Below are 57,671 nucleotides of genomic sequence, written 5' to 3'. Positions count from 1 at the left end.
GATCTCGTCGAACGTCGCCGTCAGCTCCTCGTCGAGCAGCACGCGCACATCGGCGCCCTGCGGCGCTGGCTTTCCGCCCTCGACGCCGAGATCCAAGGGGAAACTCGGTGAAGTACCACCGCAAATCTCGTAGAACCTTGCCCACTCCCGGATTCGAGGGTCGTTGTCGACGGGAAGTAGAGCGTCAGCCTCCAGTTCGCAGTACCGCACGAAACTTCCCGGGTCACCCAGTCGGCTCATCACTGCGTCGACCGCCGAGTGGTCGGTCAGGTCGGGTAGGGCGATCAGTCCCTCGTAGATCTGTCGCAGTTCCCCGAGTGCGATGACCAACGAGTACCCGTCGACCAGTGTGTGATCGAAGGCGCTCAGGACTGTGTAGTGCTCTTCGCGTTCGACCGTGGCAAATGTGTAGGCGGGGAAGGTCAGTGGATCGCAGACCGTCGTGAATCGCTTCTTGAGGTGCGCTCGCAGATTCTCGGTGGAATCGAACTTCAGCGGTTCCGAAGTCTCGATATGTGTGCCGTCGGGGTCGAGACCCATTCGGGTGGTGGTGAACTCGCCGACCTCGAACCCTGTGTGCAGCGTGTCATGGCGACTGATGAACAGGCGCAACGCGAGATCGAGTGCCGGCCGATTCAGTTCTCCGGGAAGATCGAATGCCGCTGCCATCCATACGCTCCGGCCCATGCCGTGTGTTCGCGCAGTTTCGAGATGAAAATGCTGGTTGTACGACGGTGGTACCTCGGACTCGGTGACGGCACCGTCTGCAGGCCGGAGCGACCATTCGGTGACGATTCCCGGCTCGAGTCCGTATCGATCGATCGAGGTGACATGCATCAGGACGCTCCCTCTGGTGCCGAGAACGAGTAGTCGCCCTGAGCTGCAACAGTTTTGATGATGGTGGAGACATGCTCGGCGAAGCGGGTGGCAGATTCGTGCGCCGTGGGGGTGTCAGGGTGTGACACGGCGATCCAGGTACCGGTGTGCATCCGGTTGATCCACATCGATGCGATCTGAGTCTCTTTGCCGCCGACGATTCCCGTTGCCTTCGTCTCGACGTAACTGTATGGATCGGGCATGCGTCGGCCGTCGATGTACGAGACGATCGGCGGCGGGGTGAGCGTCTTCGACAGGCCGCCGGGAGCGGAAGAATTCTCGTCCGACATGCTGGAGAGAACGAGGTCGATGACTTGCTGAACGGAAACGTCCAACAGCGCTTTGCCGTCGTGGTAACCCTGCTGCCCGACTTTCGCCAACTCGGTGAAACGTCGCTTGTCGTCGACGTCTATTCCCACGGGGATCAGGTTGATGTACCAACCCTGCGCAAACGAGTCGGCCTCGGTTCGCGTGCTGACCGGCGAGAGAGCGATGTACTTGTCGCGCCCGGCCAGTTCGAATTCCGCGATCGCGAGTGCCGTGAATATCCCGCCGATGAAGTTGGCCCCGTTGGCTTTACAGATCGCACCGAACTTTTCGCATTCGACGTCGTCGGCCAAATCGAAGCGTGAACCGATTGCCGGTTTGGGGGCGTCCTCGGCGCCCAGCGGGAGAGGAAATCCGGGGAACGAGCCGCCGCTGCGCATGAGGTAACCGAGCCACTTGTGAACTTCGGGTGACTGCATCGTCAGTTCGGTTGTCCGCTCGCGCTCGATACGACCGAACTGCGCGTAACTTCCCGCCGGGCCCAGTTCGGGATGTGACCCGGTCGTTTCCGCTGCGTAGAGCTGACGCAATTCCGCGTACATCAGCACCATCGAGTTCATGTCCGAATGAGCGTGGTCGACGGCATGGAACAGGGTGAAACCGGGCGCGGTTTCCGTGTCGGTGTGATCGTGCTCGACGGCACCGAAGACGAATGCCGGCCACTGCAGCGCGCTGGTTTCCGTGGCGAACTTGGTTGCGACGAGCGCACGGATCGCCTCGGATTCGGAGACGTCGTCGCCGACGCGGTACTCGAGTTCGATGCTCTCGACCGGAACGACGTGTCGACGGACCTCGAACGAGGTGTCCGCAGCGTCAGTGGTCGCCTCGTCGAACGAGAACCAACTGTGGAGCGTGTCGTGGCGACGGACGTAGCGCTGCAGGGCCCTGGTCATGGCGTCGCGGTCGAGAGTTCCGGCGAAATCGAAGGCGATGCCGATCCATGGAGACTGCGGATCGCCCTTCTCTGCTGTGACGCGGGCGCGTCGCAAGTGGCGATCCTGCATCGTGGTCGGGGGTAGTTCTCGGTCGATCTCGGCTTCGGCGGCTCTCTGAGCGGAAGCATGCGTGACGCCCCATTCGATTACCCGTCCAGGAAGCGGGTGCCAATGGGTGATCAGGTTCAGATCCATCGAGTAAGAACTCCTGCGTGTGTCGTCGAGAAGCCTGCTCTGAAAATGGGCAGACGACGAACTATCCCATCTGGGGGACTGAATTGTCCGAAATACTACAATCTAAACAAGAACAGGTTCTAGAAGCGTCCTGTTCGATTAGGATCATTCGGTGCTTCCGGACCCTTTAGGTGACGCTGTCGGCGCCGACCACAAGGGCGGACGGCGAGCTGGTTCTCTGACGCCTTGGCTCGGGTTGGCGACGAGTCTGGCGGCGGCATTCATGCAGCTTCTCGATGCGACCATCGTCAACGTCGCGCTCCCGAGTATCGCCGTCGATCTTCGAGCCGGCGTCTCGGCGCAGTTGCTCATGGTCAGCGTGTACATCCTGGCTTTTGCCTGTTCGTTGATCACTGCGGCCCGGCTGGGGGACCTGTTCGGTCGCAGAGTCGTATTTCTGACGGCACTGTCCGTGTTCGTCGCCGCCTCGTTGCTGTGCGGGCTCGCTCAGAGCGCGACGATGCTGATCGTCTTCCGCGGTCTGCAAGGTCTGGCGGCCGGTTCGATGTCCGCGCAGACCTTTGCCATAATCTCCGGTCTGTTTCCGAAGGCGAGGCATCCGCGGGTATTCGGGATCTACGGCGCGACGATAGGGCTGGCAACGGTCAGCGGGCCTCTGGTGGGCGGACTTCTGATCGAGTGGAATCTCTTCGACTGGGGCTGGCGCCTGATCTTCTTCGTCAACATCCCGATCGGCGTCGCCGCCTTGATCCTCGGGTATTTCCATCTCGTCGATGCTCGCGCTGAGCATGTGCGCTCACTGGACCTCATCGGCGCCGCGCTGTCGTCGTTGGCACTGTTCCTGCTGATCCTTCCCCTGGCTGAGGGAAGAGCGCGTGGATGGCCTACAGGTCTTGTCGTAATGCTCACGATGTCGGTGCCGGTGGCATTGGCCTTCGTGCTCTACGAATCGCGGCTGGGGAAACGCGGCGGTGATCCCGTCCTTCGGCTCGAACTCTTCCGCGACCGAGCATTTGCGATCGGCGCGGTTCTTGCGTTCGTATTCTTCGGAACCCTGACTTCGTTGATCTTCACCATCAGTCTCACGCTTCAGTTCGGCTTCGGGTTCTCCGCATTGCGAGCGGGCGTCATGACGCTGCCGTGGGCCGTCGGAATGGGCGTGGCGGCGGTTCTCTCGTCGGCGGTGTACCGCATGCTCGGAAACCGCGTCCTGATCCTGGGCATGGTCGTCTTTGCCGGCTCGCTGATCGCGTTGTCGGTCATCCTCGAGCACGAAGGAACCGATCCGCGCTGGCTCGCGCTCGCCGGCCCGCTGCTTCTCGGAGGCGCAGGGCTCGGACTGTTCGTGGCACCGCTGCAAACCGCGATCCTCGCGACGGTCGAACCCGCGCACGCGGGTTCGGTGTCGGGACTGCTTCCGACCGTTCAGCAGGTTGGCAGCTCCATCGGACTGGCCTTGATCGGAGTGGTGTTCTTCTCGCTCGTCGCTGGGCAAGCTCCGCAAGCAGTGCAGGGGGAGCGGCCCGAGTATGTTGCGAATCTTGAAGCCGCCGGGGTGAGTCCTGGTCTCGTCGATATCGCCGAAAAGGCATTTGTCGATTGCGCGACAAGCCAATTGGCGTCCGGAACGCCGATGGAGGTGGCGCCGGAGTGTCGCCGCGAAGGAACTGCCGGCCCTGGGGGTCAATCCGTTCAGGTGGCAGTTGATGCCGCGTACGCATCTACCCGGGCGGCGGCCGGCGAAGCATTTCTCGAAGCTCAGCGCCGTGTACTCGCGATCATCGCAGCAATTGCGCTCGGTATCGGATTGGCGTCGACTGCCCTACCTCGGGTCAATTCGCCAGTCTGAGAATTGCTCTTGACTCGAACGGGTGTTCGAGTACCCTGTGTTTCAGGGGATCGGGGGGTTCAATGAGTGTCTTGTTGTCGGATGTGGTGGCTAGTTCTGCGGTGGGGTTGCGCGGACGTTTGTGGCAGTTGACGGCTGCCGAGTTGCGTGAGGCTGCTATCGAGGCGAGTGCGGAGATTCTGCGTCTCGAGGCTGTGCGGGTGGCGGTGGTCGACGAGTTGTCGTTGCGTCCGGATGATCAGGTGATCGCCAGTCGCGGGGTCGGTGCGTGGTTGGCGGCGAACACGATGCTCCAGGTTCGGGACGGGAAGAAGATCGCCGCCCTTGGTGTTGCGCTGCGGCCGTTTCCGGCAGTGGCAGCTCGGTTCGATTGCGGGGATTGTTCGTTCGATCATGCCGTGTTGATCGTCTCGTTTTGTGAGTCGCCGCCGAAGGGGATGCCGGACGAAGCGTTGCCTCGCTGTATCGATTTGTTGTTGGCTGCCGCGTCGGGCGTGGAAGCAACGACGACGAAGGTCCGGAACGTCATCGCGACGTTGGAGCGAATCTTCGAATCCGATGAAATTCCGCCCGCCGAAGACGTCGACCGCAACGAGCTGAGGATCGCCTCGACGTTGAACGGTCGGGTGGTAGTTCGCGGGGATTTTGACGCCCTCACCGGCGAAATGCTGCTCTCCGCTCTGTCGAATTTGACGATGCCCACCCCGGCACCCGATGGAACCCCCGATGCCCGGTCCGCGGCGAAGCGGACCGCGGACGGGTTCACCGAACTGATCCGCCGGTATCTGGACTGCGCCAAGACCGGCATGGATGGCGGCCAGCGGCCGCACGTGAACGTACACATCAACGCCCGGGATCTCGCCGAGCACCGCGATTGCGCCACGACCCCCACTGATGGTGGTGGGTCTGTGTCGGATCTCGATGTGGGGCACATGCCCTGGCTCGGGCCACTGTCGGTATCGCAGACCAGGCTTCTCGGGTGTGATTGTTTCCTGTCCACTGTTCTGCTCGATGATCACGGCGCGCCGTTGGATGCGAAACCCGGGAAGCGGTTGGTCACCGCCGAACAACGCGTCGCGCTGATCGCGAGAGATAAAGGCTGCGCGTTCCCCGGATGCACATGCGTGCCCGCATGGACGGATGCGCACCATATTCGGCACTGGGCCAACGGCGGCCCGACCGTGATGAACAACCTGGTCCTGCTGTGCCGTTCACATCACCGGTTGATGCACCGCAAATCCGGGTTCGTCGGCAAATGGGAAATCCGGATCGGCGTCGACAACAAACCCTGGTTCATCCCACCGCCCTCGATCGACCCGCAGCGGCACCCGCGGCCGGCGAACACCACCTTCACTACCTGAGGGAGCAATCCTTTTCGGGGACAACATGAAACGACCAGCTTCGCATCGAATTGGACCCGATGCGAGGCTGGTCGTCGTGCTTGGCGAACTCGTGCTTGGGAAATCGTGTCAGAAGATACTCTGAGTACGCCAGAGATCCGAGACGGAAACTCCCACACGCTCGAGAAGCGTTCGCACCAAAGGCAATCCGATACCGATGACACTCGAGGGATCACCCTCGATCCTCTCCACGAACCAGCCGCCGAGACTGTCGAGCGTGAATGCTCCGGCGACTTGGAGAGGTTCGCCCGTTGCCAGGTATGCCTCGAGATCGTCGGTGGACGGTTGCGCGAAATGAACGACTGTTGCGCTGTGATCCGAGGCCATGCGAACGATGCGGCCGTCGGCGACGCGCAGGACACAGTGCCCGGTCAAGAGGGTGGCGCTGCGTCCGGCCATTGCGGCCCATCGCTTTCGGGCGATATCGACGCTGCCCGGCTTGCCTTGAAGTTGCCCGTCGATCAGGAGCATCGAATCGCACCCGACTACCACTACGTCGGTGAGATTGTCGGCGGCAAGACCGGGAACGATCTCGGCGGCCTTGGCCTCCGCCAGCACCGTCACGACTTTTTCGGGAGCGGCGTCGGGGCCGAGGTTGTCGGCAATCTTGTCCTCGTCGACACCGGAGACACGTACAAGCGGCGAAACCCCGGCCGCCCGCAGAACTGCGAGGCGAGCCGGGGACGCTGAAGCCAGAACCAGTTGAGTCACGTCAGCAGAGTGATCGTCAGCTGCGACGGATCGCGGGGTTCAGGTACGCGTACGGCGAGAACGGCGCACGCGTGCGGTGGAACTGAGTCGGATCGCCCCAGGTCTCCGCGGGAACGTTCGACTCGGGAGCTTGACCACTGCCGGCAGCGGCAGCGAGCACGCTGACGAGTGCTGCGATCTCGACGTCGGTGGGTGAACCCTTGACGATCTTGATGACCGACGCGTCGGATGTCGACGTCTCGGTCAGCTCCGTGAGCGACGCGTCCGTCGCGGTTCCCTCGACTACCGCACCGTTGGTCGGTGCGGTCTCCGCCAGTGCGACATCTTCGCTGAGAATGTCCTCGGTGGTTGCGGTCATAGGGGAATGTTCCCATGCTTCTTGGGCGGAAGGGAAACGGCCTTGCGCTCGAGCAGTCGCAATGCGGAGACGATCTGTCCGCGGGTGTGCGACGGAGGAATCACAGCGTCGACGTATCCGCGCTCGGCGGCGACGTACGGGTTGACGAGGGTGTCCTCGTACTCGTTCTGCAGCTTGAGGCGCAGTGCATCGACGTCTTCGCCGTTCTTGGCGGCTTCGAGAAGCTGCTTGCGGTAGACGAATCCGACTGCTCCGGATGCACCCATGACGGCGATCTGAGCGGTCGGCCATGCCAGGTTCACGTCGGCGCCCATGTGCTTGGAGCCCATGACGTCGTACGCTCCGCCGTAAGCCTTGCGGGTGATGACCGTGATCTTTCCGACCGTTGCTTCGCCGTACGCGTAGAGGAGCTTCGCGCCGCGACGAATGATGCCGTTGTATTCCTGCTCGGTTCCGGGAAGGAAGCCGGGAACGTCGACGAGGGTGATGATCGGGACGTTGAAGGCGTCGCAGGTGCGCACGAAGCGTGCGGCCTTCTCCGAGGCGTCGATGTCGAGGCAGCCCGCGAACTGGGTGGGCTGGTTGGCGACGATGCCGACCGAGCGGCCGTCGACGCGACCGAAACCGACGATGATGTTCATCGCGCGCTCGGCCTGGACCTCGAGGAACTCGTCGTCGTCGAGGATGCGACGGATGACCTCGTGCATGTCGTACGGCTGGTTGGCCGAATCCGGGATGAGGGTGTCGAGTTCGATGTCCTCGGCGGTCAGACTGTCTTCGATCGAACCGACGATCGGGTCGGTGATCTCGCCGCGGGGAGCCGCTGCCTGGTTGTTGGACGGCAGGTAGCTGAGCAGGTCCTTGACGTAGTCGAGGGCATCCTGCTCGCCGGAAGCAACGTAGTGTGCGACGCCGGACTTGACCATGTGGGTGCGAGCACCGCCGAGGTCTTCCATCGTGACGTCTTCACCGGTGACCGTCTTGATGACGTCGGGGCCGGTGACGAACATCTGGGAGGTCTCGTCGACCATCACGACGAAGTCGGTCAGCGCGGGGGAGTAGACGTGGCCGCCGGCGGCGGGTCCCATGATCAGTGAGATCTGGGGGATGACGCCCGATGCCTGGACATTGCGATGGAAGATCTCGCCGTAGAGGCCGAGCGAGACGACGCCTTCCTGGATGCGCGCGCCTGCACCTTCGTTGATGCCGACGAGGGGGCGACCGGTGCGGATCGCGAGGTCCATGACCTTGACGATCTTCTCACCGTAGATTTCGCCGAGCGATCCGCCGAAAACGGTGGCGTCCTGTGAAAAGACACAGACGTCGCGGCCGTCGATGGTGCCGTAACCGGTGACGACGCCGTCGCCGACCGGGCGGTTGTCAGCGAGACCGAAGTTCACACTCCGGTGCCGTGCCAGTGCGTCGAGTTCGACGAAGGAGCCCTCGTCGAGGAGGGCGGTGATGCGCTCGCGGGCGGTCAGCTTGCCTTTGGCGTGCACCTTGTCGATGGCGGCTTCGCCGCTCGGTGCCTGCGCCTGGGCTTGGCGATTCCGCAGGTCCGCGAGCTTTCCCGCGGTCGTGTGGATATCGGGTGCGGCCGCCGCCTCCGGCGCGTTCGGCTCTTGGACAGTGGTCATGGACGTGAGCTTAACGAGAGTGCGTGGGGGGCTTCGAAGGCAGGTCCGATTGTTGCTGTCTTGCAGGCTCAAGCTACTGACCAGTACATTCTCGCTGTCGTCATAGGCTGGGACTATGTGGACCGACTTGAACCGACCGCCCCTCGACGGCAATGCCCTACGGCGCGCACTCGTGCGCAGTGACAACGATGACGCGCGCGTTTTCTGGAACCGCCTCGACGTGGTCGAGGAGACCGGCTCGACGAACGCGGATCTCCTTGCGCGAGCGGCAGATCCGGATGCAGACCGTCACGTTCTGATCGCCGAATATCAGGCGAGTGCCCGCGGCCGTCATTCGCGCACCTGGGTGAGTCCGCCGCAAGCGCAGATCTCGATGTCGGTTCTGCTGTCGATGCCCGGAATGAATCTCACGGACATGGGTTGGCTCCCGCTGCTGTCGGGAATCGCCGTCGTCGACGCGCTGCGCAACGTGGCCGAAGTGCCCGCAGAACTCAAGTGGCCGAACGACGTTCTCATCGGTGACAAGAAGGTTGCCGGAATTCTGGCCGAGGTGGCAAGGACTGCGCCCGATCCCGCGGTGGTGGTGGGCATCGGGTTGAACGTGAGCCTGGGTGTGGAGGAGCTGCCCGTCCCGACCGCTACATCACTCCTCGTCGAAGAAGCATCGACTGTCGACCGCGACACCCTCGTTCGAGCAATCGCCCGTGAGTTGGCGACGCAGTTCCGTGCTTGGGAATCATCGAAATGGGATACATCTGTGTTGGCTGCCGAATACCGGCAGCGCTGCGGGACGCTGGGCAAACGAGTCCGCGCGGTCTTGCCGGGCGACAAGGAGGTGTTCGGTATCGCGACCGACGTCGACACTTCCGGCCGCGTCGTCATCGAGATCGAGGGAACAGATGGGGAGACCTTTGCGGTCGCTGCGGGTGATATCACGCACCTTCGGGCCGCCCCGGTAGCCGAATCATGAGCCTTGCCTGATTTTCTGGCACCGAAGTGCTAATTTTTGGCCCTGGCCGGTTTTCGAACCAACCGTCCGTCCTTCATTTCACTTAACTGCGGGATCTACTGAGCTGCCTAGGGGCGTCATGACCACACCGATCGTTGTTCCGACCGAAGCCGAGACGGCCGAGAGCGCTCGCCGCGTACTCACCGGCGTGACGGTGCTGCTCGGTGTCCTCACATTGGGCCTGGGTATCGCGGTACTCGCATGGCCGGATGCCACCCTTTTCGTGGTCGCGGTGGTCATTGCAATTCAGTTGTTCGGATTCGGAATCGTCCAGATCATCCGTTCGTTCGCGGACGTGACGGCTTCAGGTGGAACTCGGACGCTTGTCGCGATCTCCGGCGCGTTGGCAGTGCTCCTCGGATTCCTGGTTCTCCGTAGCCCTTTGCAGACGGTGGTTCTGATCGCACTGGTGATCGGTGCCTGGTGGGTATTCCGCGGCGTTCTCGATCTGGTCGACGCAGCGTCCGGGCACACCGTCGATCGCGGTCTGTCGATCGTGCTCGGAGTCATCAGCATCGTCGCGGGCGCGATCGTCCTTCTGCAGCCCGAACTCTCGCTCGACGTCTTCCGCATCGTGGTCGGCGTATGGATGGTGCTGTACGGCATCATCATCGTCGTGACCCCGCTGGTGCTGCGAAAGATCGCGCAGCCCTGAGCGTGCCCTGAAGACGGGTGTGCCTGAAAGTCGGTGTGCCTGAAAGTCGGTGTGCCTGAAAGTCGGTGCGGGGTGGCAGACTTCCCGTCATGGGATATCCCGAAGACGCCCTCGCTCAGGACGAGGAACTGATACTGCATCGCCATCCTCATTGGAAGATGTTGGTGCTTCCGGCGCTGACGTTCGTGCTTGCGACGGCCGTCGCCGGGTTCTTGTTGGGCCTCGCACAGACGAGATTGGACGGCACGGCTCGCACCGTGTCGTCCATTGCCGTCGGAATCATCTGGCTCGGCGTCGTGGCCTGGCGATCGGTTGCGCCGTTCACGGTCTGGAAGTTCACGCATTTCATCGTCACCGATCGGCGGGTGCTCATCCGCCACGGAGTGCTCACACACACCGGTATCGACATTCCCATGGGGCGGATCAGCAATGTTCAGTTCCGCCACGGACTGATCGATCGAATGCTCAAGACCGGAACTCTGGTCATCGCATCGGCCAGTGACGATCCGCTCGAGTTCGACGACATTCCGGATGTCGAGCATGTTCACGCCCTCCTGTATCACCAGGTTTTCGATTCGACGCAGCAGCCGCCACAGCAGCCACTGCAGCGGCCGATCGTCGAAAACGACGACCCGAACGATCGAAATGGCTGGTAATCAACGTGCAAAGGCGTGTTGTCCGTAGTCTGTTCGTGTGACTGCCGTATTGCTAGCCGAAGACGACGAGGCCATTGCCGCACCTCTTTCCCGTGCATTGGGACGGGAAGGGTATTCGGTGACCGTCGAACCGACCGGACCCGCTGCGTTGCAGCAGGCGCTCGAAGGTGATTTCGATCTGTTGATTCTCGATCTCGGCCTTCCGGGCATGGACGGCCTCGAGGTCTGTCGACAGATCCGTGCGCATCGCACCTCGCTCGCCGTGCTGATGTTGACCGCCAGAACCGACGAAGTCGACTTCGTGGTCGGGTTGGACGCGGGCGCCGACGACTACGTCAGCAAGCCGTTTCGTCTCGCCGAGTTGATGGCACGTGTGCGAGCACTCCTGCGTCGCCACGGTGGCCGTGAGGACACGATCGTCGAGGTCGGTGGCATCAGACTCGAGCCCGCGGCACGACGCGTACTCGTCAACGGTTCCGAAATCGCCTTGGCCAACAAGGAATACGAGCTTCTGCGGGTCCTCCTCGAGCATGCCGGGGAAGTAGTCTCGCGCGATACGATCCTTCGTGAGGTGTGGGGCGACGTCGAGCTTCGTGGATCGAAGACGCTCGACATGCACATGTCGTGGCTGCGCCGCAAGATCGGTGACGAGGGCCCCGCCGTGGAACGCAGAATTGCCACCGTCCGCGGTGTCGGTTTCCGAATCAACACCGACTAGCAACTCGAGAACCAGGAACTGCCGGCATGCGGCGTCGCATATTGCAGTCGATTCTCGCTGTCGTGATCATGACGGCGTTGCTGCTGGGAGTTCCGCTGATCTACACGGCGTGGCTCTGGGTGGAGGACGTGACGCGCAGTGACCTCCGGGTGCGACTCGACCGGATGGCCGCCGAGGTCATCGCACAGGAGGGCACCAACGGACTCGTCGAAGGCGCGTTGAACACCGATTCGCTCAAGGTCCTCACCCCGAACGACGGGCGCCTCGTCGTCGTGTATCCGACCGTCGTCGACGGCGCCGCACGAGTCGACGTCGGTGAGGCGACAGTCAAGAACGCACTCGTCGAATCGCTCGCGATGGGAACCTCAGGCTCGTTGCGCCTCGAGGTGCCGTCGGAGAATCTGCGCACCCAGCAGAAGCAAGCGGTGATGGCCGTCGGCGTGCTCGTGCTTCTGTCCATCACGGCAGGCACCGTCGTCGCCGTGGTCACTGCGCGTCGGCTGGCCGATCCGCTGCAGGATGTGGCCGACCGGGCGGCGCGCCTCGCCGAAGGTGACTTCCGGCCGGATCCTCGTCGGCACGACATCCCCGAACTCGACCGCGTGTCCGACGTGCTCGACGCGGCAACGGTGGAGATTTCGGTGCGGCTGCAACGAGAGCGCGCGCTGGTCGCGGACGTCTCGCATCAACTGCGCAGTCGACTGACTGCGGTGCGTCTGCGCCTGGACGAGTTGTCCGTTCACGAAGATCCTGACGTCGTGAACGAGGCCGAGGAAGCCATGGCGCAAGTAGACAGGCTCACCGACGGAATCGACGACCTGATTCGCTCGTCGCGCACCAGCGGGTCGTCGGCGAGTCTGGTGTCGGTGGTCGGCGAGCTGGAACAGGTGACCCGCGACTGGCAGGCTCAGTTCGACGGGGAGGGGCGCAGGCTCCGCTTACGCGGCGACCGCACAGTGATGGCTGCGACCACAGGTTCGCGTCTGCGTGAAGCTGTTTCCGTTCTGGTCGACAATTCGTTCGAACACGGTGAAGGCACGTGCACGGTGTCTGTCCGATTGATCGACGGTACCGGTCGCAGTTCGTCTCGTCGTGACTCGATGGTGTGCGTCGAGGTCACCGACGAAGGCTCCGGCGTGGAGAACGATCTTGCACCGCACATCTTCGACAGAGGATTTTCGGGGGCCGGGTCCACCGGCGTCGGGTTGGCGCTCGCACGTGCACTGATCGAAGCCGACGGGGGCCGACTGGAACTGCAGAGGCGTAAGCCTGCCTTGTTCGCCGTCTTCTTGCCGGTGGCCAACACTGCTCCGCCCGCGGACGTCGTTCCGCACCGCGAACCGCGCTGACCGAAAGGCTCGCGCAAGCGGAAAACTCAGGAGTGCCCGAGTTCCTCTTCGGCGTCAGGAATGACCGGGTCAGGCGCTGTGGTTTCGGTTAACGCCGTGGTTTCGGACAATCCCGTGGTGTCGGATAGTTCGAGCGGTTCCGGATTCTCGTCGGGAAACACGAACTTGCGGAAGGCCCAGAATCGGAACGCCATCTGCAGCAGGTTGCCGATGACGTACGCACTGATGAAGTCGGCGATGTTCTCCGCCGCCAAGCTGACTTCGGGTACGCGCAGGTTGAAGACGTAACTGGAGATGTACAGCGGGATGAAGCTGATGACGACGCCGATGGCGCTGATGATGAAGAACAGGGCAGCCTCGTGCGCTGGTTCACGGCCACCACGGTTCTTGAACGACCACTCGCGGTTGAGAATGTACGACGCGATCACCGCGACGACGCCGGCGATGATCTTGGCCGTGATCGGCTTGGATTCGAGGATCGACAGCTTGAGTGTGTAGAAGATGCCGGAGTCGATCAGGAAGGTCGTTCCGCCGACGATCGCGAATTTGATCAGCTCGCTGTGACGCAGAGCGATGTCACGAAACGGTTGGGGTATGCGGGCAATGACCCCGTCGACAAATGGCACAACAGATGAGTTTACGAAACGAAACCGCGTTACCACCAATTTGCCGCGGATTCATCAGCAGAATCACAGATTGGGAACGCTGAATGAACGGGCGAACGCGGCACATGACAACATAGAGAGCCGTGACCGGCAACAACGATCCCGCGCAGATCCCCGCCCGCCCGACCACCCCTCGACCGGCAAAAGCATCCATGCCCGTCGTCACCATGATCGGTGGCGGACAGTTGGCCAGGATGACTCACCAGGCGGCGGTGGCCCTGGGCCAGACGCTCCGAGTGCTCTCCGGGACTGCGGACGAGCCGGCAGCTCAGGTCAGCCCCGACGTCGTGCTCGGCAGCCACACCGACCTCGACGCTCTTCGCCGCGCAGCGGTCGGTTCCAACGCGTTGACGTTCGACCACGAGCACGTGCCGACCGAACATCTCGAGGTTCTTGTTGCCGAAGGCGTGAACGTTCAGCCTCCGCCGCACGCTCTGATCTTCGCTCAGGACAAACTGCTGATGCGTCGCAAACTTGCCGAACTGGGCGCACCCGTACCCGCGTACGCCGAAGTGACGTGGGCAGAAGACGTCGTGCGTTTCGGTGCCGAACACGGTTGGCCGCTTGTCATCAAGGCAACACGCGGAGGCTACGACGGCCGGGGCGTCTGGATCACCGACGATCAGGACGAAGCAGAAGCCATTGTCACCGAGCAGCTGGACAAGGGTGTTCCACTGATCGTCGAGGAAATGGTCTCGATGCGTCGGGAACTGTCCGCCATGGTTGCGCGGTCACCGTTCGGGCAGGGTGCTACGTGGCCGGTCGTCGAGACCGTTCAGCGCAACGGCCAGTGCGCCGTCGTGATCGCACCTGCCCCCGAGCTGTCGAGTGCCGTTGCCGAGGAAGCCGAGCAATTGGCGTTGCGCATCGCGTCCGAACTCGGCGTCGTCGGCTCGATGGCCGTCGAACTCTTCGAGACGACGGACGGCACTCTCGTGGTCAACGAGTTGGCGATGCGCCCGCACAATTCCGGTCACTGGACGATGGACGGCGCCCGCACCTCTCAGTTCGAACAGCATCTGCGCGCGGTTCTCGACTACCCGCTCGGAGACACTTCGCCGATCGCTCCGGTCACCGTGATGGCGAACGTTCTGGGTGCACCGGAAGCGCCCGAGATGACGATGGACGAGCGTGTGCATCACCTGTTCGCTCGGATGCCCGACGCGAAGATCCACCTGTACGGCAAGGGTGAGCGCAAGGACCGCAAGATCGGGCACGTCAACATCGTGGGCGGCGCCGGATCCATCGACGATCCGAATTACGTTGCCGCAGTTCGGGAACGCGCCGAGCGGGCAGCACATTGGCTTTCGTACGCAGTTTGGACCGACGGATGGGATGTACACGGTGAGTGAGAGCGCGCAGGTCGGCCTGATCATGGGCAGCGATTCGGATTGGCCGACCATGGAAGCGGCAGCCGAAGCGCTGGCCGAATTCGGTATCCGCTTCGAGGTCGGAGTCGTCTCGGCGCACCGTACGCCTCAGCGGATGCTCGACTACGCCAAGGACGCCGCCGGCCGCGGAATCAAGGTCATCATCGCCGGTGCCGGTGGCGCCGCACACCTTCCGGGCATGGTTGCCTCGGCAACGCCGCTGCCCGTCATCGGAGTTCCGGTGCCGCTCAAGTACCTCGACGGTATGGATTCGCTGCTCTCGATCGTCCAGATGCCGGCCGGTGTCCCGGTGGCAACAGTGTCGATCGGCGGGGCTCGCAACGCCGGTCTGCTGGCCGCTCGGATTCTCGGCGCTTCCGATCCCGCACTGCAGCAGCGGATGGTGGCATTCCAGGAGAGTCTCGAGTCGATGGTGCTCGACAAGGACAAGGCGCTTCGCGAGAAACTGCTGGGCTGATCTTCTCGTGTGTGCACGACGCGGGCTGCCGCTGATCCGAGCGAGTCGGGGCAGCGCGCAGTCCGCATTCGTCACTCGCGTCACCCTGTTCTACGCCGGGCTTCTCGGCGCGGACATCAGCTTCGACGACGAGTCCGGGATCTTTGTCGCTTCCGGGCTACGCGGCGGGTTCGCCAGAGGCGGAACAACTCTCGGTGGTGTGTATCTCACGCGGAGAAACACGACTCGATCCGTCCTTCGTCACGAGGCTGTCCACGCAGACCAATGGGCCAGGTACGGAATCGTATTCGGGCTGCTCTATCTGCGTGAGGAGCTGCGTCATCGCGGGCCGCGGAACCGATTCGAAATCGAGGCCGGACTCGAAGACGGCGGCTACCGCACCTGAGCAAAGCTACTGTTGGCGGCATGGCTCGTTTTCCGACTAGTGAACGCTTCGTCCGCTGGAGCGCGGATCATGCTCGCGGTGTGGACATCTGCATCGCGACGGTTGCCGCACTGTTCAGTGTCGTCGTTGCGGTCGAGGCGAGTCCGCTGGCGGTGTTCATCTCGCTGGGCATGACGGTTCCGCTGGTGTGGCGGCGCTCGCGCCCGGAACTCTCCGGCATGGTGATCGCCGGGTTCTCGGTACTGCACGTGATCTTCATCGGCAATACGCTGCTGGCGTCCGCCGTCGTTGTTCCCATCTCCCTGTACGCGCTGGCCGCCTACGGAGCACGGTGGAGTTCACTCACCGGTCTGCTGCTCGCGTTGCTCGGCTCGATTGCCGGGACTGTTCGATACTTCGGCTACGACGGAATCCCGGTGTCTTCGCAGGTCATGCAGTCCGTGGCCGTCATGATCTTCATGCTCGCGGTCTGGGCGTTCGGTGATCTGCGTCGAGTCCGCACCAAACAACTGGAAGGCCTGACCGAGCGCGCACGGTTGCTCGAACTCGAGCGTGCGCAGGAAGCGGAAATCGCGACGATCAGCGAGCGCTCGCGGATAGCGCGCGAGATGCACGACATCGTCGCGCATTCGTTGACCGTTGTCATCGCCCAAGCCGACGGCGGACGCTACAGTGCGGCGAAGGACCCGCAGGCTGCCGTTCAGGCGCTCGAAACCATTGCCTCCACGGGCCGCCAGGCGCTGACCGACATGCGCTCGCTTCTGTCGGTTCTGCGCGAGGACACGCCCCGTGACTTCTCGGTGATCCCGGGTGCGGGCGACATCGACAGTCTGTTCCACGAGTTGCGCAGCAGTGGGCTCGACATCGCCGTCAGCGTGACCGGCGAACCACGCGAACTCTCTGCGGGTGCGGGGTTGACGGCGTATCGCATCGTCCAGGAATCACTGACGAACGTTCTCAAACATGCCGGACCAGGAGCACAGGCGAGCGTCGAGATGACGTGGGCTGAAACCGAACTCGTTCTCGGCATTACCGACGACGGACGAGGTGGCAGCGCAGCGTTGGTCGAATCGTCACCAGGCGGGCAGGGGCTGATCGGAATGGCCGAGCGCGCCAAACTGCACGGAGGCAAAGTTACCGCCGGACCGAAATCTGGCGGCGGATACAGTGTCCGGGCTGTCCTGCCCTACGAACGAACGTCTGGGTAGGTCTTGAAACGTCTGCAGGTCTTAAGGTGAGTGGCATGGACGAACACGTGGCTCCGATTGCAGTGGCACTGATCGACGATCAGCAGCTGGTCCGCGCAGGTTTTCGAATGGTCATCGACTCGCAGCCGGATCTGTCCGTGGTGGTCGAGGCTTCGGACGGTCAGCAGGCACTGACCGAATTGGCCGCCCGTCATGTCGACGTCGTCCTGATGGATGTCCAGATGCCGAAGATGGACGGCATCGAGGCGACCCGTCGGCTCCTGGCCGATCCCGATGCACCGAAGGTCGTGGTGCTCACCACCTTCGACAACGACGAGTACGTGATGTCGGCAATCAGGGCGGGCGCCAGCGGATTCCTGCTCAAGGACGTGCCACCGGAGCAGTTGCTCGACGCCATTCGCACCGTGCACCGCGGGGACGCGGTGATCGAGGCCCGGGCCACCCGGCGACTTCTTCAGCACGTCGGGCCGCTCCTGGAAGGTTCGGCGCCCGAAGCGCAGTTGCCCGAAGAGTTGACCCCCCGCGAGGTCGAGGTGCTCGAGGCCATGGCGTACGGGCTGTCGAATTCGGAGATCGCCGCCAAATTCCACGTCTCCGAAACGACTGTGAAAACCCATGTCGGACGGGTTCTTTCGAAGACGCATTCACGTGATCGTGTGCAGGCAGTCGTCTTCGCTTTCCAGATCGGCTTGGTCAAGCGCGCCGACCTCCTCGGTACCGAGGGCTGACGAGCAGTCGTGTCCAGTCCTACCCCGGGATGACACCGGGGTTTCGAAGATCGCCCCGCGCTCCGACGCGGAGACCACTTGCGCTGCAATAACGTCGATTCCGTCATAGCGAGAAGCTTTACGGAGGGCAAAAGAATGCATGCGCACACCACGACGGAACCAGCCGAAGTGCCGGCGATCACCGCGCGCGGTGTCACCAAGGTGTACGGCACCGGTGAGACCACGGTTCACGCGCTCGGCGGCGTCGACGTGGACTTCGGCCGTGAGCGGTTCACCGCGATCATGGGCCCGTCCGGCTCCGGAAAGTCGACGCTCATGCACTGCCTGGCCGGACTCGACACGGTCTCGGGCGGGCAGGTTTTCCTGGGCGACACCGAGGTCACGAAACTCGGCGACACGGAACTCACCGAACTGCGACGCGAGCGAATCGGGTTCGTCTTTCAAGCGTTCAACCTGCTTCCGGTGCTCACTGCTCGGGAGAACATGCTGCTGCCGATGAAGTTGGCAGGCAGTGAACCGTCGCCCGAGTGGATGGACGAGGTGATCGGCAAGCTAGGGCTGTCCCAGCGCCTCGATCACCTTCCGCACGAGTTGTCCGGTGGTCAACAGCAGCGTGTTGCTGTCGCCCGCGCACTCCTGCCGCAGCCCGACGTGATCTTTGCCGACGAACCCACCGGAAACCTGGATTCCCGTTCCGGGACAGAGGTTCTGGGACTCTTGCGCACCAGCGTCCGGGAGACCGGTCAGACGGTCGTCATGGTGACACACGATCCGGTGGCGGCCTCGTATGCGGACCGAGTCGTGTTGATCGCGGACGGGCGTATCGCCGGAGAGATCGACCATCCCACCGTCGACTCGGTGATCGGTGCCATGCGCGCCCTCGGGGCCGACGACTTGGCCGATGTTCCTGCAGCTTCAGGCGCACTGCGATGAAGGGTCTGGCCTTTGCCCAGGCGCGGGCGCATGCCGGGCGCTATGTGGCGTCGATACTCGCTGTGGTGATCGCAGTCGGGTACATCGTCGCGACTTTGACATTGAGCTCGACGGTTGATGCGAGTGTGAGTAAATCACTTGCGACGCAATATGAAGCCACCGATGTTGTCGCCTCCGGTCCAGGAGTGACAGAAGCAGTGCTGAGCGCAGTGCCGGGCGTCTCAGCGGTCGCCGACGACGTGTCGACGTATGTTCGTGTCGATTCCGAGGCAAAGGGCGCGTCCTACGGGGATGCGCTCTCGATAGCCGACAATCCCGAATTGCGTTGGGAGAAGGTGTCGGAGGGGTCGCTTCCCACCGGCCTCGGGCAGGTGTTGGTGAGTGCGGACTCCGGGATACCGATGGGTGCCCGAATCACTGTCACGGCGCGGTATTCGACGGAAGGTGCCGCGGCACCCACCGCACAGGTGGTCGGCCTGGTCGATCTCTCCGGTTCGGCGCAACGTCTGGGCGGGATCAAGATATTCACCACTGCCGAGCAGGTGAGCGCGTGGGCCGGCGACAGTGCCGAACGTGAGTTCCGTGTTGCCGGTGACGGTTCACGCTCGCAGCAGCAACTCGTGGATTCGATCTCGAGCGCGTTGCCCTCGGACTCCACGGTGCTGACCGGAGAAGAAGCCACCGACAACGCCGCAGCGGAATACATGGGCGGCACCAAGATCCTCAGTACGGTCTTGCTCGCCTTCGGCGCCATCGCCGTAGTCGTTGCTGCGCTGGTGATCGCCAATACGTTTGCCGTATTGCTCGCCGCGCGCACTCAGGAACTCGCGTTGCTGCGATGCGTCGGCGCCACGGCCAAGCAGGTTCGCCGGAGCATTCGCAGTGAAGCCGCGGCGGTCGGCGTGATCGCCTCGGTGATCGGCGTCGGACTCGGTGTCGGACTCGCCTGGGCGATCGGTCGCGTAGCAACGGCCGCGGATGTGCCGGTTCCACTTTCGTCACTGAGCGTCACCCCGGTGACCGTCGTGGTCGGCCTTGCTGTCGGCATCGTGATGACGATGCTCGCTGCATCTGCGCCCGGACGGGCGGCAACGAAGTTGTCCCCGTTGGCGGCAATGCAGCCGATGGAATCCAAGCCCGAGAGCGTTCAGGTGTCGGTGGTGCGCCGGGTTCTCGGCGTCGTGATCCTGCTCGCGGGCATCGCGATGACGGTCCTGGGAGTGACGAATCAGCAGGTGCCGGCCGCAACCGCCGGTGGGCTGTTCTCGTTCCTGGGAATCGCAGCCCTGTCCGGTCGAATCGTGCCTGCACTGATCAATGCCGCCGGCGGCGTATTGGCCAGACTGATCGGTCCGGTGGGAAGCCTGGCAGCAGGCAACGCCGGGAGAAACCCACGCCGGACCTCGGCGACAGCCACGGCTCTGTTGATCGGAGTCGCATTGACGAGCACGCTCGTCGTGGGAATCGCGACGGTCAAGGAAGCTGCACCTGCAGCAATGGACAGCCAATTTCCGGTCGACGTGATGGTGAGCAGCTCCGGCTCCGCGCCCCTGCCCGCCGGTTTGGGGACTGACATTGCGGCCGTCAACGGAGTCGGCGCGGTGAGCGGTCTGGACAAGGCCGAACTGACGATCGACGGGCGGGGCTCGCTGGCCGGATTCGGCGTCGACGCTGCTCGGGTGAAAGATGTTCTGCGTACCGAGATCTCGGTACCCACTGCCGGTCAGCTCGTGCTCTCGCCCGCTGATCTGTCCGAGTACAAACTCTCGGCGGGCGATACGGCCACGGTGAGAGGGGATCGCGGCGCCGTCAACGTCAGCGTGATCGAAGGCGTGAAAGGTCAACCAGCGCTGCTGGATCGAGGAGATCTGGGTGCAGCGGCCACTGCACCGACCACCGATTCGTACTGGGTCAGGTTGAATACGGATACTGACGAACAGGCGCTCGCCGCCACCGACCGCATCACCGACCTCGCACGCCAGGAAGCCCCGGGCAGCGATGTTCAGGGAATGACCGAGATGCGTTCAGCCCTCGATTCGATCCTCGACACCATGCTCATGGTGGTTGCCGGATTGCTGTCGGTAGCGGTGCTGATCGCCTTGATCGGCGTCGGAAACACGATGGCGCTGTCTGTACTCGAACGGCGCCGCGAATCCGGACTGCTCCGCGCACTCGGATTGACCAAGAAGGGAATTCGAGCCATGTTGATCTGGGAAGCACTGCTGGTGGCAGGAGTTGCATCGGTGATCGGAGTGTTGTTCGGGATGGTGTTCGGCGTAGCGGGTACCGCATCGGTGTTCGGGATCGAGGACGTTGCCCTCAGCGCAGTGCCGTGGGTGCAGTTGGTGGCCATCGTGTTGATCGGCGGAATCTGCGGTGTGATCGCGTCACTGCTCCCCGCTCGGCGGGCGGGACTGGTGTCACCGGTGACAGCACTCGCGAGCTAGCGCTCAGAACTGCTTTGTGACCTTCTCGGTGCCCACTCGGCGCGCGGTAGCTTCCGTGTCCGGGTGGGCCACCTGCACGAGTGAGGCGCCTGCGGCGAGGACCGCCAGAAGCCCGTCGATCAAGTCGTCTGCCGTGTCCCACGTCCGGCTGGAGAGGACACGATCCGTCGACGCCAATTCGATGTTCTTCGCCGATACACGAGCCGCGTCGATCGTGTCCACTACGGACCGGCCTTCCAACGCCGAACCGGCTCCGGCGCTGCGGAACTGATCGCCGTGGACGCGAATGGACGTTGCGTAATCGGCGACGCCGAGCGGAAGATCGCTCAATCCCTTGCCGAACGCGTCGAGTGAGAGTGCGGCTACTTCGGGTACGTCCGCAACGTCGTCCAGGCGGTCGGCGGTGACAAAAGCCAGTTCGGCGTCGGCGTCGGGGGAGAGGACTACCTCACCGCCTGCCCACCACACACCCAGCAAGACGGCGACGCTCTGCCAGTGTGCGGGCAGCAGCACGGCGACCTTGCCGCCGGGCTCGAGGGCGAACTCGTCCCGAACCATGTTGGCGGTCTTGGCCGCCCAGTTGGCCAGCGTGCTCGCAGACAATTCGATGCGCTCGCCGGTGGCATCGTCGTAGTACGTCACGCGAGGGCCGGCCGGGTCGGCAGTCAAGATCGGTCCGAGGAGGGCGTCGGTCAGGTTGTCTACAGGCGAAGGCACGTCATCAGCTTACGCAGCCGTTCAGTTAACACAGCGGGGACCGTTGGAGGCTGCATCGATCGGGGGACCGGGCGGTGCGGGGGTGGGGCTGGTCTCGGTGGTGCTCGCCGATTCAGTCGTGGTCGCTGCGCCTTCGGACGGAGATACCGCGTCCGCGGACTGCGGCCCGGAGTAGTCCTCGGCAATGACGACTCGAACCTTGCCCGAGGACATTGACGTATCCGCCTTGACCGTCAGGCCCCCGAGTGCCTCGGCCACCGCGAGTGCAGCGTCGTCGTCCGCGGACTTTGCGAACACCGTCGATTCGGAGACATCGGCGCCGGTGTTGTTGCCGACCTGACCCTGTTTGTACCCGAGGGCACTCAACGCCTCGGAAACTCCGCTGGCCAACCCTGCGATGTCACTGGCGTTCGCGACGTCGACGGTGATCGAGGACGCATTCACGGTGGTCGGTGCCTCCGAGGTCTCCTCCGAGTCCTCGCTGTCGGCGCCGACCAGTCCGGCGATGTATTTCTTGACGGCCTTGGGATCGACCTTGACGATGGACTCGCCGTAATCGGTCATGCCGTTGATGTCGAGAACGGGAATGGTCTCGAATTGCACCTTTCCGCCGGCCAGATTCTGCAACTGCTTGGCGAATTCGATGATGTCCCAGTCGTCGTCGATGACGACGGAACGCTGAACGGCCGAGGTCAACTGACTGAGTTTTCCGGGATCGCTCAGCGTTTTCGCGCTGAGTACCTTGCTGACGAGAGAAGCCATGAACACCTGCTGGCGCACGATCCGGTCCAGGTCGCCGCGAGGAAGGTCGTGTCGTTGTCGCACGAAGCTCAGCGCGTCGGCGCCGTCGAGTGTCTGTTTCCCGGCTGCGAAGTTGGCTCCGGACATCGGTTCGTCGACCGGCGCATTGAGACAGACGTCGACTCCACCCACGGCGTTGGTCAGCAGGACGAATCCGAGTAGACCGACTTCGGCGTAGTGATCGACGGTGATGCCGGTCAGATTCGCCACGGCTCCGATGAGCGCGGTTCGGCCGGCTTCCGTCGACTTCTTGTCTGCTTCGGTGTCGGACGACCCGTTGTTGACCAACTTCAGTCGCTCGGTTTCCTTGGTGGCACCGAACGCGGCGTTGATCTTCGACATACCGATACCGGGGACGTTGACGTATGCATCGCGGGGAATCGAGATCGCGGTTGCGGAACTTCCGTCGTTGGGGACGCGGATCAAGATGATGGTGTCGGTGTTGGAGGCGACTTCCTCGCCGGCGCGCAACGAGTCGAGCTCGCTTTGCGAGAGCGGGTTGCCGTGTGCGTCGGTGCGACTGTCGGTACCCACCATCAAGATGTCGATGGCTCCGTCCTTGCCCCCACCGAGGCCGAGGCCGCTGGCAGTGGCCAGGCTGTTTCTCAACGAGTCCACACCCCGCCACGCGAACCCGGTGACCAGCAGTACGAGCACGGAGAGCACCGCGACCGCTATGCGAGCCGGGCTCGTCTTGGTCCGAATCGGCGCAGGTCGTGGACGCGCGCGGCGCTGCGGTTGCTGGTGGGACACTCCTTCAGGTTACTGGTCCGATGCTCGGCCGCGGGTACCTCGGCGCGGCGTGCCAGACTCAACCATGTGACGAATATCCTGCTCACCGGCGCCCGAGGGCAGCTCGGAACACGTATCGATGCTCTCGCAACGTCGGCGGGTCACACTGTGACGGCCGTCGGTTCCCGCGAGCTCGACATCACCGACAGCCGCGCGGTCGACGAGTTCGTCTCGCCTGATTCGGTGGTGATCAACTGCGCTGCGTACACGGCAGTCGATGCTGCCGAGACAGACCAGGAGGCAGCGAGGGCGGTCAACGAGATCGGACCGCTGAATCTCGCGCGAGCGTGTGCGCGTGCCGGTTCGCGGTTGATCCACGTCTCGACGGACTACGTATTTCCTGGCGACGCGAGCACGCCCTACGACGTCGATGCCCCGACCGGTCCCGCGACGGTCTACGGCCGAACCAAACTGGACGGCGAGATCGCTGTTCGAGATTCGGGGGCCGACGTGGCCGTCGTGCGTACCGCGTGGGTGTATTCGGGTGTCGGTACCGATTTTGTGGCCACGATGCGAAGGCTCGAAGCAGAACGAGAATTCGTGAACGTCGTGGACGACCAGATCGGGTCACCCACGTACAGCGCCGATCTGGCCGGCGGCATCGTCGAACTCGCGCTGCGGGACTTCACGGGTGCGTCGACATTCCACGTGACCAACAGCGGGCAAGCCAGTTGGTACGAGTTGGCGCGAGCTGTGTTCGAGGAGATCGGCGCGGACCCGGCACGGGTGCGCCCGTGCAGTAGCGCGGAGTTCGTACGCCCCGCCCCGCGCCCGGCATATTCGGTCTTGTCCGAGCGCGCATGGGTTACCGCGGGAATGACGCCGTTGCGTCCGTGGCGAGAGGCTCTGCACGCCGCTCTGGCGTGAGCATTGTTCGGGGCAGTGGCCGCGGACGGCTAGGCTGACCGGCGTGAGTCCCAAGCTGGCCGTGGTAACGGTGACCTACTCGCCAGGCGAGCATCTCGAGAATTTCTTGAGCACGCTCGCTGTGGCGACGACAGAAAAACCCCAGGTCATCATGGCCGACAATGGGTCGACCGATGGTGCCCCCGAGGCCGCTGATGCCAAGTACGAGCATGTCCGTCTGCTTCGTACCGGTGGAAACATCGGGTACGGGGGAGCGATAAATCGGGCTGTCGCGGAGATCGATTCGTCGATCGAATTCGTCGTGATTTCCAACCCGGACGTCCAATGGGCACCCGGTTCACTCGACGAATTGGTGGCCGCGGCAAATCGGTGGCCAAGGGCCGGTGCACTGGGGCCGAAGGTCCTCGAACCGGACGGCAGTGTCTATCCGTCGGCGCGAACGGTGCCCGACATCACCTCGGGCGTCGGGCACGCGTTGCTCGGTACGGTATGGCCGAAGAACCCGTGGACTGCTCGTTACCGTCAGGAGAACGAGGCCGTCACCGAGCGTGCCGTGGGCTGGCTTTCCGGGTCGTGCCTGTTGGTACGACGCGACGCCTTCGACACCATCTCCGGTTTCGACTCTCGTTACTTCATGTACATGGAGGACGTCGACTTCGGTGACCGCCTCGGAAAAGCCGGGTGGCTCAACGTATTCGTCCCCTCGGCTGTCGTCACGCATGCCAAAGGCCATGCGGCAGGACGTCATCCGGAACTGATGTTGCCCGCCCATCATCGCAGTGCGTACCAGTTCCAGGCTGATCGCCATCCGCACTGGTGGCAGGCTCCGTTGCGACTTGCCCTGCGCGGTGGCCTCGCTGTGCGATCCAAGATCGCCGTAGCTTCAGCAGTCCGCGAGCGCGCTCGCACCGACAACTCGACCGACAACCCAACAGTTTCGAACCACGGGGGAAAATGATGTCCGATCAGAATCCGACCGACGCCGTAATCCTGGTAGGCGGCAAGGGCACTCGGCTGCGTCCGCTGACGTTGTCGGCACCCAAGCCGATGCTTCCGACCGCCGGCCTGCCGTTCCTGACACATCTGCTCGCCCGGATCGAGGCAGCCGGTATCAAGCACGTTGTGCTCGGAACGTCTTTCAAGGCAGAGGTATTCGAGGACTACTTCGGCGACGGCTCCAAGATGGGGCTCGAGATCGACTACGTCTTCGAGACCGAACCACTGGGCACCGGTGGCGGAATCCGCAACGTGCTCCCGAAGTTGCGTGGCGACAACGTCATGGTGTTCAACGGTGACGTGCTCGGCGGCACCGATCTCAACGGCATTCTCGAGACCCACGAGAAGACGGATGCCGACGTGACCCTGCACCTGGTTCGCGTGGGTGACCCGCGTGCATTCGGTTGTGTTCCGACCGACGAAGACGGACGGGTCTCGGCCTTCCTGGAGAAGACGCAGGATCCGCCGACGGATCAGATCAACGCCGGTTGCTACGTGTTCAAGCGCGAGATCATCGAGCAGATCCCCGAAGGACGCCCGGTCTCGGTGGAGCGTGAGGTGTTCCCGAACCTCCTCGCCGAGGGTAAGCGCGTGTTCGGCCACGTCGACTCCTCGTACTGGCGGGACATGGGCACCCCCGAGGACTTCGTTCGTGGTTCCGCCGACCTGGTGCGGGGCATCGCTCCTTCGCCCGCTCTCGAAGGTCCGCGCGGTGAGTCCCTCGTTCACCCCGGAGCCGGAATCGCGCCGGGTGCCGTCCTGATCGGCGGCACGGTCGTCGGTCGAGGAGCCGAAGTCGGCGCAGGTGCGCGCCTCGACGGTGCAATTCTCTTCGACGGCGCGGTTGTGGAAGCCGGCGCGGTGGTCGAACGATCGATCCTCGGATTCGGCGTCCGTATCGGACCCCGAGCACTGGTTCGCGACGCCGTCATCGGTGACGGCGCGGACATCGGTGCGCGATGTGAATTGTTGCGCGGCGCACGCGTGTGGCCGGGCGTGACGTTGCCGGACGGTGGCGTGCGCTTCAGCACAGATGTGTGATCGTTAGCTGACCTACTGGAATACTGGTGGGTATGACTTCTCTTCCGAGCCGCTACGTTGCCCTCGGTGACTCGTTCACCGAGGGCGTCGGCGACGCCGACGAACGATTCCCCAACGGTCTGCGCGGGTGGGCAGACCGAGTGGCCGAGCAGCTGGCGGTGAACAATCCCGAGTTCCGCTACGCCAACCTGGCGATTCGTGGTCGCCTACTCGGACCGATCATCGACGAGCAGTTGGAACCCGCCCTGGCGCTGAAGCCCGATCTGGTGACCATCTACGCCGGCGGAAACGACATGATGCGTCCCAAGCTCGACATCGATGCAGTCGTCGCCCGCTACGATTCGGCAATCGGCCGGCTCACTGCATCCGGCGCCCGGGTTCTGATGTTCACCGCGTACGACACCGGATGGTCCGCCTTCTTCGGCAAGCTCCGCGGACGTCTGGCGATCTACAACGAGCTCGTTCGTGAGGTTGCGGACCGCCATGGTGCGACCCTCGTCGACTTCTGGCGATTCTCCGAATATCAGGACCTTCGGATGTGGGACTGGGATCGACTGCACATGTCGCCCGCCGGGCACGAGAACATGGCGACGCGTGTGCTCGACGTGCTCGGTGTCGAACACGGATTGATCCCGCCCGATCTGGGACCGGCGCCGGTTCTCACGAAAGCCGAAACTCGTCGCGAGGATCGTCAATGGGCACGAGAGTTCTTGGTGCCGTGGGTAGCTCGGCGAGTGAAGGGAACGTCCTCGGGGGACGGCGTAAGCGCCAAGCAACCCGAACTGTCCCCGATTCAGTCCTGATTCTTGCGTTGATGTGCGAGCGCGACCAGGTGGTCGATGGTCTCGCGTTCGGCAGTCGGCGGGAGCGCGTCCACCGGCCACCATCGGAGGTCGGTGGACTCTGCGCTCCGGACGATATGCGAATTATCCGGTGCCACAACGAGAAACCGTAGATCGAGATGTCTGGTCGGGACTCCGAGTGAGCACGTGATCGGATGTGTGTGGGCGGAGAGTAAGTCCGCATCTATCCGAACGTCGTGAATTCCGGACTCCTCACGAGCCTCCCGTAATGCTGCATCGACCACCGTCTCGTCGTCGGGTTCGCAGTGGCCGCCGAGCTGAATCCACCTGCCCACCTTGGGATGCAGCGTCAGCAGGACGTGGCAGCCACTCTCGTCGAGAACCAGAGACGACGCTGTGATGTGTCCCGGTGCGTGGCGACGAAGGCAGCCGTCCGGAGCCGAATCGAGGAACGCGAGCATCGTGTGCCGCAGTGACTCGTCCGCTTCGGAGGGCGTCACCCAGCCCTCCAGGACGCCCTTGGCCGAGGCGTGCAGCGATTCGGCTGACATGACCTACATCTCCACCAACGCGTCCCCGGGGGCGGAGACGGTGCGCGGAGTCAGTGGTTCGAGTGGGTGCCCGATTGCGACCGCGCCGAGTGGCTGCCAATCGGCCGGGAGATCGAGGTGTCGACGCACCAGGTCGGCGGCGAAGATCGTCGAGCCGATCCAGCAGCTTCCCACACCGCGTGTGGCCAGCGAGACCAGCAGTCCCTGCACGGCCGCTCCGGCGGCGACCGTGAACATCGTGGACTCCGCGGCGGTACGTCGGGGGTCCGGGTAACTGTGTGCGCCGTCGGGTACACAGAAGGGAATGACGACCTCGGGGGCGTCGAACAGGATGTTTCCGCGTGCAATCCGCGCGTCGACGGATTCGTCGCTGCGACCGTCGGCGCGAAGATCGGCGGCCCACTGCTCACGCATCTTCTCGAGGAGAGCCGTGCGGACGGACTCGGTGCGCAGCCACACGAATCGCACCGGCCTCGTGTGGTGCGGTGCGGGCGCGGTGAGTGCCTCGGCGATCGAGTTGCGAATGATCTCCGCGTCGACGGGGTCGCTTGCGAACTGTCGGACCGATCGACGCAACAGCAGCGCCTGGCCGCGGCCCATCGCCGTAGCCTCCTCGGTGCCCAGCCAGAACAGATCATCCGGGCCGCGGCGAATCAGATCCTGGCCACTCGAACCGTCGTCCTCGAATCGGAGTCCTCGCACGACGGCGACGGGAACGCCGCCGAGTTTGCCCTTGACCAGATCGCCAGCAGCGGCGATCTCGTCGGCGATCGCGATCTCGGTGACGATCAGTTCGTTGCCCTGACTGTCCTGTGCTCCGAGGTAGCCGTGCAGGACCGGAATGCCGGAGGAACCGATTGCGGCGTCGGTCTGTCCGTTGCGCCATGCACGACCCATCGTGTCGGTCACGACGACGGCGACGGACTTGCCCGTGCTCTCGAGAATCCGGACGCGCAGGCCCGCAGCGCTCGCATCCGGATCCACGGGGAGCAGAGCCAGTTCGGCACCGTCGACGTTGGAGCCGTCGATGCCGGATGCGGCCTGCACGATGCCGAGTTTGTTCTCGGTGATCAGAGTGCGGCCCTTGCGTGCCACGACGCGGACGGCCTCCTGATCCACCAGGAGGCGTCGTGCTGCGTCGCGCTCTTCCGGGTCGGTGGGCGAGGAAACGATGCGCCCCTCGACTTTGGAGAACACCTTGCTCGTGACGACAACGACGTCGCCACTTTCGATCCACGGCGTCGCGTCGACGACGGCGGCGGCCAGATCGTCTCCCGGCCGGAATTCGGGAAGTCCGAGCACGGGAATGACTTCGATTGCGGCACCGGGGGAGTGATCGCCGGGAGAGTGATTTCCGTCGCGGCTTGCTTCGGTTCCGGGTTCGGTCACAGTTCGACTCCGGCGATCTCGAAAGCCGTTCGAACCATTTTTGCGGTCTCTTCGGGGGACGTCATCAAAAGTGGGATGCTTCGCACGTCCACCCCGTCGATGTCGGCCGTGTCACCTTCGTCGACGAGCCAGCCGTCGAGAATGCCGTTGATCGAACGAGCTCCGTAGTGACGACCGATCGCCTCGGAAGTCGTCTCGACCCCGATCACTTCGAGGCACTCGTCAGCCATGCCGCGCAACGGTTTTCCGCCGATGACGGGAGAGAGGCCGACAACCTTGGCGGCGGTGGTGCGCAGGGCTCCGCGAATGCCCGGCACCGCGAGGATCGCGCCGACGCTCACGACGGGATTGGAGGGTGCGATCAGCACGATGTCGGCACCGTCGATTGCCTCGACCACCCCTGGCGCGGGCTTGGCCTGCTCGGCGCCGACGTGAGCGAAGCTGTGAGTTTCCACCTGTGCCCTGTGGCGTACCCACCACTCCTGGAAATGAATCGCCTTCTGCTCACCGTCTTCCGGATCGGTGATCACAACGTGTGTTTCGCTGCGGTCGTCGCTGACGGGAAGCAGTGCGACACCGGGATTCCAGCGATTGCACAACGCTTCGGTGATCGCGGACAACGGATATCCCGTGCGGAGCATCTGGCTGCGAATCAAATGCGTTGCGATATCGCGATCTCCGAGGCCGAACCAATCCGGCTTCGCTCCGTATGCCGCGAGTTCTTCTTTCGCATTCCAGGTTTCACCGGCGTGCCCCCACCCGCGTTCGGTATCGATGCCACCGCCGAGTGTGTACATACAAGTGTCCAGATCGGGGCAGATGCGCAGACCGTGCATCCAGACGTCGTCGCCGACGTTGACGACGGCCGTGATGCGATGTGGGCCTTCGTATTTCTCGAGGGATTCACCACCGACGATTCCGAGCGCATTTTGCACACCTTGAAGGAAACGGGCCCCGCCGACGCCGCCAACCAATACAGTCACGTTCACGACAACAGAGCCTAGGCGGTCGGCGCGTCGTCGTGTCTGGCGGGCAGAAGGTCCCGTCAATTGGGGGCCGGAATACTAATGGATTCATCTCGTTTAGCTTGACCGCGACACGCTGGACGTGTGTAATCTCAAATGTGTCATTCCAACCGCTACTTGTGAGTTCACTTGCAGCGGGGCCGGTTTCGAACACAGTTTCGAACGGTCGACGGGGTGGGGTTGAAGATGGAGTGAAAATTCTGCGCTATTACAGGTGAGGAGGCGGAACGATGCCCAATGAAAATGTCGAGATCAGTTCTCTCGCAATGACAGTAAGCGACGAACCGCAGACCGATTCCCGAGCAGGCGCAGCAGAAGGTGCCTGCAGCAGTGAGTTCGACGGTATGAGTACTCGGCCAGTGCTGAGTCTCGTCACCGGCTTCGAAGAATTGTTCGACACCATCGAGGATCAGTGGCAGGAGCGTGCTCTCTGCGCGCAGACCGATCCCGAAGCGTTCTTTCCTGAAAAGGGTGGATCGACGAGGGAAGCAAAACGGATCTGCCTCGGTTGTGAAGTTCGTGACGAGTGCCTCGAGTACGCGCTCGCGAACGACGAACGGTTTGGAATCTGGGGAGGGTTGTCCGAGCGCGAGCGTCGGCGACTCAAGCGGGGGATCATCTGATCTGCTGCTGAATCGGTTCTGTCAGCGTCGGGGCTGACGGGCGGTCTTCGAAAGTCTGACCTGCAACGGGGAATTGCAGGTCAAGCAACGACTGTTTTGTTCTTCGTGTGGATTTACTTCTTCGTGTGACATCAGTTTTTTCGTCTGACAGTGCGTCAGTCCTCGTCGGGCAATCAGTCCTCGTCGGGCAGTGTCGGGTCGATGACCTGTGGGTCGACGCCCAGATACGTGCCGACTTGATGGACCAACACGTCGTGCACCAGATCCGTGAGTTCTTCCGGATCCTTCGCGCGCTGCTCCAACGGGCGGCGAAAGAGCACAATTCTTGCGCGAGTCGTATTTCCGTGACGGTCGATTCCGGCCGGAATCAGTCGTGACAGTGGAACCGGTCCGTCGGCGATGACCTCCGGCGGCCAGGTGACGGACTCCGGATCGTGTGCGTGAATCTTCGGAACTTCGTCCACTGCGATGTCGAGTTTCGTCAACCGGTCGTGCCACGCCAGGTCGACGGGCGAGAAGGCGTCGAGCACCAGGAGATCGAACTTCTCGGCCCGGGTGCGTCTGGCCGGTACCTCCGGGGGAAGTAGCGGTCCGCGCAGGCCACGGCCGTGTCGTTCGATGGAACGAGTGGTGACCGAGCGTCGGCGGCGGGCTTGTGGCATGGCGCCCAGATTACGACAGAAGAAACTGCTCGGTGTGTCCGAGTAGGTTCCGGACGTGGGGAGGGCTAGGCTCCGTACCTGTGAGATCTCTGCGTCGCTGCTGCCGCCCCGGGTGCAAGAACCCCGCCGTCGCGACGCTGACGTATGTCTACTCGGACTCCACTGCGGTTGTCGGGCCGCTGGCGACCGTCGCCGAGCCCCATTCATGGGATTTGTGTGACACTCACGGCTCTCGAATCACCGCCCCCAAGGGCTGGGAACTCGTCCGCCACGAAGGCGGATTCGCGTCGAGCACTCCCGACGAAGACGATCTGACCGCTTTGGCCGAAGCTGTGCGTGAAGCCGGTCTCGGAGATCGCAGCAAGTCCAACGTCGATGCAGATGAGGACATACGTCCCGCAGCTCCGAGTACTGCCCGTACAGGGCGTCGTGGACACCTCCGCGTTCTGCCCGACCCGTCCAACTGACGCGAGATTCGTCGCCGCAGAGGCTAGGCTCGACCGAGTACTTCCACACCCGAGTACTGCGAATCTCCGGACGCCATGCGCCCGGACGTTCCCGTCTGTGAGGGTGCATGCACAAGGAGAGTTTTCAGTGGGGCGAACAGCCGAGTCGGTTGCTGCAATCATCAAGGCGTACGACGTGCGCGGTGTGGTCGGTGAGCAGATCGACGAAGATTTTGTCCGCGACGTCGGTGCGTCGTTCGCCCGCTTGGTCCGTGACGAGGCCGGCGCCGCCACGACGGTTGTGATCGGCTACGACATGCGTGCATCGTCGCCCACTCTGTCCTCGGCTTTCGGTGACGGTGTGCTCGCTCAAGGCCTCGACGTCGTCTACATCGGGTTGGCGTCGACCGACGAGCTCTACTTTGCATCCGGTTTGCTGAACTGCCCGGGCGCGATGTTCACGGCGAGCCACAATCCCGCCAAGTACAACGGCATCAAGATGTGCCGGGCCGGCGCCAAGCCGGTCGGTCAGGACACCGGCCTGGCAGTCATCTCCGCCGAGGTCGTCTCGGGTGTTCCCGCGTACGACGGACCGGCAGGCACCGCCAGCACCAAGGACGTCCTCGAGGAATATGCGAGCTACCTCCGCGGTCTGGTCGACCTGGCTGCGTTGCGCCCGCTGAAGGTTGCAGTCGATGCAGGCAACGGCATGGGAGGGCACACCGCGCCGGCCGTATTCGGGCCGATGCCCCTCGACGTCCTCCCGCTCTACTTCGAGCTCGACGGCACGTTCCCCAACCACGAAGCCAACCCCCTCGATCCGGCCAACCTCGTGGACCTGCAGGCCTACGTGCGTGAAACCGGAGCAGACATCGGCTTGGCTTTCGACGGTGACGCGGACCGTTGCTTCGTCGTCGACGAGAAGGGCGACCCAGTCTCTCCGTCCGCGGTGACCGCACTTGTCGCCAAGCGCGAACTCGCGAAGGAACCGGGTGCGTCGATCATCCACAACCTGATCACGTCACGAGCAGTGCCCGAACTGGTCGAAGAACTCGGCGGCGTCGCGATTCGTACCCGAGTCGGCCACTCGTTCATCAAGCAGGAGATGGCCGAGACCGGTGCCGTGTTCGGCGGCGAGCACTCCGCTCACTACTACTTCCGCGATTTCTGGGGTGCTGATTCCGGCATGCTTGCGGCGTTGCACGTACTCGCCGCACTGGGCGAGCAGGACCGTCCGCTCTCCGAGTTGATGGCGGAGTACACCCGCTACGCGGCCTCGGGCGAGATCAACTCCACGGTGGCTGACGCGGCCGATCGCACGGCCGCTGTGCTGGCAGCATTTGCGGACCGCACCGAGTCGGTGGATCGCCTCGACGGTGTCACGGTCAGTCTCGAGGGGAATGCCTGGTTCAACTTGCGTGCGTCCAACACCGAGCCTTTGCTGCGACTCAACGTCGAAGCGCCCACGTCCGCCGATGTCGACGCGTTGGTGAACGAAATTCTGGCGATCGTCCGGGCTTGAATCCGAGTCTGATCGGTTTGTCGGTGAGCCGAAGCCCTGGGATAGTTGGGGGACTATCTCGGGGACGACGGCCTCGGGAACGAGGGCTTTGCCACCACGGACCGCGTAGAGCTGGAATGCTGGATGGTGCGGGAACTGCTAACGGAGAAGGGGGTGCGGTGAGATGACAGCGCCGATGCCACTTCTCGACCTCGACGACAGCGAGGGTTTGTCGGCTGCCGATTCGGAAGGGCTACTGCGTTCTGTGGCCATGGGGGGCGCACAGATTCGGGCCACCGCATCGGCCGTCGGCGAGGGTGTCATCTCTCGGTTGGCCGGTCTGCGTCCGCGCAGCGTCGTACTGATCCCCGGTGCCGGTGGCGCTCGACACGGAGCCAGGATCGCGCTCGCTCTCGTCGGAGATTCGGTCGGTTGCCCGCTCCTCGTACTCGACCGGACGCCCTCGTGGGCCGGGCCGTTGGACGTGATCGTCGTCGCTGGTGACGATGCCGGTGATCCACGCCTGGTCGAATCCGTCGACAGTGCCGTACGCCGCGGCGCCGAAGTTGTTGTCGCCGTTCCCGACGAGGGGCCCATGCGAGCCGTGGCGGCCGGGCGCACCATGGCTTTGCCGCCGCGGCTCTACGCCTCGCCGCGGCACACCATGACGCGGTTCCTCGCCGTCTTCCTGGCCGTTGCCGCCGAAATCGAGGGCAAGGGATCGATCGAGGACCGTTCGGCGGTACTCGGTCGAATCGCCGACGCAGTTGATGCCGAGGCGCTGCGGGACGGGCCGTCCAACGAGGTGTTCCACAACCCGGCCAAGTCGTTGGCCACCAGAATGAGCGGCCGACGGGTCGTTCTGTGTGGAAGTGGTTCCGTGACAACAGCACTCGCAGAGTTCTCGAGTGTTTCGCTGATGGGCTCGGGCCTGAACGCCGCTGCCGCCGAACTGTCCGAGGTGATTCGTTCTGCTCGGGCGTTGTTCGCGCCGGACGCAACTTCCCGTGATTCGGTGTTCCACGACCCGTTCTTTCACGATCCGCAACTCGACGGCGCACTGCCGACCCCGCCGGCGCGGGCATTCGTCTTCGCGACCGAATCCACGCGCGGGGAGGCGAGACGCCGGATGGACGCACTGGCCGACGCCGATCTGGTGGTGGCGGCGGACGAAGACCAGACCAACGTGGTGATCTCGGAGATGGAGCAGGTATTCGTGTTGGCGTCTCGAGTAGACATGGCCGCGGCGTACGTGCAGTTGACAGGCGGTGCGAAGTAAGTGCGTGAACTCGAAGGTGCACTTCGTTCTTACGCGTGGGGCTCGCGAACGGCAATTGCCGAACTACGCGGTCTTGCGACTCCGTCGAATCATCCCGAGGCGGAATTGTGGTTGGGCGCGCACCCGGGTGACCCGGCGCGCGTGATCACCGAATCCGGAAGCGAGTCGTTGCTCGAGGTCCTGCACCGCGAACCCGAACGCGAACTCGGCCGCGAGAACCTCGAGGCGTTCGGTGAGCGACTCCCATTCCTGCTCAAGCTGCTTGCGGCGGAAGAACCGCTGTCACTTCAGGCGCATCCCAGCGCCGTTCAAGCCGAAGAGGGTTTTCGTCGTGAGAACGCACTCGGCGTTCCCATGGAGTCGCCGATTCGCAACTACAAGGACGGCAGCCACAAGCCCGAACTCGTTGTCGCGCTGAGCAGATTCGAAGCGCTTGCCGGATTCCGCGAGCCGACGCGAACTGTCAAACTGCTGCGCGCTCTGGCCGTCGACGAGTTGGAGCCGTACATCGGACTGCTCGAAGGCCAACCCGATTCCGACGGACTCCGAGCCTTGTTCACGACGTGGATCACGCTGCCGTCCACAGTGCTCGGGACGTTGCTCCCTGCCGTACTTGCGGGGTGCATAACCTACGTCGCGCATCACGACGCCGAATTCGTGACCGAGATTCGCACCGCGTTGGAATTGAGTGAGGCGTACCCCGGCGACGCCGGCGTTCTGGCGGCACTGCTGCTCAACCGCGTCACCCTCGAGCCCGGCCAAGGACTGTTTCTCGCTGCCGGCAATCTCCACGCGTATCTCCATGGACTCGCGGTCGAGATCATGGCCAACTCCGACAACGTTCTGCGCGGTGGGCTGACGCCCAAGCACGTCGACGTGCCCGAACTGTTGAGGGTTCTGGACTTCGTCGGGGCCGATATCGAAGTGCTCGATCCGGCCCAGTCATCAGGTCAGTCAGGATCAGGTAGATACGAGTACGTCACGCCCGCACCCGAGTTTCGTTTGACGCGTCTGGAGTTCGACTCGAATTCCACCGACCTCGTTGTCGAAGCCGGCGGCCCCCGGATTCTGATCTGCACCGAGGGTGCGGTCACTGCGACGTGCAGTGCCGACACGCTCGACCTCGACCGGGGGCGAGCGGCGTGGATCGCTGCCGAAGAGCCCGAAGTACACCTGAGTGCGCGAACACCGACTGCGCAGGTTTTCAGTGCCGTCGTCGGTCATGAACATCTCGGTCGATGAACATCTCGGACGATAAGAATCCCGGTCGACAGCGAGGAGACATTGTGTCGGCTCATGGTGGCAAAAAGGCAATTCTGGCGGCCCTCGGAGCCAATGCCGGAATTGCCGTAGCCAAGTTCGCCGGATTCTTGATCACCGGATCGTCGTCGATGCTCGCGGAATCGGTGCACTCGGTGGCCGACACGTCCAATCAAGGACTGCTGCTCCTGGGGCAGAAGAAGGCCGAACGCGAGGCGGACCAACTTCACCCGTTCGGATACGGGCGCAGCCGATACTTCTACTCGTTTGTCGTCGCGCTCATGCTGTTCACTCTCGGATCGCTCTTCGCGATCTACGAAGGTATTCACAAGATTCAGCATCCGGAAGAACTCAATTCGGCTTTCGTGGCAATCGCGATCCTGTTGATCGCGATCTGCCTGGAGGGCTACAGCTTCCGGACCGCAGCGAAGGAATCACGACCGCTCAAGGGAAATGCGTCGTGGTGGAACTTCATCCGAACCTCTCGTAGTCCGGAACTTCCGGTAGTGCTGCTCGAGGACACCGGAGCACTGATCGGTCTGGTGCTTGCACTCGGCGGCGTCGGCCTCACGATGGTGACCGGAAATCCGGTGTTCGACGGTATCGGAACCCTGTGCATCGGTGTCCTGCTCGGCATCATCGCGGTCATTCTGATCATCGAGATGCAGTCATTGCTGATCGGTGAGGGCGCAACGCCGGTCGAGACCGAACTGATCCTGAATGCCCTCGTGGACGGAACTCGCATCGAACGTGTCATCCATTGCAAGACGCAGTACCTCGGTCCCGAGGAAATCCTCGTTGCGGCCAAGGTTGCGGTACCACTCGGCTCGACGATCTCCGATGTGGCGACGGCGATCGACGAGGCCGAGTCCCGCGTGCGCGCTGCAGTGCCCGCGGCGCGGGTGATCTACCTCGAGCCGGACCTCGATCGTCTCAGTGCGGATCGACCTGGTTCCGACCGCCCTGAGACAGATCTACAGGCTCCCGACAAACCCTGAACAAAGCCGCGCCTGCGGGCTTAGGCTGATGCCATCTCTCTACTTGCCCATGGTGGGACCTGCGGGTCCCCAGCAAGGAGGCGGCAATGGCTGTCAAGGACGAGCAGGCCGGATCCGGCCGGTCGAAGCTGTTTCGAACCAAATCGATCGAGCAGTCCATCAAGGACACCGACGAGCCGGAAACCAAACTCCGGAAAGAGCTGAACTCGTGGGATCTCACGGTGTTCGGCGTCGCGGTGGTCATCGGCGCCGGCATCTTCACGCTCACGGCGCGGACGGCGGGAAACGTCGCCGGGCCGTCGGTTTCCCTGGCGTTTGTCATTGCCGCCATCGCCTGCGGACTGGCAGCGCTGTGTTACGCCGAGTTCGCGTCGACGGTCCCGGTCGCCGGTAGCGCATACACGTTCTCGTACGCGACGTTCGGCGAATTCGTTGCCTGGATCATCGGCTGGGATCTCATCCTCGAATTCGCCCTGGCGTCTTCGGTGGTGGCAAAAGGCTGGTCGCTGTACCTCGGTGAAGTGATGGGCTCACGCAGCCCGATCGTCGAGTTGGGGCCGATCTCGTTCGACTGGGGTGCGGTGCTGGTGATCGCTGTCATCACGATCCTTCTCGCGACCGGTACGAAACTCTCGTCGAGGGTGTCACTGGTGATCACGGCGATCAAGGTGGCGGTGGTGTTGCTGGTGATCATCGTCGGTCTGTTCTACATCGACACCGACAATTACTCGCCGTACATTCCGCCGTCCCAACCGGGCTCGACGGGGGAGGGCATTCACCAGTCGCTGTTCTCGTACGTGACGGGGGCCGGTGGCAGCACGTTCGGGTGGTACGGATTGCTCGCGGCGGCCAGTCTGGTGTTCTTCGCGTTCATCGGATTCGACGTCGTCGCCACGACTGCTGAGGAAGCGAAGGAGCCGCAGAAGGCGCTGCCGCGAGGCATCCTGGGCTCACTGTTGATCGTCACGGTTCTGTACGTGGCGGTGACACTCGTGCTGACGGGGATGGTGAAATACACCGAACTCGAGGGTGATACGTCCAACCTGGCGACGGCATTCGCGTTCCACGACATCACCTGGGCGAAGAACGTCATCTCGTTCGGAGCGTTGGCCGGTCTCACGACGGTGGTGATGGTGCTGATGCTCGGTCAGACAAGGGTGCTCTTCGCGATGGCCCGCGACGGTCTGATGCCACGACGGCTGGCGCCGACGGGCAAGCACGGAACTCCCGTGCGGATCACGATCTTGGTCGGCGTCGTGGTCGCGGTGCTCGCCGGAGTCTTTCCGATCGGCACCCTCGAGGAAATGGTGAACATCGGCACACTGTTCGCGTTTGTTCTCGTCTCGATCGGGGTTCTCGTGCTTCGGCGGACGCGACCGGACCTTCCGCGCGGGTTCCGGGTGCCACTGGTCCCTCTGGTCCCGATTCTGGCTGTCCTCGCGTGTCTGTGGCTGATGTTCAACCTGTCGGTGGAGACCTGGATGAGGTTCGTGGTCTGGATGGCTGTCGGAGTTGTCATCTATTTCGCCTACAGCAGGCAGCATTCGATGATCGGGAAGCGCGAACGCGGCGAAATCGAGTGATGTACAAAGTTGTCCATTTGTCTATCGCTTGTACAAAATCAGTAGTACTGTCTATCTCATAGTGAACTGACTCACAGTTACCGAGTTGGTCCGAATCGAGGAGGCAGACCGTGTCGACGCACGTGAACTCGCAGTCCGGGCAGACGCTCCCATCCGAGCAGTGGCGCGACAAGAAGAGGTATCTCTGGCTGCTCGGCCTGGTACCGCCGACGGCGGTCTTCATTGCCGTCGGGTTGGTCGCGTTGTTCAACAGTCTCGGATGGAATGCGATCTCGCCGGTGTGGTGGTGGATCGGACCGCTGCTCGTCTACATTCTGCTCCCGATCCTCGACATCTTCTTCGGTCCGGACGGCGAGAATCCGCCGGACGAGGTGATGGAACGCCTCGAGAACGACAAGTACTACCGGTACTGCACCTACATCTACATACCGTTCCAGTTGGCCAGCCTGGTCGTGGCCTGCTATCTCTGGTCGGCCACCGATCTGTCCTGGCTCGGAATCGACGGCGGACTAGGGCTGATCTCCAAGATCGGCCTGGCGATCAGTATCGGTTGCGTCGCAGGAATCGGGATCAACACCGCACACGAACTCGGCCACAAGAAGGATGATCTCGAGCGCTGGTTGTCGAAGATCACTCTGGCGCAGTCGTTTTACGGCCACTTCTACATCGAGCACAATCGTGGACACCACGTGCGTGTCGCCACGCCCGAGGATCCGGCGTCGTCTCGTTTCGGTGAGAGTTTCTGGACTTTCCTGCCGCGCAGTGTGTGGGGTTCTCTGCGCTCGTCGTGGTCCCTGGAAAAGGCCAGACTCGATCGACTGGGTAAGAAGCCGTGGACAATTCGCAACGACGTCCTGCATTCGTGGTTGATGTCCGTCGTGCTCTTCGGTGTCCTCGTCGCCGTCTTCGGGCTCTCGGTGCTGCCGTTCCTGGTGCTGCAGGCCGTCTTCGGGTTCTGTCTGCTCGAAACCGTCAACTACCTCGAACATTACGGACTGAAGCGTCGTCGTCTGGACAGTGGGCGGTACGAGCGTGCCGCACCGGAGCACAGTTGGAACAGCGATCACATCTGCACCAACATCTTCCTGTATCACCTCCAGCGTCACAGTGACCACCACGCGAACCCGACGCGTCGGTATCAGACGCTTCGAAGCATGGACGGCGCACCCAACCTGCCCAGCGGCTACGCGAGCATGATCATGCTCGCCTACGTTCCGCCGCTGTGGCGAAAAGTGATGGATCCCAAGGTCCTTGCGCATTACGGCGGCGACATCACCCGCGTCAACGTTCAGCCGTCCAAGCGCGATCGCATCCTCGCTCGGTACGGAGCAGCGTGATGAGCAGCTACCGATGCCCGGTGTGCGAATACGTCTACGACGAGTCGAAGGGTGCACCACGAGAAGGGTTTCCGGCCGGTACGCCGTGGGATGCCGTTCCGGACGACTGGTGCTGCCCGGACTGCGGCGTGAGGGAAAAGCTGGACTTCGAAACGATGCCGGCACCGGCGGGGAGTGAATCATGAACGACTACAAGCTGTATCAGTGCGCGCAGTGCGGATTCGAGTACGACGAGGCGGTCGGCTGGCCGGACGACGGTATCGAGCCGGGCACTCGCTGGGACGACATTCCCGACGACTGGAGTTGCCCGGACTGCGGGGCGGCGAAGAGTGACTTCTTCATGGTGGAGGTCGAACGACGGTGAGATGCGTCGGCGTCGAAGAGACCTGAGTGCGGCGGTAGTGTCGTCAGCATGACTTCGACGCCCACTCGTCTGCCGCAGAAAGAAGCGTCGCGCCTGCTGCTGCGTACGTCGGTGCTCGATTCGATGCGTGAGTTGTTGACCGAGCGCGACTGGTCGGAGGTGACGCTGACAGTTCTGGCCAAGCATGCCGGTGTGAGTCGTCAGACGCTCTACAACGAGTTCGGTTCGAGGCAAGGGCTTGCCGAGGCGTACGCGCTTCGCCTTGCCGACGGATTCGTCGACGCCGTGGACGAGGCCATGGTGGCGAACGAAGGACGTGCAGTCGAGGCGTTGATGGCGGGCTTCGGATCGTTTTTCGCCTCCAGTGCAACCGACCCATTGGTGATCTCACTCCTCACCGGTGAGGCCAAGCCGGATCTGCTTCGCCTGATCACCACCGACAGCGCGGTCATCATCGAGCGGGCGTCGTCACGGCTTGCGGAGAGTTTCCAGCGAGGGTGGATACAGGCGTCACCCGCTGATGCCGGGATCTTGGCCAGGGCGATCGCGCGTCTCGGTCTCAGCTACATTTCGATGCCGCCGGAGTCCGGGGCTTCGGTGGCGGAGGATCTGGGCACGTTGCTCGGGCCCTTCATCGACGTGGCGCGAGAGGGGCGGGCGGGAGAGGGCGTCTAACCGATAGCCTGGTACACCGATAGGCTTGTGCATAGTTTGCACGTCAACCAGGAGAGGCAGATGACGACCTCAGTTTCAACAACGCCCGTGGCCGAGAGCCGTAACGGCATCGACTTCAAAGTTGCAGATCTTTCGCTCGCGGAGTTCGGTCGCAAGGAAATCCGTCTGGCAGAGCACGAGATGCCCGGCCTCATGGCGCTTCGTCGCGAATACGCAGAGGTGTTGCCGCTCAAGGGCGCTCGCGTGTCCGGCTCGCTGCACATGACCATTCAGACCGCGGTTCTGATCGAGACGCTGACGGCGCTCGGCGCCGAGGTCCGCTGGGCTTCGTGCAACATCTTCTCCACGCAGGATCATGCTGCCGCCGCCATCGTCGTCGGTCCGCACGGCACCCCGGAAGAGCCCAAGGGCGTTCCGGTTTTCGCCTGGAAGGGTGAAACCCTCGAAGAGTACTGGTGGGCAGCGGAGCAGATGCTGACCTGGCCGGGCGAGCCCGCCAACATGATTCTCGACGACGGCGGCGACGCCACCATGCTGGTGCTCAAGGGCGCACAGTTCGAGAAGGCCGGCGTCGTACCGCCCACGGACGACGACCAGGATTCCGACGAGTACAAGGTCTTCCTCGCACTTCTGCGTCAGTCCCTCGAGTCCGACAAGGGCAAGTGGACGGCAATCGCGGAGTCCGTCCAGGGCGTCACCGAGGAGACCACAACGGGCGTTCTGCGCCTGTACCAGGTTGCCGCTGCCGGCGAACTCACGTTCCCCGCGATCAACGTCAACGACTCGGTCACCAAGAGCAAGTTCGACAACAAGTACGGCACGCGCCACTCGCTGCTCGACGGCATCAACCGCGGCACCGACGTTCTGATCGGTGGCAAGGCTGCGCTGGTCTGTGGTTACGGCGACGTCGGCAAGGGTTGTGCCGAGGCACTTCGTGGCCAGGGCGCTCGCGTCGCAGTCACCGAGGTCGACCCCATCAACGCCCTTCAGGCGCTCATGGACGGCTTCGAGGTCAAGACCGTCGAGCAGGCCATCGGTTGGGCCGACATCGTGATCACGTCCACAGGTAACAAGGACATCATCACGTTCGAGCACATGAAGGCCATGAAGCACCAGGCCATCCTGGGCAACATCGGTCACTTCGACAACGAGATCGACATGGCCGGCCTCGAGAAGTCCGGCGACGTCACGCGGATCAACATCAAGCCGCAGGTCGACGAGTTCACCTTCGCCGACGGCCACTCGATCATCGTGCTGTCCGAAGGCCGCCTGCTCAACCTCGGCAACGCGACGGGCCACCCGTCGTTCGTGATGAGCAACAGCTTCTCCAACCAGGTCATCGCACAGATCGAACTGTGGACGAAGCCGGACGAGTATGACAACGAGGTCTACCGCCTCCCGAAGCACCTCGACGAGAAGGTCGCCAAGATCCACGTCGAGGCACTCGGTGGCACGCTGACCAAGCTCACGAAGGATCAGGCTGAGTACATCGGCGTCGACGTCGAAGGCCCGTACAAGCCGGAGCACTACCGCTACTGACCCGGTGATTCGTCGCTGAGAATGTAGTGCCCGCCGTCCCCCGGTCTGCGCAAGCAGGCCGGGGGATAGGCTTGTCCGCCGTGGGAACACTGGTGGCATTGGAAGGCCTCGACGGAGCTGGAAAGCGAACGTTGATCGGCAAAGTGGAGAGCGAACTCCGCCGCGGCGGCACGTCGATCGCAACTCTGGATTTTCCGAGGTACGGAAAGTCGATCCACGCGGATCTTGCTGCCGAGGCACTCAAAGGATCACACGGAGATCTGGCTGAATCCGTGAACGCGATGGCAGTCCTGTTCGCCTTGGACCGCGCCGGTGCTGCGGATCGGATCTCGGAACTGTTGTCCACCAACGACATTGTTCTCCTCGACCGCTACGTGGCGTCCAACGCCGCCTACAACGCGGCGCGCGTGCATCAGGGCGTGGACGGCGAGATGGTCGCCTGGGTCCGTGAATTGGAGCTGGGCCGACTCGCTCTCCCCGCTCCCGATCTGCAGTTGTACCTCGACGTACCGGTAGCGCTCGCCGAGCAGCGCGCCCGCTCGCGTGAGGCCGAGGACGCGTCGCGTCAGCTCGACGCCTACGAGCGCGACGGCGGCCTGCAAGCAAGAACCGGTGAGCTGTACACGCAGTTGGCAGCGACGGCCTGGGTCTCACCCTGGTGGATCGTGGGGCCGGAGACGGACCCGGCCGACCTGGCGCACAGGCTCGCGGATTTCGCGTGATCGGTCACCCTTGCGGCCGTGATTCGAACTTTCCGGCACAGTAGAGGGAAAGACGCGGCACGCCGCACGGCCACGTAACGGTCTGATTCATCGCTCCGAGATGCAACGATAGGGATATGAAACCAAGGATTCTGGTTGTCGACGACGACACGGCACTCGCCGAGATGCTCACGATCGTGCTGCGTGGTGAGGGTTTCGATCCCTACGTGGTAGGCGACGGAACCCTGGCGCTCGCGGCAGTGCGTGAGACTCGGCCCGATCTGGTCCTGCTCGATCTCATGCTTCCCGGAATGAACGGCATCGACGTATGCCGGGTTCTGCGTGCGGATTCCGGTGTGCCCATCGTGATGCTGACGGCCAAGACCGACACCGTCGACGTCGTGCTCGGCCTCGAATCCGGTGCGGACGACTACATCATGAAGCCGTTCAAGCCGAAGGAGTTGGTGGCGCGGGTGCGCGCTCGCCTGCGCCGTACCGAAGAAGAACCGGCCGAACTGCTGAGCATCGCCGACATCGTGATCGACGTGCCGGCACACAAGGTCAGCCGCGGCAGCGAGCAGATCTCGCTCACACCACTCGAATTCGACCTGCTGGTCGCCTTGGCGCGCAAGCCGCGCCAGGTGTTCACCCGTGAAGTCCTCCTCGAGCAGGTGTGGGGATACCGCCATGCCGCCGACACCCGTCTGGTGAACGTGCACGTTCAGCGTTTGCGCGCCAAGGTCGAAACTGATCCCGAGAATCCCGAAGTGGTTCTGACGGTCAGGGGGGTCGGCTACAAGGCCGGACCGCCGTGAACGGAGTTTCCAGGTGGCGTCGTCGTCTCAACCGACGGCTGACGCCATTCCTGCGGTGGTGTCACTCGATGAGCAACACCCTCGCGCACACGTGGCGACGCTCGCTCCAGTTGCGAGTGGTCGTCTCGACTTTGACGCTGTCCTTGATCGTCATCGTCATTCTCGGCGTCGTGCTCACCAGCCAGATCACCGATCGGCTGTTGGAAACGAAGATCACTGCGGCGACCGAAGAAATGGACCGTGCCCGCGGCATCGTGGAAGACCAACTCGCCGGCGTCGACGATTCGACGGCACTGAACGTCCAATTGGAGAGCGCGGCGTCCGGACTGACGAGCCGTCGAAACCAGACCTCGGGCCAGGCCTCCGGTTCGGCCGGCACCTTCGATCCGGTGCTCATCGTGCCCGGGGACGGGCCGCGCCAGCCGACGAGTTCGGGCCCGGTCGATCAGATCCCCGACAACCTGCGCGAGTTCGTCAAACGCGGCCAGATCAGCTACCAATTCGCGACGGTGTCCAACCCGAACGGTTACTCCGGACCCGCGCTGATCATCGGTAGCCCCACCGCGTCGTCGATCTCCGGTCTCGAGCTGTACCTGATCTTCCCGCTGGCCAGCGAAGACCGAAGTCTCTCTCTGGTTCGAAGCACCCTGCTGATCGGTGGAGCGGTGTTGCTGGTGCTCCTGGCGGCGATTTCACTGTTGGTCGCCAGACAGGTCGTCCTTCCCATTCGATCGGCCTCACGGATCGCGGTGCGTTTCGCAGACGGCCGACTCAAGGAACGAATGCCGGTCCGCGGCGAGGACGACATGGCGCGCCTGGCCATGTCCTTCAACGAGATGGCCGAGAGTCTGTCGAAACAGATCACCCAACTCGAGGAGTTCGGCAGTCTCCAGAAACGCTTCACCTCCGATGTCAGCCATGAACTCCGCACTCCACTGACGACGGTCCGAATGGCAGCCGACCTGATCTACGACGGCAGTGAGAACCTCGACCCGATGCTGCGTCGGTCGTCGGAACTGCTTGTCGCCGAACTGGACAGGTTCGAGGGGCTACTGGCAGACCTCCTCGAGATCTCCCGCCACGACGCCGGCGTCGCGGAACTCGCGTCCGAACAACTCGACGTGCGTATGTGCGCTCGAGCGGCGGTTTCCACGGTTCGCCATCTCGCCCGCGAATCCGGCACCGAACTGATCGTGGACATGCCCGACGAGCCCGTCATGGCCGATGTGGATCCGCGCCGCGTCGAACGCATCCTGCGAAATCTCCTGGCCAACGCCATCGATCACGGTGAAGGGAAGCCGATCCTGCTTCGCCTTCGCGCCGACGACAATGCTCTCGCCTTCATCGTCCGTGACAGTGGTGTGGGATTGCGGCCAGGGGAGGAGAAGTTGGTCTTCAATCGGTTCTGGCGATCGGACCCGTCCCGCGTGCGCCGCAGTGGTGGCACCGGACTCGGCCTCGCGATCAGCGTCGAGGACGCGAATCTGCACGACGGCAAGCTCGAAGCCTGGGGCGAACCAGGCGTCGGCGCCTGCTTCCGGCTGACGCTCTCGCGTACCCGCGGCAAGAAAGTCGTGTCGAGTCCGCTGCCGCTCAAGCCGACGACCACCAAATTCGTGCGCACACCGAGCGAAGCCGACATCGTCGCCGATACGGTCGGCGAGGTCACGTCGTCCCTGCCGACTCCGCGTGAACCGGACTCGCGGAACGAGTCCAGTGGCGGAGATCGATCATGATCGGAACCCGCCGTCGTCTGGGACTTCTCGCAACAACGCTCAGCGTGCTGTTGCTGACCGGCGCGTGCGCGAGTTTGCCCGAGTCCTCGTCGCCGCAGGCAATCGGAACTCTGGCAACAGCCGTGCCCGGAACCTCCGTCGAATCACCGGCATCAGGGCGAGAGCCGGACCTGCTGGTACGCGACTTCGTCAAGGCGAGTACCGATCCGTCCAACCGGCATGCCGCAGCACGTCAGTACCTCACCAAGGACGCGTCGGCGCGCTGGGACGACGCGTCCAGCGCCGTCATCGTCGACAAGATCGACACCCTGTCCGCATCGCGAACCAGTTCCGAAGCGGTGTACACGATTCGGGTGAACAAGGTCGGTCGCCTCGATCCGGGCGGACTGTACGTTCCCGAAGAGGGCAGCTTCGAAGCGAGGATGACCCTGACGTTGACCGACGGCGAATGGCGGATCAGTGATCTGCCACCCGGTGTGATCATGGAGCGCCCGCAGTTCCTCGGCGCCTATCAGCGCAAGTCGTTGTTCTTCCTCGACCCCACGAGTCAGACGGTCGTCCCCGACCTTCGCTGGATTTCCGGCGGGCAGGACCAGGTGGCAGCTCAGCTGATCGGTCTGATGATCGACGGACCGAAGGCAGCGCTGGCGCCGGCTGTACGAAACGAACTCGGCAATGGCGTGTCGGTGATCGGTCCGATCACCAAGGCCGACGGCAAGCCGGGACAGGTCGGTGTCGGGCTAGGTGGCGTGCGCATCAACTTCCGCCTCGACAACCCGATGGATGCTGCTACTCGTGGATTGTTTGCAGCACAGGTCATTTGGACGCTCGCCAATGCCGATGTCGCGGGACCGTACGTACTGGAGATCGACGGCGAACCGCTGGACGCAGCTCATGCGGACGGCTGGACCACCGCTGACGTCGCATCCACCAACCCGCTGGCCACCACGAGTGCGACCGTCGGACTGCACGCCCTGCGCAACGGCTCACTGGTGAGCGTCACCGAGCAGGAGGCGGCTCCGGTGCCCGGCTTCGCGGGCACTGCGGGCAACCTCACAGCGGCCGCTCTCTCCCGGGACGGCAAGTTGGTGGCAGCCGTCGCGGACACTGCTCGGCCGGATCCAGCCACAAGATTCGACTTGTCGCTCGGGACCTACGGCGAAGGATCCGTTCCGGTACTCGAAGGCAGTGCCATCACCCGACCTTCGTGGGAGCTGGACAACAACGCGGTCTGGGCGGCCGTGAACGGCAATACCGTCGTACGGGTCGTCCGTGAACCAGGCACCGGCCGGGTGTCGGTCACCAATGTCGATGTCGGGGCCCTGACGTCGGTCGGTTCCACGATCTCGGAACTACGACTCTCCCGTGACGGTGTGCGAGCGGCGATGATCATCGACGGCAAGGTCTACCTGGCCGTAGTCGTGCGCACAGCCAGCGGGGTCTACGCCCTGACGAGTCCACGCGCTGTGGCCTCCGGTTTGGGCAGTACCGCGCTCTCGCTCGACTGGAGCAACAGCGACACCATCGTGATCGCGCGCAGTGGAGCCGACATACCGGTCGTCCAGGTCGCGATCGACGGTTCCCGAATGGACGCGCTGCCGAGTGGAAACCTGACGGCTCCCGTCACCTCCGTGGATGCGTCGCCGACCACCGAGTACGTGGCCGACGCGCGCGCGGTGTTCCAACTGAACAACAACGACCCCGCCGGGGATCGTCGTTGGCGTGAAGTGACCGTGCTGACCGGACAGAAAGCCATCCCGGTTCTACCTGGCTGACGCGTCTCCACCCGGCTGACGCGTCGGCGCTCGGTTTCATGTCGGTGCCCCAGGTCATGATTCGGCCATGGGGGACAAGAAATTCGGTGCCGGCCTGCTCGATCTGTTGTTGCCGCGCGAGTGTGGTGGGTGTGGCCGCACGGGGACTCTGTGGTGTCGTGAGTGCGCGGAACTGATGCGTGACCATCCGGTTCAACTGAGTCCGCGCGTCGACCCGGGCGTGCCGGTGTGGGCACTCGGCCGCTACGACGGCCCCAGACGACGCAGTGTGATCGAGATGAAGGAACGGGGTCGTCGGGACCTCGCGACGCCTCTGGGGATCGCTGTGGCCGGTGCATTGGCCACGCTGGAACGGTGGGGCGAGCTCGGCACCGGGATTCGGGACCCGATCGTCCTGGTGCCGGCACCCACACGCGCCCGCGCGGCGCGCTCTCGCGGGGGTGATCCCGTGCGCCGGGTAGCCGAGAGTGTGCGCGAAAAGCGCGAAACCGGTTCTGCTGTGGCTCGTCCGATACGAGTGTGTCCGATTCTCCGGATGACGCGGGGCGTACGTGACTCGGTCGGGCTGTCCGCGGCCGACCGGGTGACCAATGTGAACGGTCGTGTGTCTCTCGACACCACAGCGATCTCTTCCATGGCGCAGGACAGCGACATCGTCGTGCTCGACGACGTCCTGACCACGGGAGCGACTGCGGCAGAGTCGGTTCGGGCTCTCTCGCTCAGTGGGATTCGGACAACTCTCGTGCTTGTCCTTGCAGGGGCTTAGATGAATTTCGTTGGAACAGTGGCACTCGCGCGCGTTACGTACTAGCGTCGGCGGCACACCCGAAAATACTGGTAGGAGGTGGTACTTCGATACTGGTGCCGGGCGGATCCCCTCTCGGTACTTGCAGAATTTGCCGCCGCCCACCGTGGGGCGGGGCCGTAATTGGGAGGTACGAGTGACGACCCCTTCGCAAGCCTCGTTTTTCATCGAGGACGCCACCATCGAGCGTTCCGAGAATGCCGCAGCTCCGAGATCCGACGTCGTAGTCAAGGGACGAAATGTCGAGATCCCCGATCACTTCCGAATCTACGTTTCGGAAAAGCTGGCGCGACTCGAACACTTCGACCCCTCCATATTCCACTTCGACGTGGAACTCCAACATGAACGCAACCGACGACAGGCGAAGAGTTGCCAGCGCGTCGAGATCACCGCTCGAGGTAAAGGCCCGGTGGCCCGAGCCGAAGCGTCCGCAGACAGCTTCTACGCCGCCTTCGAATCGGTGATCGACAAGCTCGAGAGTCGCCTCCGTCGAACCAAGGACCGCAAGAAGGTCCATTACGGTGACAAGCGACCGGTATCCGTCGCGGAGGCAACCGCCTCCCTCGTCGATGCAGACTCACTCGGAGTCACACCGGACATTTCGCTGAACGGTCAAGAGCCGGACGAGTACGACGGCCCCGGACGCGTGGTCCGCACGAAGGATCACCCGGCCGAGCCGATGACCATCGACGACGCTCTCTACGAGATGGAACTGGTCGGACACGACTTCTTTCTCTTCCATGACAAGGAGTCGGACAAGCCGTCCGTCGTCTACCGTCGTCACGCTTTCGACTACGGATTGATCCGCCTGACATGACCGAATCGGTGGTGGGTTTGCTCGCTCGCCGCCGGTAGCGCCTACCATGGAATCCGGCCGGAGTTTTCGGACCCCGGCCGGATTTTCAGTGTGTGACCCCTGTCGCCGAAGATTGAGGACGAAGAAGACTGTGCCGTCGCTGTCGCTATCGAAGCTGCTCCGTGTTGGTGAAGGTCGCATGGTCAAGCGGCTCAAGCACATCGCCGAGCATGTCGAATCTCTGTCGCCCGATGTCGAAGGCCTGACAGACGAGCAACTCAAAGCCAAGACCACCGAGTTCCGTGAGCGCTACGCCGCCGGGGAATCCCTCGACGAGCTGCTGCCCGAGGCATTCTCCGTGGCCCGCGAGGCGTCGTGGCGCGTGATCGACCAGAAGCACTTCCACGTGCAGATCATGGGTGGAGCGGCCCTGCACTTCGGCAACGTCGCCGAGATGAAGACCGGTGAGGGCAAAACCCTGACCTGCGTTCTTCCGGCATACCTCAACGCGATCGCCGGCGACGGCGTCCACGTGGTCACAGTCAACGACTACCTCGCCAAGCGTGACTCGGAGTGGATGGGCCGCGTTCACCGCGCCCTCGGCCTCGAGACCAGCGTGATCCTCTCGGGCATGACGCCGGCCGAGCGTCGCGTCGCCTACGCAGCGGACATCACCTACGGAACCAACAACGAGTTCGGTTTCGACTACCTGCGCGACAACATGACGCATTCGTTGGACGACCTGGTCCAGCGTGGCCATGCGTTCGCCATCGTGGACGAGGTCGACTCGATCCTCATCGACGAAGCGCGAACTCCGCTCATCATCTCGGGCCCGGCCGACGGCTCCAGCAAGTGGTACAGCGAATTCGCGCGCATCGCGCCGCTGCTGAAGAAGGACGTTCACTACGAGGTCGACATCCGCAAGCGCACCATCGGTGTGCACGAGGCGGGCGTCGAACTGGTCGAGGACCAGCTCGGTATCGACAACCTGTACGAAGCCGCGAATTCGCCGCTGGTGAGCTACCTGAACAACGCGATCAAGGCCAAAGAGCTCTACACCAAGGACAAGGACTACATCGTCCGTGACGGTGAGGTCATCATCGTCGACGAGTTCACCGGCCGCGTGCTGGTCGGCCGCCGCTACAACGAGGGCATGCACCAGGCGATCGAGGCCAAGGAGAAGGTGGAGATCAAGGCGGAGAATCAGACCCTCGCCACGATCACCTTGCAGAACTACTTCCGTCTGTACGACAAGTTGTCGGGCATGACGGGTACCGCCGAGACGGAAGCTGCCGAGCTTCATCAGACCTACACCCTCGGCGTGATTCCGATCCCGACCAACCGTCCGATGGTTCGAGTCGACAACGGCGACCTCATCTACAAGACCGAGGAAGCCAAGTTCGACGCGGTGGTCGACGACGTCGTCGAGCGCCACGAGAACGGCCAGCCCGTCCTCATCGGTACCACCAGCGTCGAGCGCTCGGAGTACTTGTCCAAGCAGTTCACCAAGCGCGGTGTCGCCCACAACGTCCTGAACGCGAAGTTCCACGAGAAGGAAGCGACCATCATCGCCGAGGCCGGTCGGTCCGGTGCGGTCACTGTCGCGACCAACATGGCCGGCCGCGGTACCGACGTCGTGCTCGGTGGTAACCCGGACATCATCGCCGACATCGCGCTGCGCAAGAAGGGCCTCGATCCGGTTACGACGCCGGACGAGTACGAGGCAGCGTGGGACGCAGTTCTGGACGAGGTCAAGGCCGAGGTCAAGGCCGACGCCGAGAAGGTCCGCGATGCCGGCGGCCTGTACGTCCTGGGCACCGAGCGTCACGAATCACGTCGTATCGACAACCAGTTGCGTGGTCGTTCCGGACGTCAGGGTGATCCCGGCGAATCGCGGTTCTACCTCTCGCTCGGTGACGAGCTCATGCGCCGCTTCAACGGTTCGGCACTCGAGTCGATCATGACGCGCCTGAACCTGCCCGACGACGTCCCGATCGAAGCCAAGATGGTCTCGAAGGCCATCAAGAGTGCTCAGACCCAGGTGGAGCAGCAGAACTTCGAGATTCGCAAGAATGTCCTCAAGTACGACGAGGTCATGAACCAGCAGCGAACGGTCATCTACAAAGAGCGCCGCCAGATCCTCGAGGGTGAGGACATGGAGGGCCAGGTCGAGCAGATGATCACCGACGTGGTCACCGCCTACGTCGACGGCGCCACCGCTGAGGGATACGTCGAGGACTGGGATCTCGAGCAGCTGTGGACTGCGCTCAAGACGCTGTACCCGGTCGGTATCGATCACAAGACGTTGGCGGGGGAGGACGGCGCAGGCATCAACAGTGACCTGAGTCGTGACGACCTGCGAACCGCTTTGCTCGAAGACGCCCACGCGGCGTACAAGAAGCGTGAGGCCGAGATCGATGCGATCGCCGGCGAAAACGGTATGCGCGAACTCGAGCGTCGTGTCTTCCTCTCGGTCCTGGACCGCAAGTGGCGTGAGCATCTCTACGAGATGGATTACCTCAAGGAGGGAATCGGTCTGCGTGCGATGGCCCAGCGCGATCCATTGGTCGAGTACCAGCGCGAGGGTTACGACATGTTCATCGGCATGCTCGACGGATTGAAGGAAGAGTCCGTCGGATTCCTCTTCAATCTCCAGGTCGAGGCAGCGCCGGCTCAGCCCGCGAGTGGAATTTCCGTCACCGCAGGCTCGGCCGCCGCGGCGTCGGCCACGGCGCCCAAGCCGCTCCCGACGCAGGAAGCTGCGGCCAGGACTGCCGGAACTGCTGCCCCGACGGCGTTGCGCGCCAAGGGACTTGACGACGAAGGTCCGTCACGACTGACGTACACCGGCCCGGACGAGGACGGCAAGGCGAAGGCAACTCGCGACTCGGCCGCCGACTCCGGTGACGGCGCCGCCTCGCGTCGCGAACGTCGTGAAGCAGCGCGGACGCAGTCGAAGAGCAATCGGGCTCCGAAGTCCAAGCGCAAGCGCTGAGAAACCAGCGCAGGTAGTACTCGGCAGGCTGGACGGTCACACCACGTGTAGTGCGGTGACCGTCCAGCCTGTTCCGTCTGTGCGGTCGATCCGACCCGCGACGGCAAACGTCTGCGTGCCTCGTGTGTACGTCGCACATACTTCGGCGGTACTCTCCGACACTGCTTGAACGTGGGTGCGGTGAACGGCCGCGCCGCCCAGCTTTCGGGCCGGGAAATCCGAAGTGTAAAGTCGTGCAACAACTTCCAGGACGGACGGCGTCAACACGCCCTTGAGCTGTCGTGGATTTCGTCGTCGGTCGACGGTTTCGAGAACCAGGCGAAGCGATCGATTCCAGAAGATGTCGGCACCTGCCAAGCGCGGTTCCGGAGTGTGAGTGAACCCGGCACCGGGCGACGTTCCGTTGTGCGGCGACTTTCGCGGGCGATGCAGCATCCGGTCTGTTCGGCACTGCATTCGGTCTGGCCGACACTGTGGCCGCACCAGCACGACGGTGTGTGCGTGCGGCTCGAAGTGCGGCGCCGGCTCGAGAATGATTGCGCAGTCCTGCTCCATGACATCCCCCCGGATGATCGTGCGTCCGAGACAACCGTCTCGACTTCGCTCCCCCGAGCGATGGTGAGAAGCATGACACGAAACGCTCGAGATGTCGCCGTGATCACCATCGCGACTTAGGGTGATGGCGTGCGGGGACTTCTGTTGGATGTCGGTGGCGTGCTGTTCGGTCCGGGATCGGATCTCGACGGCTTGAGCGCGGTCGTGCGCGCGGTGAGGGCCCGCGGAATCGTGACGGGAATCGTCAGCAATGATCCCGGCGGTGCCAATGCTCAGTGGTTGCGGGATCTCGGTGACGGGGTCTTGGTCGACGACGTGATCTTGTCCGGTGACGTCGAGATGGCGAAGCCCGACGCCGAGATCTATCTGTTGGCTGCGAGTCGGTTGGGCGTCGATCCGGGGGAGTTCGTCTTCGTGGACGATCTCGAGGTGAACGTTCGCGCGGCGGTGGCCGTCGGGATGGTCGGGGTCCATCACGTCGGCTCGGAATCGACCATCGAGGAGTTGTCGATTCTGTTCGAGCTCGGCGAAGGAGGGGACACGAAGCCATGGTGAACAGACTGACCACTCAGGACGCGGCCTTCTACTTCCTCGAAGCCGGGACGACGCCGATGCATGTCGGCTCGTTGGGGATTTTCCGGCAATTGCGAAACGGGATCGATCACGAGGAATTGCTTCGCCTGGTCGAAGATCGGCTCGGATCGGTTCCGCGGTACCGCCAGAGAGTTCGTGAGGTGGCGTTCGGGCTGGCCCGCCCGGTGTGGGTGGACGACTCGGATTTCGACATCACGTACCACGTACGTCGATCGGCTCTGCCCAAGCCGGGGTCCGACGAACAGCTGATGGATCTGATCGCGCGGCTGACGTCGAGACCTCTCGACAGCACGAGACCGCTGTGGGAGATGTACCTGGTCGAGGGGCTGAGCAGAAACAGATTTGCCATCTTCACGAAGTCCCATTCGTCGTTGGTGGACGGCGAGGCGGCTCCCGAGATCAGTCAGGTGATCTTCGATCCGGAGAAGAATCGAGCGCCCGGCCCCGAAGAATTGTGGATGCCCGCCAGGCCGCCGAGCGATACCAGCTTGTTGGTCAGCGCGCTGGCGGATCTCGTGACGAGCCCGGGGGAGGGGATCGCGCGGGCGCGTGCGGCGTTCAACGACGTGACCACGTCCGTCACCGAGGCGGTGAGCGCACTCGGAAAGCTCGCAGAAGTCGTTCGAACGGCGACGCAGGTTGCCCCGTCGAGCCCGCTCAACGCCACAATCTCGCGCAATCGACGCCTCGCGGTGGCCAAGACGTCACTCGAGGACTATCGACGCATTCGCGCGCGGTACGGGTGCGAGATCAACGACGTGATTCTGACCGTCATCGCTGGAGCGATGCGGAACTGGTTGCTCTCGCGTGGCGAGCCGGTGACCGAGGCGACGATCGTGCGGGCGATGGTGCCCATGTCGGTCTACACGGATGGCCCCGAGAGTCCCGACGTCGACGATCCGCAGGCGCCGGGACATGTTTCCTCGTTCCTCATCGACCTGCCTGTCGGTGAACCCAACGCTGTGGTTCGGCTCTCGCACGTGGCGCATGCGACGGAGGCATTCGCGCGTCAGGGTCGGCGAGTCACCGCGCAGACGATGGTGCGAATGTCCGGGTTTGCGCCGTCGACGCTGCATGCGATGAGCTCCCGGGCGGCCAGCAGTCTGTCGCAGCGAATGTTCAACTTGATGATCACCAATGCGCCAGGGCCGCAGTTCCCGCTCTACCTCGGCGGAGCTCGGATGCTGGAGATGTATCCGGTGTCGCCACTGCTCAAGAATCAGACACTCAGCATTGCCCTGACGTCGTACGACGGAAATGTCTACTACGGTTTGAATGCCGACCGTGACGCGATGTCGGACGTCGACGTCGTTCGTTCGCTGATCTTCGAGTCACTCGAGGAATTGACGGATGCGAGTCGGTGACGAACGAGCATGAAGGTGGTCTCATGAGGGTGTACGTACCGGCGACGGTCGAGATTTTGCAGAAGTTGGTCGCAGATCAGGAGTTCGACCCGATGAGCCGGACGGCTTTTGCGGTCACCCCGACGTTGCGTGAGTCGTACGCGGCGGGGGACGACGACGAGTTGGCCGAGGTCGCCATGGGTGAGGCTGCGCGTGCGTCGCTGCGGCTGATCGCCGGAACCGAGGGCGACGTCACCTTCCGGCGTGCTGTCGTTGCCGCCGACGTCGACGATGCCGATGTGAAGTTGCGGCCCGATCTCGACGATTCGGTAGTCCGATTGGCAGGTCCTGTCACGATGGCTCAGGTTGCATCTGTGCATGTCGACCTCGAACAGGCAGAATCGGACATCGAGCGCGCTGCTGGCATAGTCGACGCGGCGGATCTCGGTGATGCCGATGCCGAGTTCACGCTCGGCGACGCGGAGGACCACGAGTTGGCGTGGTACGCCGCGCAGGAGTTGCCGTTCTTGCTCGACCTGCTGTAAATGTGCTTACCGTCAAGTAACCTACGGTACCGTAACCTGATAACCTACGGTACCGTAGGCAGTGGGTTCGGAAGGTGAGAGGTGGAGGTCTGATGGGTCTGAAGGACTGGATCGAGGCACCGGCGGCGTCGGTAGTTCCGGCAGCGCGGTCGAAGCTCAATCTGCTTCGCGGTGCGGCGGCTCGGCTGACCACACCATTGCTTCCCGACGACTATCTGCACCTCGCAAATCCGTTGTGGTCCGCCCGCGAGCTGCGTGGTCAGATCGTCGAAGTCCGGCCCGAGACCACGGATTCGGCGACCATCGTCATCAAGCCGGGTTGGGGATTCGACTTCAACTACCAGCCGGGGCAGTACATCGGCATCGGCCTGCATATCGACGGCCGGTGGCACTGGCGGTCGTACTCACTCACTTCTCCTCCCAACTGGGAGAACAAGCGCATCTCCATCGCGGTCAAGGCCATGCCCGAGGGCTTCCTCTCGAGCCACCTCGTCAGCGGCGCGGTGCCGTCGGGAACCATCGTTCGACTGGCCACGCCGTCGGGCAACTTCGCGTTGCCTGATCCGCCGCCGGAGAAGATCCTGTTCATCACCGCGGGCAGTGGCATCACTCCGGTCATGGGCATGCTGCGGACGATGAACCGGCGCGGTCAATTGCCCGACGTCATGCACATCCACTCGGCTCCGACGGAATCCGACGTGATGTTCGCCGACGAACTCACGGCACTGCACGCAGAGCACGAGGACTTCGTGAGCCACGTTCAACTCACGCGCCGTGACGGAAAGTTCAAACTCAGTTCACTCGACACGGTCTGCCCCGACTGGCGTGAGCGCCATACCTGGGCGTGTGGACCACTTCCGTTGCTCGACGAGCTCGAAGACGTCTGGAAGGCGGAAGGCATCGAGGATCGACTCCACATGGAGCGGTTCGCGGTGTCGCGCATCGACGCTTCGGCGGACGGCGGCACGGTCACGTTCGAGAAATCGGGTAAGACGATCACCGTCGACGGCGCGACGACCCTTCTGGAGGCCGGCGAGCAGTCCGGTGCCTTGATGCCCTTCGGTTGCCGTATGGGCATCTGCCAGACGTGTGTCGTACCTCTCGTTGCCGGCCACGCGATCGATCTACGTTCGGGTAAACAGCACGCGGAGGGTGAGCGCATTCAGACGTGCATCTCCGCTGCCGCCGGCGACTGTACGCTGGACGCATAGCTTCTAGGCACACGGAGGACCACGGTGGCCATCACCGATATCAAAGAGTTTTCGCACCTCACCGAGGCCGATGTCGAAGCTCTCGGACGTGAACTCGATCAGATTCGACTCGACATCGAAGACTCTCGTGGAATCCGGGACGCCCGCTACATTCGTCGCGTCATTCGCGTCCAGCGGGCGTTGGAGCTCGGCGGGCGTATCGCGCTGTTCGGCAGTCGGTACCGACCGGCATGGCTGGTCGGTACGACCCTGCTGAGCCTGTCGAAAATCATCGAGAACATGGAACTCGGGCATAACGTCATGCACGGGCAATGGGACTGGATGAACGATCCCGAGATTCACTCCGTCTCGTGGGAGTGGGACCAGACCGGTCCTTCCGAGCACTGGAAGCGCGCCCACAACTACCAGCACCACACGTACACCAACGTCGTCGGGATGGACGAGGATCTCGGTTTCGGGATTCTGCGTATGACGCGTGACGAGCCGTGGAAGCCGATCAACCTGTTCCAGCCGATCGCCAACGTGATCTTGGCGGCCACGTTCGAGTGGGGCATCGCGCTGCACGACCTCACGGCGGCAGCCGAGTTGGAGGGCGCGGAAAAGGGACAACTGAACTCGCAGGCGAACAAAGACTTCGCGCGCAAGATCTTTCGTCAGGTGGGCAAGGACTTCATCTTGTTCCCGGCTCTGACGGGGCCGGCGTGGAAGTCGACCATGACGGCCAATGCCACCGCGAATCTCGTGCGCAACCTGTGGGCGTACGTCGTCATCTTCTGTGGCCACTTCCCGGACGGTGCCGAGAAGTTCACGGTTGCCGAATTCGAGCAGGAGACTCGTCACGAGTGGTACCTGCGCCAGATGCTCGGTAGTGCGAACTTCAATTCGGGCAAGCTCATGGGACTCATGAGCGGCAATCTGAGTTACCAGATCGAGCATCACGTGTTCCCTGATCTGCCGAGTAACCGCTATCCCGAAATCGCTGTGAAGATGCGTGCATTGTGCGAGAAGTTCGATCTCCCGTACACCACCGGTTCGCTCTTCAAGCAGTATCTTCTGGCTCTGCGCACGATCCACAAGTTGGCTTTGCCGGACAAGTGGCTGACCGCAACCTCGGACAATGCTCCGGAAACCTCTTCGGAACTACGGTTCCGCGACTCGGGATTCCGGGATGCAGCCATGGCGATGGTCGAGGACCTTCGTACGGATCCGGTCACCGGTAAGCGTCTCGGTTTGTTGACCGCACTCAAGTCACAGGCCCGTTCCCGCATGCCGAAGCGCCGGAAGTGATATAGGTTACATCGGGAAAAACCTAACCTACGGTGCCGTAAGTTACGCTACAGTAGGTGCAGTTGATCTGAACGATTCGCATTCATGATCGTTCTGCACTTACTACTTTGCGCCTAACTCACTGCTAGGAGGCTTTCCATGGCGATTGCAGATGTCAAGGAATACGCACATCTCACGGACGCCGACATCGAGGCGCTCGGCCGCGAACTCGACGCGATCCGTCGCGACATCGAGGAGTCGCGCGGCGAGAAGGACGCGCGCTACGTGCGCAACGTCATTCGCCTGCAGCGTTCGCTCGAAATCGGGGGCCGCGCAGTGCTTTTCGCCAGCCGTCGTCGTCCGGCGTGGCTTGCCGGAGTTGGACTGCTGACGCTC

56 protein-coding genes (2 of these 56 only partly in view) are annotated in these 57,671 nt (G+C 63.1%); 43 read left to right on the top strand and 13 right to left on the bottom strand.

The genetic code is table 11. The annotated features are described in order from the left end of the window. Together DBV08_RS02695 and DBV08_RS02690 are read right to left on the bottom strand one after the other, a co-directional pair. Positions 1–837, bottom strand: the 5' portion of a protein-coding gene (locus DBV08_RS02695) for a condensation domain-containing protein (RefSeq protein WP_124566427.1). The gene continues 627 nt to the left of window position 1, outside the view; the window shows 837 of its 1,464 coding nt (coding positions 1–837); it begins with the start codon at positions 835–837; its stop codon lies off the left edge, out of view. Continuing rightward, on the bottom strand, positions 837–2,333 hold the full coding sequence (locus DBV08_RS02690; RefSeq protein ID WP_124566426.1) for a condensation domain-containing protein: 1,497 nt from the start codon (positions 2,331–2,333) through the stop codon (positions 837–839). The genes DBV08_RS02695 and DBV08_RS02690 overlap by 1 nt, the downstream gene beginning before the upstream one ends. 151 nt (positions 2,334–2,484) lie before the next feature. On the opposite strand from DBV08_RS02690, the gene DBV08_RS02685 reads away from it, so the two are divergent. Beyond that, a complete protein-coding gene (locus DBV08_RS02685) occupies positions 2,485–4,182 on the top strand; it encodes an MFS transporter (protein ID WP_124566425.1) in 1,698 nt (565 codons plus the stop codon). A gap of 62 nt (positions 4,183–4,244) precedes the next feature. Then, positions 4,245–5,543, top strand: a complete 1,299-nt coding sequence (locus DBV08_RS02680; RefSeq protein WP_124566424.1) for an HNH endonuclease signature motif containing protein — start codon at positions 4,245–4,247, stop codon at positions 5,541–5,543. A gap of 108 nt (positions 5,544–5,651) precedes the next feature. On the opposite strand, the gene DBV08_RS02675 is transcribed toward DBV08_RS02680, so the two are convergent. From DBV08_RS02675 to DBV08_RS02665, 3 genes are read right to left on the bottom strand one after another with little or no spacing between them, the layout of a single operon-like run. Beyond that, the gene (locus tag DBV08_RS02675; RefSeq protein ID WP_124566423.1) at positions 5,652–6,293 is read right to left on the bottom strand and encodes a nucleoside triphosphate pyrophosphatase; all 642 of its coding nucleotides are present in this window, start codon (positions 6,291–6,293) and stop codon (positions 5,652–5,654) included. A gap of 16 nt (positions 6,294–6,309) precedes the next feature. Then, positions 6,310–6,651, bottom strand: coding sequence for an acyl-CoA carboxylase subunit epsilon (locus DBV08_RS02670; protein WP_007731147.1), 342 nt, complete (start codon positions 6,649–6,651; stop codon positions 6,310–6,312). After that, on the bottom strand, positions 6,648–8,288 hold the full coding sequence (locus DBV08_RS02665; protein ID WP_003940853.1) for an acyl-CoA carboxylase subunit beta: 1,641 nt from the start codon (positions 8,286–8,288) through the stop codon (positions 6,648–6,650). The genes DBV08_RS02670 and DBV08_RS02665 overlap by 4 nt, the downstream gene beginning before the upstream one ends. A gap of 115 nt (positions 8,289–8,403) precedes the next feature. Here DBV08_RS02665 and DBV08_RS02660 point away from each other — a divergent pair, with 115 nt between their 5' ends. The 5 genes from DBV08_RS02660 (at position 8,404) to DBV08_RS02640 (ending at position 12,675) form a co-directional block, all read left to right on the top strand. After that, positions 8,404–9,258, top strand: coding sequence for a biotin--[acetyl-CoA-carboxylase] ligase (locus tag DBV08_RS02660; RefSeq protein ID WP_124566422.1), 855 nt, complete (start codon positions 8,404–8,406; stop codon positions 9,256–9,258). A gap of 118 nt (positions 9,259–9,376) precedes the next feature. After that, complete coding sequence (locus DBV08_RS02655) at positions 9,377–9,952, top strand: HdeD family acid-resistance protein (protein ID WP_003941007.1); 576 nt, start codon at positions 9,377–9,379, stop codon at positions 9,950–9,952. Positions 9,953–10,041: 89 nt separating this feature from the next. Continuing rightward, positions 10,042–10,608: a PH domain-containing protein gene (locus DBV08_RS02650; protein ID WP_095969067.1), complete on the top strand. Its 567-nt coding sequence runs from the start codon at positions 10,042–10,044 to the stop codon at positions 10,606–10,608. 37 nt (positions 10,609–10,645) lie between these two features. Then, complete coding sequence (locus DBV08_RS02645) at positions 10,646–11,326, top strand: response regulator transcription factor (protein ID WP_003940916.1); 681 nt, start codon at positions 10,646–10,648, stop codon at positions 11,324–11,326. 26 nt (positions 11,327–11,352) lie between these two features. Then, positions 11,353–12,675, top strand: coding sequence for a HAMP domain-containing sensor histidine kinase (locus DBV08_RS02640; RefSeq protein ID WP_095969068.1), 1,323 nt, complete (start codon positions 11,353–11,355; stop codon positions 12,673–12,675). Between the two features lie 26 nt (positions 12,676–12,701). Here DBV08_RS02640 and DBV08_RS02635 read toward each other — a convergent pair whose 3' ends face one another. Continuing rightward, positions 12,702–13,301, bottom strand: coding sequence for a GtrA family protein (locus DBV08_RS02635; protein ID WP_124566421.1), 600 nt, complete (start codon positions 13,299–13,301; stop codon positions 12,702–12,704). Positions 13,302–13,492: 191 nt separating this feature from the next. On the opposite strand from DBV08_RS02635, the gene DBV08_RS02630 reads away from it, so the two are divergent. The 7 genes from DBV08_RS02630 to DBV08_RS02600 all read left to right on the top strand — a co-directional run bounded on the left by DBV08_RS02630 (position 13,493) and on the right by DBV08_RS02600 (position 20,889). Beyond that, a complete protein-coding gene (locus tag DBV08_RS02630; protein ID WP_251012046.1) occupies positions 13,493–14,692 on the top strand; it encodes a 5-(carboxyamino)imidazole ribonucleotide synthase in 1,200 nt (399 codons plus the stop codon). Then, positions 14,676–15,188: a 5-(carboxyamino)imidazole ribonucleotide mutase gene (purE, locus tag DBV08_RS02625; RefSeq protein WP_095969071.1), complete on the top strand. Its 513-nt coding sequence runs from the start codon at positions 14,676–14,678 to the stop codon at positions 15,186–15,188. Before DBV08_RS02630 ends, purE begins: the two co-directional genes overlap by 17 nt. Before the next feature lie 7 nt (positions 15,189–15,195). Next, on the top strand, positions 15,196–15,573 hold the full coding sequence (locus tag DBV08_RS02620) for a hypothetical protein (RefSeq protein WP_124566419.1): 378 nt from the start codon (positions 15,196–15,198) through the stop codon (positions 15,571–15,573). Between the two features lie 20 nt (positions 15,574–15,593). After that, positions 15,594–16,781, top strand: coding sequence for a sensor histidine kinase (locus DBV08_RS02615; protein WP_095969073.1), 1,188 nt, complete (start codon positions 15,594–15,596; stop codon positions 16,779–16,781). A 35-nt stretch (positions 16,782–16,816) separates the two neighbouring features. After that, complete coding sequence (locus DBV08_RS02610; RefSeq protein WP_124566418.1) at positions 16,817–17,509, top strand: response regulator transcription factor; 693 nt, start codon at positions 16,817–16,819, stop codon at positions 17,507–17,509. A gap of 135 nt (positions 17,510–17,644) precedes the next feature. Beyond that, on the top strand, positions 17,645–18,442 hold the full coding sequence (locus DBV08_RS02605; RefSeq protein WP_124566417.1) for an ABC transporter ATP-binding protein: 798 nt from the start codon (positions 17,645–17,647) through the stop codon (positions 18,440–18,442). Further along, positions 18,439–20,889 (top strand): ABC transporter permease, encoded by a 2,451-nt coding sequence (locus tag DBV08_RS02600; RefSeq protein ID WP_124566416.1) that lies wholly within the window; start codon positions 18,439–18,441, stop codon positions 20,887–20,889. The genes DBV08_RS02605 and DBV08_RS02600 overlap by 4 nt, the downstream gene beginning before the upstream one ends. A 3-nt stretch (positions 20,890–20,892) precedes the next feature. On the opposite strand, the gene DBV08_RS02595 is transcribed toward DBV08_RS02600, so the two are convergent. Then, positions 20,893–21,606, bottom strand: coding sequence for a TIGR03089 family protein (locus DBV08_RS02595; protein ID WP_124566415.1), 714 nt, complete (start codon positions 21,604–21,606; stop codon positions 20,893–20,895). 21 nt (positions 21,607–21,627) lie between these two features. Further along, entirely contained in the window at positions 21,628–23,112 is a 1,485-nt protein-coding gene (locus DBV08_RS02590; protein ID WP_124566581.1) for an LCP family protein, read from the bottom strand. Between the two features lie 114 nt (positions 23,113–23,226). Here DBV08_RS02590 and rfbD point away from each other — a divergent pair, with 114 nt between their 5' ends. The 4 genes from rfbD to DBV08_RS02570 are packed head-to-tail and all read left to right on the top strand — an operon-like array spanning position 23,227 to position 26,906. Beyond that, on the top strand, positions 23,227–24,066 hold the full coding sequence (rfbD, locus tag DBV08_RS02585; RefSeq protein ID WP_124566414.1) for a dTDP-4-dehydrorhamnose reductase: 840 nt from the start codon (positions 23,227–23,229) through the stop codon (positions 24,064–24,066). Positions 24,067–24,109: 43 nt separating this feature from the next. Then, positions 24,110–25,024 (top strand): glycosyltransferase family 2 protein, encoded by a 915-nt coding sequence (locus DBV08_RS02580; protein ID WP_095969079.1) that lies wholly within the window; start codon positions 24,110–24,112, stop codon positions 25,022–25,024. Next, on the top strand, positions 25,021–26,103 hold the full coding sequence (locus tag DBV08_RS02575) for a sugar phosphate nucleotidyltransferase (RefSeq protein WP_378374021.1): 1,083 nt from the start codon (positions 25,021–25,023) through the stop codon (positions 26,101–26,103). The genes DBV08_RS02580 and DBV08_RS02575 overlap by 4 nt, the downstream gene beginning before the upstream one ends. Before the next feature lie 32 nt (positions 26,104–26,135). Beyond that, positions 26,136–26,906, top strand: a complete 771-nt coding sequence (locus DBV08_RS02570) for an SGNH/GDSL hydrolase family protein (RefSeq protein ID WP_124566413.1) — start codon at positions 26,136–26,138, stop codon at positions 26,904–26,906. On the opposite strand, the gene DBV08_RS02565 is transcribed toward DBV08_RS02570, so the two are convergent. Genes DBV08_RS02565 through cofD form a run of 3 tightly spaced genes read right to left on the bottom strand, consistent with a single transcriptional unit; the run spans position 26,897 to position 29,835 of the window. Further along, complete coding sequence (locus DBV08_RS02565; RefSeq protein ID WP_095969082.1) at positions 26,897–27,457, bottom strand: NUDIX hydrolase; 561 nt, start codon at positions 27,455–27,457, stop codon at positions 26,897–26,899. The genes DBV08_RS02570 and DBV08_RS02565 overlap by 10 nt on opposite strands. A gap of 3 nt (positions 27,458–27,460) precedes the next feature. After that, a complete protein-coding gene (locus DBV08_RS02560; protein ID WP_124566412.1) occupies positions 27,461–28,846 on the bottom strand; it encodes a coenzyme F420-0:L-glutamate ligase in 1,386 nt (461 codons plus the stop codon). Then, positions 28,843–29,835, bottom strand: coding sequence for a 2-phospho-L-lactate transferase (cofD, locus tag DBV08_RS02555; protein ID WP_095969084.1), 993 nt, complete (start codon positions 29,833–29,835; stop codon positions 28,843–28,845). Before cofD ends, DBV08_RS02560 begins: the two co-directional genes overlap by 4 nt. Before the next feature lie 380 nt (positions 29,836–30,215). On the opposite strand from cofD, the gene DBV08_RS02550 reads away from it, so the two are divergent. Further along, complete coding sequence (locus tag DBV08_RS02550) at positions 30,216–30,494, top strand: WhiB family transcriptional regulator (RefSeq protein ID WP_020907098.1); 279 nt, start codon at positions 30,216–30,218, stop codon at positions 30,492–30,494. A gap of 173 nt (positions 30,495–30,667) precedes the next feature. On the opposite strand, the gene DBV08_RS02545 is transcribed toward DBV08_RS02550, so the two are convergent. Beyond that, entirely contained in the window at positions 30,668–31,156 is a 489-nt protein-coding gene (locus DBV08_RS02545) for a metallopeptidase family protein (protein ID WP_003940797.1), read from the bottom strand. Between the two features lie 80 nt (positions 31,157–31,236). Here DBV08_RS02545 and DBV08_RS02540 point away from each other — a divergent pair, with 80 nt between their 5' ends. From DBV08_RS02540 to secA, 18 genes are all read left to right on the top strand, one after another. After that, entirely contained in the window at positions 31,237–31,623 is a 387-nt protein-coding gene (locus DBV08_RS02540; protein ID WP_007731177.1) for a DUF3499 domain-containing protein, read from the top strand. A 127-nt stretch (positions 31,624–31,750) separates the two neighbouring features. Continuing rightward, complete coding sequence (locus DBV08_RS02535) at positions 31,751–33,124, top strand: phosphomannomutase/phosphoglucomutase (RefSeq protein WP_003941022.1); 1,374 nt, start codon at positions 31,751–31,753, stop codon at positions 33,122–33,124. Positions 33,125–33,287: 163 nt separating this feature from the next. After that, on the top strand, positions 33,288–34,382 hold the full coding sequence (locus DBV08_RS02530) for a tobH protein (RefSeq protein WP_124566411.1): 1,095 nt from the start codon (positions 33,288–33,290) through the stop codon (positions 34,380–34,382). Then, on the top strand, positions 34,383–35,624 hold the full coding sequence (gene manA, locus DBV08_RS02525; RefSeq protein WP_124566410.1) for a mannose-6-phosphate isomerase, class I: 1,242 nt from the start codon (positions 34,383–34,385) through the stop codon (positions 35,622–35,624). A 44-nt stretch (positions 35,625–35,668) separates the two neighbouring features. Beyond that, positions 35,669–36,640: a cation diffusion facilitator family transporter gene (locus tag DBV08_RS02520; RefSeq protein WP_124566409.1), complete on the top strand. Its 972-nt coding sequence runs from the start codon at positions 35,669–35,671 to the stop codon at positions 36,638–36,640. Between the two features lie 86 nt (positions 36,641–36,726). Next, positions 36,727–38,223 (top strand): amino acid permease, encoded by a 1,497-nt coding sequence (locus tag DBV08_RS02515; RefSeq protein ID WP_124566408.1) that lies wholly within the window; start codon positions 36,727–36,729, stop codon positions 38,221–38,223. A gap of 110 nt (positions 38,224–38,333) precedes the next feature. Continuing rightward, positions 38,334–39,560, top strand: coding sequence for an alkane 1-monooxygenase (locus DBV08_RS02510; protein WP_124566407.1), 1,227 nt, complete (start codon positions 38,334–38,336; stop codon positions 39,558–39,560). Then, the gene (locus tag DBV08_RS02505) at positions 39,560–39,745 is read left to right on the top strand and encodes a rubredoxin (protein WP_095969089.1); all 186 of its coding nucleotides are present in this window, start codon (positions 39,560–39,562) and stop codon (positions 39,743–39,745) included. The genes DBV08_RS02510 and DBV08_RS02505 overlap by 1 nt, the downstream gene beginning before the upstream one ends. Beyond that, the gene (locus DBV08_RS02500) at positions 39,742–39,924 is read left to right on the top strand and encodes a rubredoxin (RefSeq protein ID WP_095969090.1); all 183 of its coding nucleotides are present in this window, start codon (positions 39,742–39,744) and stop codon (positions 39,922–39,924) included. Before DBV08_RS02505 ends, DBV08_RS02500 begins: the two co-directional genes overlap by 4 nt. Positions 39,925–39,972: 48 nt before the next feature. Beyond that, positions 39,973–40,599, top strand: a complete 627-nt coding sequence (locus DBV08_RS02495) for a TetR family transcriptional regulator (RefSeq protein ID WP_095969091.1) — start codon at positions 39,973–39,975, stop codon at positions 40,597–40,599. A gap of 60 nt (positions 40,600–40,659) precedes the next feature. Next, positions 40,660–42,138 carry an adenosylhomocysteinase gene (gene ahcY / locus DBV08_RS02490; RefSeq protein WP_003940766.1) on the top strand — a complete coding sequence of 493 codons (1,479 nt, stop codon included), beginning with the start codon at positions 40,660–40,662 and terminating at the stop codon, positions 42,136–42,138. A gap of 80 nt (positions 42,139–42,218) precedes the next feature. Next, the gene (locus DBV08_RS02485) at positions 42,219–42,860 is read left to right on the top strand and encodes a dTMP kinase (protein WP_095969092.1); all 642 of its coding nucleotides are present in this window, start codon (positions 42,219–42,221) and stop codon (positions 42,858–42,860) included. A 116-nt stretch (positions 42,861–42,976) separates the two neighbouring features. Continuing rightward, positions 42,977–43,654: an MtrAB system response regulator MtrA gene (mtrA, locus tag DBV08_RS02480; protein WP_003941013.1), complete on the top strand. Its 678-nt coding sequence runs from the start codon at positions 42,977–42,979 to the stop codon at positions 43,652–43,654. Continuing rightward, complete coding sequence (gene mtrB, locus DBV08_RS02475; protein ID WP_124566406.1) at positions 43,651–45,390, top strand: MtrAB system histidine kinase MtrB; 1,740 nt, start codon at positions 43,651–43,653, stop codon at positions 45,388–45,390. Before mtrA ends, mtrB begins: the two co-directional genes overlap by 4 nt. Further along, positions 45,387–47,165 (top strand): MtrAB system accessory lipoprotein LpqB, encoded by a 1,779-nt coding sequence (gene lpqB / locus DBV08_RS02470; RefSeq protein ID WP_124566405.1) that lies wholly within the window; start codon positions 45,387–45,389, stop codon positions 47,163–47,165. Before mtrB ends, lpqB begins: the two co-directional genes overlap by 4 nt. A gap of 67 nt (positions 47,166–47,232) precedes the next feature. Beyond that, complete coding sequence (locus DBV08_RS02465) at positions 47,233–47,931, top strand: ComF family protein (protein WP_124566404.1); 699 nt, start codon at positions 47,233–47,235, stop codon at positions 47,929–47,931. Between the two features lie 175 nt (positions 47,932–48,106). After that, complete coding sequence (gene hpf / locus DBV08_RS02460) at positions 48,107–48,787, top strand: ribosome hibernation-promoting factor, HPF/YfiA family (protein ID WP_003940893.1); 681 nt, start codon at positions 48,107–48,109, stop codon at positions 48,785–48,787. A gap of 130 nt (positions 48,788–48,917) precedes the next feature. Next, positions 48,918–51,761, top strand: coding sequence for a preprotein translocase subunit SecA (gene secA, locus DBV08_RS02455; RefSeq protein ID WP_124566403.1), 2,844 nt, complete (start codon positions 48,918–48,920; stop codon positions 51,759–51,761). Between the two features lie 36 nt (positions 51,762–51,797). On the opposite strand, the gene DBV08_RS02450 is transcribed toward secA, so the two are convergent. Continuing rightward, positions 51,798–52,316, bottom strand: coding sequence for an Rv3235 family protein (locus tag DBV08_RS02450; protein ID WP_260395256.1), 519 nt, complete (start codon positions 52,314–52,316; stop codon positions 51,798–51,800). 129 nt (positions 52,317–52,445) lie between these two features. Between DBV08_RS02450 and DBV08_RS02445 the strand changes: the two genes are divergently transcribed. The 6 genes from DBV08_RS02445 to DBV08_RS02420 all read left to right on the top strand — a co-directional run. After that, positions 52,446–52,871: an HAD-IA family hydrolase gene (locus tag DBV08_RS02445; RefSeq protein ID WP_124566402.1), complete on the top strand. Its 426-nt coding sequence runs from the start codon at positions 52,446–52,448 to the stop codon at positions 52,869–52,871. Continuing rightward, a complete protein-coding gene (locus DBV08_RS02440) occupies positions 52,865–54,274 on the top strand; it encodes a wax ester/triacylglycerol synthase family O-acyltransferase (protein ID WP_124566401.1) in 1,410 nt (469 codons plus the stop codon). The genes DBV08_RS02445 and DBV08_RS02440 overlap by 7 nt, the downstream gene beginning before the upstream one ends. Before the next feature lie 23 nt (positions 54,275–54,297). Beyond that, positions 54,298–54,798, top strand: a complete 501-nt coding sequence (locus DBV08_RS02435) for a DUF6912 family protein (RefSeq protein WP_020969223.1) — start codon at positions 54,298–54,300, stop codon at positions 54,796–54,798. A 92-nt stretch (positions 54,799–54,890) separates the two neighbouring features. After that, positions 54,891–56,009, top strand: coding sequence for a ferredoxin reductase (locus DBV08_RS02430; protein WP_003940928.1), 1,119 nt, complete (start codon positions 54,891–54,893; stop codon positions 56,007–56,009). A 24-nt stretch (positions 56,010–56,033) separates the two neighbouring features. Further along, complete coding sequence (locus DBV08_RS02425; protein ID WP_020907111.1) at positions 56,034–57,296, top strand: acyl-CoA desaturase; 1,263 nt, start codon at positions 56,034–56,036, stop codon at positions 57,294–57,296. 138 nt (positions 57,297–57,434) lie between these two features. Then, on the top strand, positions 57,435–57,671 hold the beginning of the coding sequence (locus tag DBV08_RS02420) for a fatty acid desaturase (RefSeq protein WP_003940700.1). The gene runs 1,005 nt beyond the window's last position; the window shows 237 of its 1,242 coding nt (coding positions 1–237); its start codon is at positions 57,435–57,437; the stop codon falls past the right edge of the window.

Source organism: Rhodococcus sp. KBW08 (assembly GCF_003852455.1).
Classification (GTDB): Bacteria; Actinomycetota; Actinomycetes; order Mycobacteriales; family Mycobacteriaceae; genus Rhodococcus_F; species Rhodococcus_F baikonurensis.
Note: the sequence above shows the minus strand (reverse complement) of the source record. Positions and strands in the feature narration are given on the sequence as shown.

Excerpts from the sequence above, each read along its gene's own strand:
- DBV08_RS02690 (WP_124566426.1), bottom strand. The coding sequence starts at position 2,333 with ATGGATCTGAACCTGATCACCCATTGGCACCCGCTTCCTGGACGGGTA.
- DBV08_RS02680 (WP_124566424.1), top strand. The coding sequence starts at position 4,245 with ATGAGTGTCTTGTTGTCGGATGTGGTGGCTAGTTCTGCGGTGGGGTTG.
- DBV08_RS02670 (WP_007731147.1), bottom strand. The coding sequence starts at position 6,651 with ATGACCGCAACCACCGAGGACATTCTCAGCGAAGATGTCGCACTGGCG.
- DBV08_RS02665 (WP_003940853.1), bottom strand. The coding sequence starts at position 8,288 with ATGACCACTGTCCAAGAGCCGAACGCGCCGGAGGCGGCGGCCGCACCC.
- DBV08_RS02660 (WP_124566422.1), top strand. The coding sequence starts at position 8,404 with ATGTGGACCGACTTGAACCGACCGCCCCTCGACGGCAATGCCCTACGG.
- DBV08_RS02655 (WP_003941007.1), top strand. The coding sequence starts at position 9,377 with ATGACCACACCGATCGTTGTTCCGACCGAAGCCGAGACGGCCGAGAGC.
- DBV08_RS02650 (WP_095969067.1), top strand. The coding sequence starts at position 10,042 with ATGGGATATCCCGAAGACGCCCTCGCTCAGGACGAGGAACTGATACTG.
- DBV08_RS02640 (WP_095969068.1), top strand. The coding sequence starts at position 11,353 with ATGCGGCGTCGCATATTGCAGTCGATTCTCGCTGTCGTGATCATGACG.
- DBV08_RS02630 (WP_251012046.1), top strand. The coding sequence starts at position 13,493 with ATGCCCGTCGTCACCATGATCGGTGGCGGACAGTTGGCCAGGATGACT.
- purE (WP_095969071.1), top strand. The coding sequence starts at position 14,676 with ATGTACACGGTGAGTGAGAGCGCGCAGGTCGGCCTGATCATGGGCAGC.
- DBV08_RS02615 (WP_095969073.1), top strand. The coding sequence starts at position 15,594 with ATGGCTCGTTTTCCGACTAGTGAACGCTTCGTCCGCTGGAGCGCGGAT.
- DBV08_RS02610 (WP_124566418.1), top strand. The coding sequence starts at position 16,817 with ATGGACGAACACGTGGCTCCGATTGCAGTGGCACTGATCGACGATCAG.
- DBV08_RS02605 (WP_124566417.1), top strand. The coding sequence starts at position 17,645 with ATGCATGCGCACACCACGACGGAACCAGCCGAAGTGCCGGCGATCACC.
- DBV08_RS02600 (WP_124566416.1), top strand. The coding sequence starts at position 18,439 with ATGAAGGGTCTGGCCTTTGCCCAGGCGCGGGCGCATGCCGGGCGCTAT.
- DBV08_RS02575 (WP_378374021.1), top strand. The coding sequence starts at position 25,021 with ATGATGTCCGATCAGAATCCGACCGACGCCGTAATCCTGGTAGGCGGC.
- DBV08_RS02570 (WP_124566413.1), top strand. The coding sequence starts at position 26,136 with ATGACTTCTCTTCCGAGCCGCTACGTTGCCCTCGGTGACTCGTTCACC.
- DBV08_RS02565 (WP_095969082.1), bottom strand. The coding sequence starts at position 27,457 with ATGTCAGCCGAATCGCTGCACGCCTCGGCCAAGGGCGTCCTGGAGGGC.
- DBV08_RS02550 (WP_020907098.1), top strand. The coding sequence starts at position 30,216 with ATGAGTACTCGGCCAGTGCTGAGTCTCGTCACCGGCTTCGAAGAATTG.
- DBV08_RS02545 (WP_003940797.1), bottom strand. The coding sequence starts at position 31,156 with ATGCCACAAGCCCGCCGCCGACGCTCGGTCACCACTCGTTCCATCGAA.
- DBV08_RS02530 (WP_124566411.1), top strand. The coding sequence starts at position 33,288 with ATGACAGCGCCGATGCCACTTCTCGACCTCGACGACAGCGAGGGTTTG.
- DBV08_RS02515 (WP_124566408.1), top strand. The coding sequence starts at position 36,727 with ATGGCTGTCAAGGACGAGCAGGCCGGATCCGGCCGGTCGAAGCTGTTT.
- DBV08_RS02505 (WP_095969089.1), top strand. The coding sequence starts at position 39,560 with ATGAGCAGCTACCGATGCCCGGTGTGCGAATACGTCTACGACGAGTCG.
- DBV08_RS02500 (WP_095969090.1), top strand. The coding sequence starts at position 39,742 with ATGAACGACTACAAGCTGTATCAGTGCGCGCAGTGCGGATTCGAGTAC.
- DBV08_RS02495 (WP_095969091.1), top strand. The coding sequence starts at position 39,973 with ATGACTTCGACGCCCACTCGTCTGCCGCAGAAAGAAGCGTCGCGCCTG.
- ahcY (WP_003940766.1), top strand. The coding sequence starts at position 40,660 with ATGACGACCTCAGTTTCAACAACGCCCGTGGCCGAGAGCCGTAACGGC.
- mtrA (WP_003941013.1), top strand. The coding sequence starts at position 42,977 with ATGAAACCAAGGATTCTGGTTGTCGACGACGACACGGCACTCGCCGAG.
- lpqB (WP_124566405.1), top strand. The coding sequence starts at position 45,387 with ATGATCGGAACCCGCCGTCGTCTGGGACTTCTCGCAACAACGCTCAGC.
- DBV08_RS02465 (WP_124566404.1), top strand. The coding sequence starts at position 47,233 with ATGGGGGACAAGAAATTCGGTGCCGGCCTGCTCGATCTGTTGTTGCCG.
- DBV08_RS02450 (WP_260395256.1), bottom strand. The coding sequence starts at position 52,316 with ATGGAGCAGGACTGCGCAATCATTCTCGAGCCGGCGCCGCACTTCGAG.
- DBV08_RS02440 (WP_124566401.1), top strand. The coding sequence starts at position 52,865 with ATGGTGAACAGACTGACCACTCAGGACGCGGCCTTCTACTTCCTCGAA.
- DBV08_RS02435 (WP_020969223.1), top strand. The coding sequence starts at position 54,298 with ATGAGGGTGTACGTACCGGCGACGGTCGAGATTTTGCAGAAGTTGGTC.
- DBV08_RS02430 (WP_003940928.1), top strand. The coding sequence starts at position 54,891 with ATGGGTCTGAAGGACTGGATCGAGGCACCGGCGGCGTCGGTAGTTCCG.